Origin of the sequence: Pseudomonas sp. MIACH, assembly GCF_001269925.1 — a bacterium.
Taxonomy (GTDB): Bacteria; Pseudomonadota; Gammaproteobacteria; order Pseudomonadales; family Pseudomonadaceae; genus Aquipseudomonas.
The window spans coordinates 1-57259 of the sequence record NZ_LHVO01000061.1; the positions used below are offsets into that span (position 1 = coordinate 1).

The following is a 57259-nucleotide window of genomic DNA, read 5'->3' on the forward strand; positions in this document are numbered from 1 at the left end:
CGTTGTAATTTATAAAACTTCGCCCCCGTCTGTTCTATAGCAGCCAAAAAAACGTCGTCCATATCACCGATATGGGTTTTTTCAGGTCGTCATGTTGGGTCGAAATTTTATGATTAAGAAAGAAATGTCCCGTTGGGGTGGTGTGTCTTCGCTCACCTTGTTAAGTGTTTTGTTACTGCCCTCCCAAGCGGTTCAGGCGCACGGTTATTTGAATGACCCACCGTCACGTGCGTTCCTGTGCCAGAAAGGCCTGAACAAAGATTGTGGCGGCGCGCAATACGAGCCGCAAAGTGTCGGTGAAACCTTCAAGGGTTTCCCTGCCGGTGTGGGTGGTGCTCCGCTGCAGGGACCGGTTGACGGCAAGATTGCCAGTGGCGGCATTGGTTTGTTTTCGGCCATGGATGCCCAGTCGGCCACGCGCTGGCACAAGACCGAAATCAAAGACCGCACCGTCAAGTTCGACTGGAAGTACACGGCGCCGCACCCGGTGACCAAGCACGAGTACTTCATCACCCGCAACGGTTGGAATCCCAACGAGCCGCTCAAGCGCACCTCGTTCGAGAGCACCCCGTTCTGTACGGTGGATGGCGGCAATGTGCTGCCAGTGCCGGGCACCCAGCATGAATGCGTGATCCCACAAGACAAAAATGGGTCCCACATTCTGCTCGGCATCTGGACGGTCGGTGATACCGATGCAGCGTTCTACAACGTAGTCGATGTGAACATCATCGCCGAAGCCGAGTTGCCAGGCGGCTGGAGCAACGTTGGCAGCATCGCGCCATCCAACGTGTTGATACCGGGAGACAAGGTCAAGGCCCGTGCCTTTACCAACGCCGGCGAAAGTGCGGCGCACACGGTGGAAATCAGTATCGATAACGCCGAAGAGGGTGCACCGCAGAACTGGGCATTCAAACTCGCGGAAAAAATCAACAAGACCCAGACCCTGATCAAAGCGGGCATCCGCGATGAGCAAGGCAACATTGCGCCGGTCAAGGGCCAGAACAACCTGTTTGCCCAGAAAGACAGCGCAGTGGTCCGTTACGAGCTGGCGCTGGACATGCAGGAAGATGAGAGCGCAAGCATGGCGTTGTCGGCATTCGCCCAGGAGTACGTTCTGGACAAAGGCCGTACGAAGATGCGTTTCGCCATGATCGCCAACCGCGACATGAACGTCGAAGCCACCTTGTTCAATGCCAGCAACAAGCCGGTCGGCAGCGTAAAGACCCTGGTACAGGGTTCCAGCAACTGGCTCGAAATGGATGTACGTTCCGAGCCGGGCACTCACCACATGACCTTGGTTGGCACGACCACCGACGGTCGCACCACCCGCCAGGACACCCAGCCGGTCAACGTGACGGGTGAAGGCGGCGCGAAGGACTACCACTTCGTGTTCCCTGAAGGCCTGGCAACCTACGAGGCCGGTACCCGCGTATTGCACCCGCAAACCGGCGAAGTTTATGAGTGCAAGCCGTTCCCGGACTCGGGCTACTGCAAACAGTACCTGCCAACCGCCAATGGCTTTGAACCGGGTGTTGGTCATCACTGGCAGACTGCCTGGAATCAACTCTGATCGTTAGTTGAAAGGCGCCAGGGCAAGCTCTTTTGAACTTGCCCTGGGCTTTTTAATGCGTTGGCTTAGTTGGTTTAGGGAGTTTGCCCAATGAAACGAATGAAGGGTTCAGTACCCGCAATAATGCCGGGGGCGAACAGATGGGGTAATTGCGCTTATTTCATGGCCTGGCCATGTCCTTTTTCTATTTTTAAACAGTGCTGCACTTTTTTTCAGCGTTTTTCATCTTTGGCTAAAGTACGCCTTGTTCGCACATGCGCGGCCTGTTAGTGCGTGCGGCATTAAACCTTAACTGGCCCAAGGTGTTCATCCTGACGCTGCCTTTGGGCTACGCACTGGTGCTCGCCGCGCAGGAGAAGACATTTCGCCAAGCGTTGCAGGCGCCGCAACCGTCGCAGGTGCAAACCGTGTCAGTCGCGCCGCCCGGCCCCTTGAACACCTTGGCGGTGGCCACGGTACTGGGCCTTTCGCCACAGGACCGCGCAGTGAGCAGTGCCGAGCCCTTGACGTTGCTGGCCACGGTGGTCGGCAGCGAGTCACGAGCCTTGTTGGCCGGACCAGACGGCGAGCGTTTCTACCGAGCCGGCGAGCGGTTGTCGGGAAGCAGCGTGTTGCGGCGCATCGAACCTGCCCATGTGGTGTTGTGGCGTCAGGGGCGCGAGGAACTGCTGAGGCTACGTCCCGAAGGCGAGCGGTTTCTCCAGGCCGTCGACGCACGCCGCAACGAGGCAAGAAGCCTTCACCTGAAACCCGCCGCCGGACAATCCAGGAGTGAGTAACCCCATGCACAGCATCATCGGGCAACGTGTCCTACGCGGTGTCGTTGCCGCAATAACCCTGTTCGTGTGGCTGTTCACGACCTCGGTGTCGGCCACGGAACAACGGTGGCAGTTGAGCATGAACCAGGCCGAGCTGCGTGATGTGGTCGAGGAGATATCGAGCATCCTCGGCACTACGGTGATCCTCGATCCCAAGGTGCAGGGGCGTATCACGGTGATGTCCAGGCAGGCGCTGGACCGTGAAGGTGTACGCAGGCTGTTTTACAGCGTGCTCGATACCCACGGTTTCAGTGTGATCGACCAGGGCGACCAGATCCTTATCGTCCCCGTTGTCCAGGCCAGGTCGTTATCGGGCAACGCGGATCAGTCCACCGCTGCGCCCGAGCAGTTCGTTACCCAGGTCATTGCGTTGGGTGTCAGCAATGCTTCCGATCTGGCCGGCCTCGTAAGGCCCTTGATCTCGACCAACGGCTACGTCGGTCCTTCGGTGTCGACCAACGCGCTGGTGATTACCGATACCGCGCGCAATGTACGGCGTATCGGTGAAGTGGTGCGGCAGTTGGATTCCGGCGCCAGGAATAACCATGAACTGGTGGAGCTGCGCCACGGTGTGGCAGCGGATATCGCCGCGCTGATGGAGGCCACCCTTGGCAAACAGAATGCGGACGGTGCCATTTCGGTCATGGCCGATCCGCGTGCCAATCGCCTGGTGATCGTCGGTACGGCGGCGGTGCGCCAGCGCCTGGTGCAACTGGCTCGCAGCCTCGATACCGTTGCACCGGCACGCCTGGACAATGCGCGGGTCATCCGCCTGCGCTACAGCGACGCCAAGCAATTGGCCGAAGTGCTGGACACCATGGGGCAGGGCAGTAAATCGCCATTGACCGCCTCAGGACTGAAAGACACCACCACCACTGCGCCGTTCATGGTGCGCGCCGATGAAAGCCAGAATGCCCTGGTAGTGGTGGCCGAAGCGGCCCAACTGGCGACGCTCGAAGGCATCGTGCGCGAACTGGATCGCCCGCGCGCCCAGGTGTTGATCCATGCCGCGATTGTTGAAATCTCCGGCGACATCACCCAGGCGCTTGGCGTGCAATGGGCGCTCAACGGCGGCGATGCCTCCGGGCTTATCAATTTTCCCGGTACCGGGCTACCGATACTGGGTGGCTTGAAGTTCGATGAGAAAAGCGTGGCCCCAGAAGGCGCGGTGCTCCAGTTGGGAGGGGACCGTTTCGGTGCACTGATCTCCGCATTGGCCAGCAATAGCCGCAGCAATTTGTTGTCGACGCCGAGCCTGCTGACCCTGGACAACCAAGAGGCGGAAATCATCGTTGGCCAGAACGTGCCCTTCAAGACGGGCTCCTATGCCACCAACAGCAACGGTGCGGATAACCCCTTCACCACGGTGGAGCGCAAGGACGTCGGGATCAGCCTCAAGATCAAGCCTTACATCAATGAAGGGTCGACCCTGCGCCTGGAGGTCGAGCAGGAGGTCTCGGATATCGCACCGGCAGTCTCCGGGGTGGACTCCTCTGATTTGATTACCAACAAGCGGGCGCTGAAAAGCACGATCCTGGCGGATGATGGCGAGATCATCGTGATCGGCGGGCTGATCAAGGACAGTGTGCGCACCCAACACAGCGGGGTGCCGCTGTTGCGTGACATTCCGTATCTGGGGGCGCTGTTTCGTTGGAGCCGCGATACCCAGACCAAGAGCAACCTGATGGTGTTCCTGCGCCCGACCATCGTGCGCAGTGGCCAGGACCTGTCCGGGATCAGCCAGCAGCGTTATCAGGATCTGCACCAGCAGAGCCTGCCCACGACCGGCCAGCATCGTTCCCTGCAATTGCCTGACGACGCTGCGCGGCTCTTCGACTTGCGCCAGCCTGAGCCCGTGGCGCAATGAAGCCATTGCCCTTCGGTTTTGCCCGGCGTTTCGGCGTGCTGCTCGACGACGGCTGCCTGATCCTGCGCAGTGATACGCCGATCAGTGCCGTGGGCGAAGCCCGCCGTCTTACTGATCGCGAACTGCCGCTGCGCATTCTCGGCGCCGACGCCTTCGCCGCCCGCCTGGCCGAAACCTACCGCGAGGGGCAAAGCGCAGCCGAACAAGTCGCCCAGGGGCTTGATGATGAGTTGGACCTGCTCAGCCTTGTCGAGCAGGTGCCCCAGACCGCTGACTTGCTGGAGCAGCAAGGGGATGCACCGATCATTCGGCTGATCAATGCCTTGCTCAGCGAGGCCGTCCGGGAAAAAGCCTCCGACGTGCATCTGGAAACCTTCGAACACACGCTGTCAGTGCGCATGCGCGTCGACGGGCAGCTGCGCGAAGTCCTGCGACCCCGGCGCGAATTGGCGACCTTGCTGGTGTCTCGGATCAAGGTCATGGCACGCCTGGACATCGCCGAAAAACGCGTGCCCCAGGACGGTCGCATGGCCCTGCGCCTGGCAGGGCATGAGGTGGATGTGCGCGTCTCGACCCTACCCTCTGCCCACGGTGAGCGAGTGGTACTGCGCCTGCTCGACAAACACGCCGGGCGCCTGGAGTTGGCGCGCCTGGGCATGTCAGCGCCCACCCTGGCCGAGCTGCATGGGCTGCTGGGTAAACCTCACGGCATCTTTCTGGTGACCGGCCCCACGGGGTCGGGCAAGACCACCAGCCTCTACGCCGCGCTGACGCACCTCAATGACCAGACCCGCAACATTCTCACCGTTGAAGACCCGATCGAATATCACCTGCCGGGGATCGGCCAGACGCCGGTCAACCCCAAGGTCGAGATGACCTTTGCGCGGGGGCTGCGCGCGATCCTGCGGCAGGACCCGGATGTGGTGATGGTCGGCGAAATCCGTGACGGTGAAACGGCTGAAATTGCGGTCCAGGCGTCGCTGACCGGGCACCTGGTGTTATCGACCCTGCACACCAACAGTGCCATTGGCGCCGTCACCCGCCTGGTGGACATGGGCATTGATGCCTACCTGCTCGCGTCGTCCCTGGTCGGGGTGCTGGCCCAGCGCTTGCTGCGCACGCTGTGTCCTGCCTGCAAGGTAAGCGTTGAGGCGGACACGACCGTGTGCCGCCGCCTGGGGTTGGCTGCCGGGTCAGTCTCCGGGCTGTTCCGGGCGGTCGGCTGTGAGCACTGCCAGCAAGGTTATCGCGGGCGCGTAGGCATCTACGAATTGGTCCGCGTGACCCCGGTGCTGGCCGCAATGATTCATCAGGGGGCGGGTGAGCAGGCGTTGCTGGCCGAGGCGCGGCGTTCTTCCCCGAGCCTGTTCGAAGACGGTCGTCGCCTGGTGCTCGAAGGCATGACCAGCGTTGACGAACTGCTGCGGGTCACCCAGGAGGATTAGCGTGCCGACCTTTGACTACAAAGCCCTGGATCACCACGGCCGTTCGTGCCGGGGCCGGCAAGAAGCCGATAGCCAGCGTCACGCCCGCCAGTTGCTGCGCGAACGGGGTCTGTTGCCGAGCCAGGTGCAAGCGTCAAGTGTGCGGGGCGGCAAGGCCCGCATGCTCGGCCTGAGCGCCGCTGACTTGGCGTTGCTGACCTTGCAGCTGTCGACCCTGGTTCAAGCGGGTCTGCCGCTGGAGCAAGCCTTGGACGCGGTTGCCGAACAGAGCGAGAAACGTCGTGTCGCACGCTTGCTTGCACAAGTGCGCGGGCGTGTCATGGAAGGTCATTCATTGGCGGCGGCATTGGCGGCGTTCTCTCGGGCATTTCCAGAATTGTTTTGCGCCACCATTGCGGCCGGTGAACGTTCCGGTCATCTGGGCCACGTACTGGCGCAATTGGCGGCGTACACCGAGGCACGCCAGGCGTCGCGCCAGAAAATCCAACTGGCCCTGGTCTATCCGGCATTGCTGATGCTGGCCTGCGTGGCAATCGTCGGTTTTCTGCTCGGCTACGTGGTTCCGGATGTGGTGAAGATCTTTGTCGACAGCGGCCAGCCGCTGCCCGGATTGACTCAGGCCATGATCCTCGTGAGTCACGGCTTGCGTGCTTATGGCCTGTTGTTACTGGTGCTGTTGGCGGCCGTCGCAATGGTGCTGCGCTGGAGCCTGCAACAGCCGGGTGGACGCTGGTATTGGCATCGCCTGGCCTTGCGTATCCCGCTGGTGGGAGGGGTGTTGCGTGCGATGGAAGCCGCCCGATTCGCCAGCACCCTGGCAATTCTTGGGAAGAGTGCGGTGCCGTTGGTGGATGCCCTGGAAATCGCCGCGGCAGTGGTCGGTAACGTCACCATCCGTGCCCGCATGGGCGATGTCGCGCGCGTTGTACGTGAAGGCGGCACCCTGACCCGCGGGCTTGAAGCCAGCGGCGATATCCCACCGTTGATGCTGCACATGATCGCCAGTGGCGAACGCGCCGGTGAACTCGACGCGATGCTGGCGCGTGCCGCCGAGCAACAGGAAAAAAGCCTCGCTGCCCGCATTGCGCTGGTGGTGAGTTTGTTCGAGCCGGCAATGCTGGTGGTGATGGGTGGCGTGGTGCTGCTGATCGTCATGGCGATCCTGTTGCCGATTCTCAGCCTCAACCAACTGGTGAACTGAATGCACAAAATGCCCAAAGGCCAACGTGGCTTTACGCTGATTGAAATCATGGTCGTGGTGGTCATCATCGGTGTGCTTGGCGCCATCGTGGTGCCGCAATTCATGAGTCGACCCGATCAGGCCAAGGTCACGGCAGCCAGGACCGACATCCAGGCGATCGCCACCAGCCTGGAAATGTACCGCCTCGACAACGCTGACTACCCTTCGACCCAGCAAGGCCTGGAAGCCTTGGTCCAGCGCCCGACAGGCACACCGCCCGCCAGGAACTGGAACCCCCAGGGGTATCTCAAGGGTTTGCCGGTGGACCCTTGGGGCACGCCCTACCAATACCTCAAACCTGGCGCACGCGCCGCCAATGGCGGCTATGACCTCTACTCATTGGGTTCCGACGGTGTAGCGGGTGGCGAAGGCCACGCGGCGGATATCGGCAATTGGGGAGGTTGATCGAATGCCTAGAAAGAGCCGTGGATTTACCCTGCTGGAGTTGATGGTGGTGATCGCGTTGATCGGCGTTGTACTCGGCGTCGTCAGCCTGGCGACCGGTAACAGCCCAGGGCGCCAGGCACGTCAGGAAGCCGACCAGTTGCTGCAACTGATCCTGCAGTTGCGTGAGCAAGCCGTGCTTGAAGGACGTGAATACGGTGTGCGAATACAGCCCGGCGAGTATCGGGTGATGCGCCTTGAACACGAGGGTTGGCAGCCCTTGGGTGCCGCGCGCCGGTTGCCGCAGGGCCTGCACTTGAATCTCCAGCAGGAAGGGTTGCAGCTGAACCTGGACGGTACCGTGCCGCAGCTGCTGATGCTCAGCAACGATGAAATCAGCGCGTTTGTGTTGTCCTTCGCATCGTCGGAACAGACGTGGCTGAGCCTGGTCAGTGATGGCGCGGGGGAGCCGTGGATTGAAGGGTAAGCAACGTCGCAAGCGTATCGCGACAGCAAAAGGGTTCACCCTGCTGGAAGTCATGATTGCCCTGACGATTTTTGCCACGTTGGCGGCCGCAGTGATCTCGGCCAACCACTATGCATTGCGACAAAGCGCGCGAGTGAAGGAGCAAATGCAAGGTGCATGGCTGGCGGATAACCAACTGAGCGAGCTGCGCTTGCAGGCGGTTTCACCCGGTCGGCAACAAGTGCTCCGGCAGTTTGGCCAGCGTGATTGGCTGGTCGAGCAGACCATTACGGCTGGCGATGATCCGCGCATGCTCAAGGTCGATATCAGCGTCAAGCGCCCCGACAGTGATCAACCGATCTACCGCACCAGCAGTTGGATGCCCGCCGCAAATGAATAAACAGCGCGGCTTTACCCTGCTGGAACTGGTTATCGCGTTGGCCATCTTTGCCCTGTTGGGGTTGGCCAGTTGGCGCATGTTCGACACCACCGTCCGCGCACAGCAGGGCTTGGCCAGCCACGAGCAAGCGCTGCGCCGTCTGCAACGGGCGCTCGGCGTAATCGAGCGGGATGCGCTGCAGGTGGCGTCATCGGTCATGGTGCTCAGTCCCGCCAGCGTGCAGTGGGTGCGCAGCAACTGGCGCAACCCTCATGACGTGCCGCGCAGTGAGCGTCAGCAAGTGCTCTATCGCCTTGACAACCGCGTGCTCTGGCGTGAAAGCCGAGGGTTGGAGTCGCACACGGTCGAGCGGCAGAAACTGCTTACGGATGTGGAGGCGTTGAGCTGGCGCCTGTTTGACCCTGAGACCGGTTGGAGTGCGCTGTGGCCGCTAGGTCGTGGCGCGGCGGCGACGCCACCACAGGCGCTGGAAATGGTACTGACTACCGGCCAATTCGAGCGGATACGGCGTGTATGGCTGTTGCCCCAGGCGCATCCATGAGGCGCCGTCAGCGCGGTGTCGCGTTGCTGAGCGTGTTGCTGGTGATGAGCCTGGCGTTGTTATTGACGGCGGGCATGCTGCGCAGCCATCACCTGATGCTGCAAAGCAGCGCGCGCCAGCTGCACCAGTTGCAGCTTCGGCAATGGGCACTGGCGGCGGAGGCCTGGGCCAAGGTGACCCTGGCGGCCAACGTCGACCTGCCGCAGAAGGTGCATCCAGGCCAGGACTGGGCCCATCTGCGTTGGCCTTTCGAGACCGACGGCGCGCAGGTCCGCGTGCATATCGAAGACCTCTGCGGCCGATTCAACATCAATGCGTTGCTGGGTGAAGGGCAAGTGGATGAGGTGGTCCGGCAGCGCTGGTCACACTTGCTCGACTCCCTGGCACTGCCCGCGTTGGAGCTGTCGGCCAACGCTACCGTGCAGGAGCTGAGCCAGTTACGTGTGTTGCCGGGCATCAGTCACGAATTCCTGCGCAGGCTGGAGCCCTGGGTGGCGGTGTTGCCCAGGGATGCCGCGTTGAATATCAACACCGCACCGGCACCGGTGCTGGCGGCGCTTGAGGGCATGTCCATGGCGACCGCCGAAGCGTTGATCAAACAACGTCCCGACGACGGTTATGCCAGCGCCCAGGCATTTACCCATGACCCGTTGGTCGCCGGCCTGGGGCTCAGCAGCCAGGGGCTCGGCATCGGCTGTCGCTGGTTTCGCGTGAGTGTCGATGTGCGCCAGGGCACCAGCCAACTGCGTATGGCCAGCGAAGTTGAACATGAGCGCAAGACCGGGCGTTGGCGTGTGGTGCAGCGACGTTTCCTACCTCCGACTTCAAGTGAGATCGCTTTATGAAAACCTGGCTTCATTTGAGCCCCGAAGGTCTCGTCGCGCCCTCTGCCCAGTGGCCCTGCTGCCTGTGGCGGGCTCCGGGTGACAATCAACGGATGGCGTTGATCGAGGCGGCGCAGAGCCTGGCAGGGCAACCAGTCCATCTGTTGCTGCCGATGGAGATGTGCAGTGCGTTGCGTACTGAACCCTGGCCGTCAAAACGACGACCGAGTGCCCAGGCGATTGCCTTCGCGATTGAGGCGCAACTGGGTGAAGACCTGGATGGGGTGCATGTGTGTGTCGGCAGTCGTGACCGCAAGGGGGGGTATCCGGCGCTCGTCACCGATAAAGCGCGTTTCACCGCACTGCTGCAGTTAATGGTGGCGTTGGGTATTCAAGTGGTCAGCGTGCAGGTGGATGCCGATCTATTGCCCGACGACAGCGCGGCCGCCATCCGCTGGTACGACCGCCGCGTGGTGGGCGGCAATGTGCGCCTGGCACTTGGCGAGCAGGCGCTCAAGGCGCTTGAACCCTTGCTCGCCGAGCCGGTGGACTGGCTGGATGAGCCCGCCAGCCTGCTACTGATCGAAGCGGCATTGTGGGGCGGGCGCGGCGACTCCATCGACATGTTGCAAGGTGAGTTCGGGCGAGCCCGGCGAGCCTGGCCGTGGTCAACCGTTATCCTCGCGGCGAGCCTGATTTTTATCCTGGATGTGAGCTTCAAGCAGGCGCGTATCCATACACTCAACGAGCAGGCGCGACAGCTGCATGAGCAAAGTCTGCAGCGTTTTCAAGCGCTGTACCCACAGCAGACCCGTATCGTCGACCTCCGGGCCCAGCTCGATGCCATGCAGGCGCAAGGGGCGAATGCGCCAACCACAGCGCTTGCACGTTTGGTCCGCCTGACCGAGCAGGTGATCGGCGGTGGGGATATCGATGTACAACGCATTGATTTTCGTGCCGGCGATGGCTGGAAGGTGCAATTGACGGCGGCCAGCTTCAACGCCTTGGAACAACTGCGTGAGCGTGGGCAGCAGAGCGGCATGCCAGTGCGCATCGGCAGTGCCAGCAAGGACGGGAACCGGGTTCAGGCGGTGTTGATGCTGGAGGAGTCATGATGAACGCGCGGGTTAAGTCAGTGCTCCAGGCCTGGAAAGGCCTCAGCGCGCGGGAACGTTACCTGCTCACTGGCATGGCGTTGCTGGTGCTTGGCGGACTGTCCTATGCATGGCTGTGGCAGCCCACCCAACAACGCTTGGTCGTTGCCGAGCGCCATTATCAGCAGCAACTGGCCCTCGCACGGCGCGTGCAGAGCGCCCAACCGCAACCCTCGGCGACGGTTTCTACCCAGCCATTGGCTGCACGTATCAGCGCGCGAGCGGCGGCGGCAGGCCTGGACATTCAACAAATGGACGTCGACAGCGACCAGGTGCGCATTACCCTCCTCGCCGACGCGCACAGACTGCTGGACTGGCTCGCCGACCTGGAGCGTGAAGGTATTGCCCTGCACGTGTTGAGTCTGGAAAAGCGCGACCAGCAGCTCGAAGCACGCGTATTGCTCTAGGGCTCGCGTGCCGACGCACGGTCTATCGATGAGATGGCTTTACGCGCTTACGTCGCCATCTCGGTAGTTTTTGGGATTTTTCCTACGGTGTTAGGGAGGCGTTTCGTCAAGAATCCGCCGCGAATTTACTCGCCGGATAAGTGTTAATTGACAGGTGTTAGCGAAATGAAAACTTCTGATTATTCGATCAGCCAGAAACTCCTGCATTGGGTCTCGGCTGTGATCATCCTTTGGTCACTGTTGTCTGGTTTTTATGTGGCCGTATTTACCGTCCCCGCTTCGGTCAAGGCGTGGGTGGGGTTCTTTAATGTGTCGTTGACCACGTTGTACATCCCGGTATTTGTCCTACGGGTGTATTGCTCCTTCTCTCACGGCCTGGATTTTTCCATCCGGCGCTCGCTGCAGGAGTACATGGCGCTATTGGTTCACAAGGCCATGTATCTGGTGTTGGCAGTGGTATTGGTGACCGGTGTGCTGATGATGGATCGGCCGATCAATGTCTTTAACCTGTTCTCCATTGCGTCGTTCGAAAGCGATCCGGCGGCCATCGCCTGGTACACCCAGGTGCACGTAGGGTCGTGCGCGCTGTTGTTGCTGATGCTGGTCTTGCATATCGGCGCGGTGGTATTGCATGAACGGCGTGGCAAGCGGGTGATGGCGCGGATGTCGTTCAAGGTACAGAGCCTTGAGACGACGCGTCCTCAGGTGCGCGCGAGGGGCGGCAACTTGGCCAGCTTCAACGCCACCAGCAACGCGCCCAGCAACAACGCCACGATAAAGGCGCCAATTCCGTTCCACCCGGCAAAGTGCCAGAAGAACCCGCCCGCCGTGCCGGCAATACTCGACCCGGCGTAGTAGCAGAACAGATAGAGCGATGACGCCTGCCCCTTGGCCTTGACCGCGCGGCGACCGATCCAGCTGCTGGCCACCGAGTGGGCGCCGAAGAAGCCGAAGGTGAAGATCAACATGCCCGGCACCACCAGCCACAGTGGGGTAAGCAGGGTCAGGGCCATGCCGGCGAGCATCAGCACGATGGTGGCCCACAGTACGCGGCGGCGGCCGAGGCGGTCAGCGAGGGAGCCGATTTTCGCCGAGCTGTAGATGCCCGAGAGGTACACCAGCGACAGCAGGCCGACCACGGCCTGGCTCAGGTCATACGGATCGGCCAGCAAGCGATAGCCGATGTAGTTGAACAGCGTCACAAACGCGCCCATCAGCAGGAAGGCTTCAAGGAACAGCCACGGCAGGCCCGCGTCCTTGAAATGCATGACGAAGCCATCCACCAGGCTGCGGGGCTTTAGGCTGCTGGCGCGGAAGTTGCGCGATTCGGGGAGGATCTTCCAGAACACCGTGGCGGCGATCAGCGCCAGGGCGCCGATGATCAGCATTGCGGTGTGCCAACTGACGAAGTCGATCAGTACGCCAATGATCAGGCGCCCGCTCATGCCACCGATGGCGTTGCCGCCGATGTACAGGCCCATCGCCAGGCCGATGTGCTGGGGGTGGATCTCTTCGCTCAGGTACGTCATCGCCACGGCAGCCAGGCCGCTCAGGGACAGGCCCACCAGCGCACGCATCAGCAGGATCCCTTCCCAGGACGGCATCAAGCCGCTGGCGATGGTCGCCAGCGCGGCGCAGAACAACGCGGCGACCATCACCGGCTTGCGCCCCAGGGTGTCGGAAATCGGCCCGGTAATCAGTAAACCCAGTGCCAGCATCGCCGTGGACACGGACAGGATCAGACTGCTCTGCGCCGCATTGATCGAAAACTCGTGGGACAGCGCCGGCATCATCGGCTGCACGCAATACAGCAGGGCAAACGTGGCAAAGCCGCCGGAGAACAGCGCCAGCACCGTGCGCATGAACATCGGTGTGCCTTTTTCGATGTACGCGTCATTGAGCTGCGCTACCACCTCATCCAGGGCGGTAGGTGGGACTTCTTGGGCGAGTGGAGCGACAGCAGATTTCACGGGGACCTCGGGGAGGGAAAGCCTGCCAGGACCGGCAATGGAAAAAGAATATAGCTGCCTAATGATTCTTTCCAATATATTGTTCGACCCGTTTGATAGCTTTTACGACCTAATGAGGCTGGCATGGAACTACGTCACCTGCGGTACTTCATTGCCGTTGCCGAAGAACTGCACTTTGGCCGCGCCGCGCAGGTGCTGGGCATCTCGCAACCGCCGTTGAGCCAGCAGATCCAGGCGCTGGAGCAGGAGGTGGGCGCGCGCTTGTTTGAGCGTACCAATCGTCGGGTCGAGCTGAGCGAGGCCGGGCGCCTGTTCCTGCACGAGGCGCGGCTGGTGCTGGCCCAGGTCGACAAGGCGGCAGACGTGGCGCGTCGTGCGCAGTTGGGGGAACTGGGCGAATTGAAGATTGGCTTCACCTCGTCGGCGCCGTTCAACTCCACGATTCCGCAGGCGATCTTCGCGTTTCGCCAAGCCTTCCCGGCGGTGCACCTGAACCTGCAGGAAATGAGCAGCACCGAAGTGGCCGAATCGCTGGTGGATGAGTCGATCCAGGTTGGGCTGATGCGTCCGCTGCCGCTGCCGGACTCATTGAATGTGATTGAGCTGATGCGTGAACCGCTGGTTGCCGTATTAAACGCTGACCACCCCTTAGTGGAGGGCAGTGAACGTGGCCTGCACCTGGCGCAACTGGCGCAGGAACCGTTTGTATTTTTCCCTCGCACCTACGGCAGTGGCCTGTACGCCCAACTGCTCAATCTGGCCCGTGATGCCGGCTTCAGCCCGCACTTCGCCCAGGAAGCGGGGGAGGCGATGACGATTATCGGGTTGGTGGCGGCGGGCTTGGGCGTGTCGGTGCTGCCGGCGTCGTACCAACGGATACGAATCGATGGCGTGGTCTATCGCACCTTGTTGGATCAGGAGGCAGTGACGGCGGTATGGCTGGTGCAGCGCAAAGGCGCACAAACGCCGATGGCGCAGGCGTTTGTGGAGTTGTTGACGCGCAAGGCGGTGCAATAACTCACCGCCAACGGGCTCTCTGTGGCAAGCCCGCTCGCCACAGAGGATGTGCCCGGCCTTGGTTTTACTTCGACGTTCCCGTCTGCTCAAACAACTGCGCTGCTGACCCTGCCTCACCACTCACGCCATTGCTGCGCAATCCCGCCATGATGTCGCTGTCCAGATTGTTCACCCAGCGGTTGTAGTTGCGATGGATCTTGCCGTCCTTGTAGCCCAACTCGCGGCTGTCGCGGTAGGTGATGGCGTAGCTGTTGCGGGTGTAGCGGATGTCGATGGCCGCGTAGTACTGGTTGCGCACGGTGATTTCGGCCTGTACCAGTTGCGGGCTCAGGCGTTGCACGGTCCAATCGCGTTTTTGCAGGGCGTTGACGATCACCTTTTTCATTTTTTCTTCGCTGACCTGAGCGTCGGCCGGCAGGTCGTGCTGGGTGTTGAGGACCGGCTTGCTGGTGCAGCCGGCGGTGACCAGTAGGGCCAGGGTGATCAGGGTGACGCGTAGCAAGGAAGACATTCCGTATTCTCCAATCGATTAAAAAGTCAGGACCAGCGGCGGAAGATCAACGAAGTGTTGACGCCGCCAAAGGCAAAGTTGTTGTTCATCACGTAGTCGTGGTGCATCTCGCGAAATTCACCCTGCAGGTAATCCAGCTCGCCGCATTGCGGGTCGACTGAGTCCAGGTTGAAGGTGTGTACGTACTGGTCGCGGTTCATCATCTCGATGCTGAACCACGACTCCAGCGCCCCGCACGCACCCAAGGTATGGCCGAGGAAGCTTTTCTGCGAGCTGATGGGCATGCGGCTGCCGAACAGGCTGCTGGTGGCCTGGGTTTCGGCGATGTCGCCCTGGTCGGTGGCGGTGCCGTGACCGTTTACGTAGCCAATGGCGGCAGGCTCCAGGCCCGCATCTTCCAGGGCCAGTTCCATGGCGCGGCGCATGGTTTTCTGTTCCGGACGGGTGGTGTGCTGGCCGTCGGCATTGCTGCCGAAACCGACGATCTCGGCATGGATATGCGCACCCCGCGCCAGTGCGTGCTCCAGCTCTTCGAGCACCAGCATGCCGCCGCCTTCGCCGATCACCAGGCCATCGCGGCCGCTGTCGTAGGGGCGTGGGCTGGTTTGCGGTGCATCGTTCTTCAGGCTGGTGGCGTAGAGCGCGTCAAACACCATGGCTTCGGTGGGGCACAGTTCTTCGGCGCCGCCGGCAAGCATCAACGGCAGGCGGCCGAACTTGATCGCCTCGTAGGCATAGCCGATGCCTTGGCTGCCGCTGGTGCACGCACTGGACGTGGGGATCAGCCGCCCGGTCAGGCCAAAGAAGATGCTGATATTCGCCGCCGTGGTGTGGGGCATCATGCGCACGTAGGAGTTGGCATTGAGCCCCTCGGCCACCGAGTTCAGCAGCATATTGCCGAAGGCCTTGATCTCGTCGGTGCTGCCGGTGGATGAGCCGCAAGCGACGCCCATGCGCCCGTCCTTGATCGACTCGTCACCGAGTAAACCCGCGTCCTGCAACGCCTGCTCCGCCGCCCACACCGCCAGGCGCGAGACGCGGCCCATGCTGCGCAGCTGCTTGCGGGTCCAGTGGGCGGGCACGACGAAGTCGTCGATCGGCCCGGCCAGGCGCGTGTTCAGTTCGGTAAAACGCTCCCACTCGTCCATGCGCCGGATGCCGCTGCGGTTGGCGCGAAAGTTGGCCGAGATCGTCTCCCAGTCACTGCCCAGGGAGGTCATGCCGGCCATGCCGGTAACGACGACGCGCTTCATCAGCACAGGCCTCCGTTCACGGCCAAAACCTGGCGCGTGATATAGCCGGCTTCGGCCGACATCAGGAAATTCACCGCGCCGGCAACTTCCTCCGGGGTGCCCATGCGTTGCGCCGGGATCATCTTCATCAGTTCTTCCACCGGTACGTTTTCATCCAGCATGGCGGTGTCGATCAAACCGGGGGCGACGCAGTTGACGGTGATCTTGCGCTTGCCCAACTCGATAGCCAGGGCCTTGGCCGCGCCGATCAGGCCGGCCTTGGAGGCGCTGTAATTGACCTGGCCACGGTTGCCGATCAACCCCGACACCGAGGTGATGCAGACGATACGCCCGGCCGCGCGACGACGAATCATCGGCATCATCACCGGGTGCAGCACGTTGTAGAAACCATCGAGGTTGGTGCGCATCACCACGTCCCAATCGTCCTCCGACAAGGCCGGGAAGGCGCCGTCGCGGGTCAGGCCGGCGTTGAGTACCACGCCGTAATAAGCCCCGTGTTGCTCCACGTCGGCTTCAAGGATTTGCTTGCACGCGGCGCGGTCCGCCACGTCGAATTGCAGCACCCGCGCCTGGCGGCCCAAGGCCTCGATCTCGACCTGTACCGCGCAGGCTTCGGCGTGACCGCTGCGGCAATGCAGCACGATGTCATGCCCGGCCTGGGCCAGGCGCAGGGCAATGGCGCGGCCGATGCCACGGCTGGAGCCGGTGACCAGTACGGATTCAGTCATGGCGTTTCGTCCTTCGATTCATCTAAATAGTTGGCCGCCTGGGGCGGTCGAAATACATTCAGTCGTGCGCTGGCCTGGATACCGTCACCGGTCAGGTGGCATTCGAACACACCCATGCCGTTGTCGTCTTCCAGGGAGCGCAGGCCGTGGATGCGCAGCTCGGCGCCCGCCGGGAAGTGCTCCACATTGCACTCGAACTTACGTGTGCCGAGCAGGAAGCCCAGTTCCACCGCTTCACCCTTTTGACGCGCGCGGCAGCCGGCATAGGCAGCGACGCTCTGCGCCATCAGCTCGATCCCGACCCACGCCGGCAGGCTGCCGTCAGGGCGGTTGAACAGGCCGCCAGGCTTGACGGTGATAAGGGTGTGGATCTGCTCTTCATCGAACGACAGTACCTGGTCGATCAGGATCATGTCGCCCGCATGGGGCAGCAGTTCGGCGAGTGGCCAATCGGTCATGGGGCCTCTCCGATAATCAGGCTGACGTTGTTGCCGCCGAAGGCAAACGAGTTGCTCATCAGGCAGGGTTTTTCCAGGGTTTCGCCGCTGTGTGCCCATCGCAAGGCGGGCAGCGTGGGGTCGGCCTGGCCGTCCCACACATGGGGCGGCACCCGGCCGTGGGCCAGGCTCAGCCAGCAGAACGCGGCTTCCAGCGCGCCGGCCGCGCCCAGGGTGTGGCCGCTCATGGGTTTGGTCGACGAGCAGGCCACGCCTTCGGGGAACAGGCTGGCGACGGCCAGGCTTTCCATGGCGTCATTGTGTTGGGTGGCGGTGCCGTGCAGGTTCAGGTAGCCGATCTGCTCGGGCGCAAGCTTCGCGCTGGCCAAGGCCTTGCGCATCGCCTGCAAGGCGCCTTTGCCGGTGGGTTCCGGCGCGGAGATATGGTGTGCGTCGCAACTCGCACCGCTGCCCAACAGGGCGATCGCTGCAGGCGTTTTAGTCATCAGGAACAGCACCGCCGCTTCACCGATATTGATGCCGTTGCGGTTCACCGAAAACGGATTGCAGCGCTCGTTGGACACCGCTTCCAGCGCGCTGAACCCATTGAGGGTCAGCTTGCACAGGCTGTCCACGCCACCGCAGATCACCGCATCGCAGACGCCCAGGTCGAGCAGGCGCTGGGCGCTCATCAGCGCACGGGCGCTGGACGTACAGGCGGTGGAGATCACATAGGCCGGGCCGCTCAGTTGCAGCCAGTCGGCGAGGAAATTTGCCGGTGCGCTGAGTTCCTGTTGCTGGTAGTCGTAGTCGCCGGGGAAGTGCTTGTCGCGCAGGTACTGGGCGATGCCGCGGCTGGCTTCGTCGATGCCCGAGGTGCTGGTGCCCAGCACAATGCCGACCCGCGCCGCGCCGTAGTGTTGGATCGCCAGGCGAATCTCGCCCTCGATCTGCAACGCCGCTTCCAGCAGCAACTGATTATTGCGGCTGCTTTGCTGGCCCAGTTCGGGCGGGATCGTCGCCAATTCGCCGTGCACACCGGCCACTGGCAACACACGTTCCGGCACCCAGCCGCTTTCGGCGCGCATGCCGGAACAGTCACCGGCAAACAGGTTGCGGCTGACGTGTGCCTGGCCACGGCCGAGGGCGCAGATCACCCCGAGGGCATTGAGATAGGCGGTCATGGCGCAGCCCCGAGCGGCGTGATGCGGTAGCTCAACGGCTGCCCGCTGATGTTCACGCTGAACACCTGCGAAGACTGATAGACGACCTGCCAACGCCCCGGCAACGTGCGGGTGAGGTCCATCGCCTGGGCACTGGGGTACAGCGCGCGCAGGTCATCCGCCGAGGCCAGGGCAAACAGCAAGGCCGCGAACAGTTCACGCGCCTGAGGGTTGGGCGGCAGCAAGCCATCGGCCTGCCACTGGCCATTGATCAGCTTTTGCCGGGCCAGGGGAATGCCCAGCGGGTCCATCATCGACCAGCGAATGCCCGCGCCTTCGCGCTGGATCACCAGCAGCCAGTCCTGGCTCTGGGCACCTTCCTGGCGCTGCACATGCAATTGCATGGGCAGCGCCAGGGCCGGGGTTTTTTCCGGCAGCGGTGGCTGGCTGGCGCAGGCACTGAGCAGCAGCAGGCAACCCATCAACAGCAGGCGCATCATGCTGCGGTACTCGCCAAGGGTTTGCGCGCCACGCAATTGACCAGGGTTTCTTCGCGTTGGCCCACCGGCGGCGCCTTGCGCAAACCCCAGCGCTCCAGCAGGCCGAAGTCGCTGGAGCGGCTCCACCACAGGTACGGATACGAAACGTTTTGCGGGCCGAACTCAAAGCCCTGTTCGCGGAGCATCTGCAGGTACGCTTCGGCGCTTTTCTGCACATGCATGGGGTGGCGGAACAGCCAGCGAATGACCCAGGTGTCGATATAGGCTTCAGTGGATTCGGCAAACAGCAAGTAACCACCCGGCTTGAGCACCCGGTAGAACTCGGTCAGCGCGCGTTGCTGTTCAACCAGGTGATGGAAGGTCTGGTGGCAGAAGAGGATATCGACACTGGCATCCGGCACGTCGAGGGTGGCGCAGTCACTGCCGATCAGCTCCACATCCAGGCCTTGGCGAGCGGCTTCCTGGCGGCTCAGTTCCAGGCTGTGCGGGTCGGCATCCAGGCCGATCAGGCGGGAAGGCGCAAACACCTGTTGCAGCAACTTGAAGGATTTGCCCTGGCCGCACCCCGCGTCCAGCAGCACCGGGGCGACGGGCAGCGGCTCGCTGAAGCGGCTGCGCAAGTCATTGATCGCCACGCGCAACACGTGGTGCTGCCAGGTGTGGCTGCGTAGGAACCAGAAGCCGAACTTGGTTTCTTCAACGTAGTTCTTGCTTAAGTAGCGACTGCTCACGCGGCATCCCCTGCACAAATTTCTGACAACATCCGCAACCGCCGCTTGGGCTCGCTGACGAACGGGTTGCGCTCGTCCCACGCATAGCCGGCGAGGATCGAACTGATCATCCGGCGGATCTCCGGCGCGCTGCCGGGGTGGAAAATCACATCCTGGAATGTACCGGCGTACCAGCCTTCGACGTAGCAACGGAAGGTGTCGACACCGCGCTTGAGCGGCTCGGCAAACTCGGTTTGCCAGTCTACGGTCTCGCCTTTGAGCTGACGATGCAGCACGCCGGCGGCCATGCTCGCCGAACGCATGGCGATGGTCACGCCGGACGAGAACACCGGGTCGAGGAATTCCGCCGCATTGCCCAGCAGCGCAAAGCCGGGGCCGTGCAGGGTTTTGACGTTGGCCGAGTAGCCGCCGATGGTGCGCGCGGGGGTATCCCACACAGCGTGGCGCAGCACACCGGACAGGCTTGGGGTCTCATCGATAAAACCCCGCAGGCAAGCGTCGAGGTCGCTGTCGCGGCCGTCGAAATGCTCCTTGGCCGCAACCACACCCACCGAGCAGCGACCGTTGCTGAACGGGATGGTCCAGAACCAGATGTCGCGCTTCGTAGGGTGCGTGGTCACCAGGATCTTGGTGCGGTCGAAGCCTGGGTGCTCGATGCGGTCTTCAACGTGGGTGAACACCGCCTGGCGCACCGGGAAGTTCGACGGTGCCTCCAGGTCGAGCAGGCGCGGCAGCACGCGGCCGTAGCCACTGGCATCGAGCACGAACTTGGCCTTGATGTGGTACTCGCTGCCGTTCTCGCGGCGCACATGCAGGTAGCGGCACTCACCGGAGAAATCCACGCCGACGATGGTTTCGCCGTAGCGGATGTCGACGCCTTGCTGGGCTGCCTGATCGGCCAGCAACTTGTCGAACTCGCCGCGCTGCACCTGGAAGGTGGTCGGCTTGCCGTTGCTGAAGGTGTCACCGAAATCAAACGCGCTATACCGATCGCCCCAGGCGAACGCGGCACCGGTTTTTACCTGGAAACCCGCCGCGTTCACGGCATCGAGCATGCCGGCTTCCTCGATGAAATCGATGCAGTGCGACAGCAGGCTTTCGCCGATCGAGAAGCGCGGGAAATGCTGGCGCTCGATGATCAATACATCATGCCCTTTGCGTTTGAGCAGTGCGGCGGCAATCGCGCCGGATGGCCCGGCACCAATTACCACGACCTGGCGACGTTCCATTTCAACTATGGGCACGAGGGCTCCTTGCCGCTTTGGCGATAATTACATTCATGAGGCGTGTTTACGTTGGCCGGCCCAAGGCGCCAGCATAAAGCTGAATGCCAGGCCCAGGCTGACCGACAGGCCGAAATTACTCACTGCCGGGGTGCTGGACACCGCCAGCAGGCCGAACGACAACCAGGTCGTCAACGCTGCCAGCAATGTCCCTAAAAGGCTGACAGCAGGGCCGCCGATCTGTTCGCGCATCAAAATCGCATAGTCGACACTGATGGCCGTGACCAGCAGCAACCCGAACAGGCTGAACAGGGTCAACGGCTGGCCCAGCCAACCCAGGCTGGCCAGGCTGCACAGCGCCGCCAGCAGTGGCAGGGCGACGATGCGCAAGGCCCCGCCAAAGCCGAACGGCAGGATCAGCAACAGCACGATCAGTACGCACGACATCAACTTCAATTCGGCGGCGCTGATCTGCGTGTCGGCGAATACACGGTTCAAATCACCGAGGCGATCGACCAACTGCACGCCGGGTAGGTCCACGGCTTGCACCCGCAGCAGCGCCGGGTTGTTCAAGCCTTGCAGGCTGACCATTGCGGCCACACCGCCGTCCACCGGGCCGAGCCACAGCGTGCGCCAGGGTTCGGCCAAGGGGCCTATCAGCGCAGCGTCGATGTCTTCGGTGGGCAGCGCTTGCAGTTGCGCGACTTCGGCTTGCAGGGCGCTGGCGGGCACGCCAAGGTCCAACAGCGGCTGCCAATGCTGTGGGAGTGTGCTCAGGGCATCGCGCAGTTGCTGCTGTTCGGCGGGCAGGCTGACCAGTTGGTTGAGCGCCAGGTAACCCTGGAGCTTGTCCATATTCACCAGCTGATCCAGGCGCTGACCGAGGGCGGCCTGACGCTCCAGCAACTGCTGTTGATTGTCGGCGCGCACCAGGAAGAACTGGCTGGTGGGCTGGAAGCCGGTGATGCGCGCTACGGACTGTGCCTCTTGCAGCAGTTGCGGCGGCGCACCGATCCACTGGCGGATATCGTTTTTGCTGTTCAGTTGCCACAGGCCGCCTGCGCAAAACAGCAGCACCCAGACCAGCAGCACCGAACTCGGCACACGCTTGAGCAAAGAGGCACGCACCAGCCACAGGCATTCGGCAATGCGCAGCGGCCACTGCGCCGGGCGCAGCTCGACGCCCTTGAGCAGCGCCGGCAGCAGGCACACCGCTGACAGGTAGGCGCCGACCAGGCCCGCAGCGGAGAACACCGCGATCTGCGTCAAGGCCGGAAACGGCGTCCAGGCCAGCGCCAGGTAGCCGATGCAACTGGTGGCCAGGCTCAGGCTCAGCCCTGGCAGCGTCAGGCGCAATGCCGGCCAACTGCGCCAGGGGTTCATGCTCCAGCTTTTCGACAGGTAGTGCAGCGGGTAATCCACCGCGACGCCGATCAGGCTGGAGCCGAGCACCAGGGTCATCACATGCATATGGCCGAACAGCGCCACGCACGCGACGGCACCAAACAGCATGCCCACCAGCACCGGCACAAACGCCAGCAGCACTCGCCAGCGGCGGAACGCCAGCAACAGCAACAGCAGGATACCGACGGTGGCGCCACCGCCGACCCAGGTAATTTCCCGCGTGGCCTGCTGCTGGCCGTTCGCGGCGTAAAGCAAACCGCTGGCGGCGAGCAATTGCGCGCCGTGTTCGCTGGCCAGCGCGCGGCTGGCCTGGAGCAAATCCGCCACTTGCAGCGGCAGTTTCATGTCGAAGGCGTTGCCGGTGGTGCGCGCGCGCAGCAGCACCCAGCTCTTGCCGTCGGCATCGGCGATCAAGGCGCCGCTGCCGATGTCCAGTTGCACCGAACCGTGTTGCGGCTGGCTGTTCTGGATGCGCCCGGTCAGGCCCAGCCAGTCGTCCTGGCTCGGCACCAGGCTGAAGCCGGTGAAGGGGTCGAACAGCGACTGCACCCGTTGCTGGATGAACGCGTCGGGGTGGTCGATCAGTTGTTCGCGGTCCTTGGCCGAGAGCATCGCCAGGCGTCCGCGCAGCAACTGCTCACGCAGCGCCGGCAGGTCGGCTTGCAGGTTCCATTGGACCTTCTCGAACAAGCCGCTGGCCTGCCAGCGTTCGCCCAATTGCTGCGCCACGGCCACCGCTTGCTGGCGATCGGCGTGCCCCACCAACACCAGCATCTCGCGGTTGAGCGGCTCCTGCATGCGCTGTTCGGCTTGCAACTCCAGGGCGTCCGGCGTGCTGCCCGGCACCAGCTCCATCAGGTTGGCCGACAGCGGTGCGCCGTGGCGCCACTGCCAGCCGGCCAGGGCCAGCACGGCCACCAGCAGGATCAGGAACAGGCGCGGTAACAGGCGCTCACTGGGCAAAATCGTGTTGCTCCGCGTCGCTCAACGGCTGGCTGGCGCTGCTGTCCTGCATGCGCAGTACGGTGCTGTCGCCCTGGGTTTCCAGCAGTTCGATGGTGTGTACCAGCTCACCGCCGTCGATATTGATCTGGGTGAATACCTGCTTGAGCAGCAGTGAACGCGGGATCAGCGTGAGTTTCCATTGCTGGGCTTCGCCTTGCAGTTGCAGCTCGAAGTCACGCTGCAAGCCGCTGCTGTCGCCCTGGAGCACGGCGAGGAACAGACGGTTCTGTTCGGCACCGGCACTCTTGTTCGGCAGCAGCTGCCAGCCGTTGGCGTCACGGCGGGCGATGCCTTGGGCGCTGATGCGGTAGTCCTGTTGCAGCGGGGTTTTCAGCAGCCACAGCAGGCCGTGGTCCTTGGCCAGGACGAAGGTGCCCTTGCTGACCAACGGTTGCGGTAGGGCGCGCAGGTGTTTTTCCTGGATGAAGCTGCCGTGAATGACCGTTGGCTTTGCCAGTTGGTCGCTGAGTTGTTGCAGGTCGAAGGCGTGTGCCGTCCCCGAAAAACCAAACAACACCAACACTGTAGGAGCGAGCTTGCTCGCGAAAAACCTGAGAGCGCCGCGGGGGATCAGGAAACCCGCGTTATCGTTGACGATCTTCGCGAGCAAGCTCGCTCCTACAGAGAACGGGGTCAGCATTTCAGGGCCCTTTCGACGGCATCGGTGAATATTTTGGGCGAGGCCAATTGCATCTCGCGGCTGGCCATCTCTACCGCCACTTGCACGGTGCTGGCACGGGTCAAGCGCTCGCCGCTGGCCAGGTCGGTGATCAGGTAATTGACCTTCAAGCGGTTCTCCCATTCCACCAGGCTGGCGCGCACGTTGATCGTCTGGCCGAACACCGCACCGCGCACATAGCGCAGTTGCATGTCGATCACCGGCCAGGCGTAGCCGGCTTCGAGCATCGCCGTGTAGTTGTGGCCGATCTTGTCCAGCAGCGCGCAGCGTGCGATTTCCAGGTACTTCACGTAATGCCCGTGCCAGACGACGTTCATGGTGTCGACGTCAAAAAACGGCACTAGGATTTCGGTATCGCTGTGCAGTACGCCAGGGCTACGCATGCAGCCTCCAGTGTTGCTCGGCGATGCGTTGCAGGCACAGGCGCAATTCGCCTTCGAGGGCACGGTCTTCGATGACCGGCGGGAAGTCCTGGGCCAGTTCCGCATGCATGGCCGCCAGAGCCGGCGGCAACGGGCGGGCGTCGTCGGCCTGGGCGCGCAGCCACACGCCCTGGTTGGCGGCGAGCAGGGTCGCGGCGGCGACCTGTTCGGTCAGCTCCAGCACGCGGATCGCATCGCGGGCGGCGATGGTGCCCATGCTCACCTTGTCCTGGTTGTGGCACTCGGTGGAGCGCGAGAACACGCTGGCCGGCATGGTGTTTTTCAGCGCTTCGGCGGTCCAGGCGCTGGTGCCGATCTGCACGGCCTTGAAGCCATGATTGATCATCGCGCGGTCAGCCGGTGCGCCGGACAGGTTGCTCGGCAGGCCGTGGTTGTAGCGCACGTCCACCAGCAGGGCGAGCTGGCGGTCGAGCAGGTCGGCGACGTTGGCCACCAGGGTCTTGAGGCTGTCCATGGCAAAGGCGATATGCCCACCGTAGAAATGCCCGCCATGCAGCACGCGCTCTTCTTCGGCGTCGATGATCGGGTTGTCGTTGGCGCTGTTCAGTTCGATCTCGATAAACGAGCGCAGCCAGTTCAGGCTGTCGGCCAGCACGCCGAGGACGTGGGGCGCGCAGCGCAGCGAATAGCGGTCCTGCAGGCGATGCAGCGGCGCGGTCGGCGCGTCGATCGCCAGGTCCTTGCGCAGCCAGGCGGCGACTTGCATCTGCCCTGGATGTGGCTTGGCGGCGAACAGGCGCTCATCGAAGTGTTCCGGGTTGCCTTGCAGCGCCACCACGTTCAGCGCGGTGATGCGTGTGGCCAGTTGCAGCAGGTAATCGGCACGGGCAAAGGCCAGGCAAGCGATGCCGGTCATCACCGCGGTGCCGTTCATCAGTGCCAGGGCTTCCTTGGGCCGCAGTACCAGCGGCTCCCAACCGAGTTCGCGGTGCACGTCGGCCGCCTGGCGACGCTCGCCACGGAACAGCACTTCGCGCTCGCCGGACAGGGTCGCGGCCACGTAGGACAGCGGCGTCAGGTCACCACTGGCGCCCACCGAGCCCTCTTCCGGGATCAGCGGCAGCACGTCGTGTTCGAGGAACCCATGCAGGCGCTCCAGCAGTTCCACGCGCACCCCGGAGACACCGTGGCACAGCGACTGCAAGCGTGCCGCCAGCACCGCACGGGTGGCTTGGGCGTCGAGCAGCTTGCCCAGGCCGCAACCATGGAAGGTGTACAGGTGACGGGGCAGGGCCTCGACATGTTGCAACGGTACCGCGACCACGCAGGAGTCACCGTAGCCGGTGGTCACGCCGTAGATCACGCCTTCCTTGTCCAGCAGCGAGTCGAGGAACTGCGCGCCCTTGGCAATGCGCTGGCGATACGCGGCATCGCTTTGCAGCTGGGTAGGCACCTGACGGTTGGCCAGGGCCAGCACGTCTTCGATGCGCAGGGGGCGTTCGCCAAAGGTTACCGGCTCAAGATGCGTCGTCATCGGTCTTCCAGAAAGGGTAAAAGTTGAACCATTGTTGGGGCGCTTCCAGGCAGAACTGGCCCAGACGTGCGGCGTAGCGCGCGGTCCACAGGGCGATGACCTGCTCGCGGGTGCTGCGTTTCCATTCGATCAATTGCGCAAAGGGCTCGATGGTCAGGCGATAGCGGCCCTGGTGTTTCAGGCACATCAGCAGGTTGACCGGGCACTTCAGCAGGCCCGCCAGCAGCCACGGGCCTTGGGGGAAGGCGGCGTCATGGCCGAGGAAATCCACGCGCACCGTGCGCCCGCCATGCAAGGGCACACGGTCGCCGGCAATCGCCAGCCACTCGCCGTCGTCCAGGCGCTGGCTGAGCAGCAGCATGGTGGCCGGGTCCAGCTCGCTGACCTGGATCAGGCGCAAGTGGGTGGCCCCGGCTTCGCCCAGCAGGCGGTTGAAGCGTTCGGCGTGTTTGGTGTGCACCAGCACGTTCATGGTGACCTTTTCGCCGATTTCCGCCAGCGCGCGGCACACTTCAAGGTTGCCCAAATGTGCGCCGACCAGCATCTGGCCGCGCTCGCCGCGCAGTTGTCCGCGCAGTTTCGCCGGGTCGTTGATCTCGATCTGTTCCAGGCGCAGCTTGCCGTTCCACACGTCGAGTTTGTCGAGCAGGGCGTCGGCGAAGGCCATGAACTGGGCGAAGACTCTGCGGTGGCTGGGGCGCAGTTCATCGCGCCCGCTCCAGTCGGCCAGGCGCTGCTGGTATTGCCAGGCGCTCTGGCGCGCGGTGCGGCCGAACAGGAAGAAGTACAACACAATGCCATACAGCACCGGGCTCAGCAGGCGGCGGCCGAGGACCTTGGCGGCGAGGGCGGTGAATTTCATCAGCCAGTAGCTGCCGCGCTCTTCGCGGTCGGCCCAATGCTTGGTGCTGTCGCTCATGCCTGCCACCGCCGCCACAGGATCAGCGGTGCACGCACCAACATGCCGAAGAACAGTCGGGTGTGCATGGCACTGATGCGTACGTTGTCGCGGAACAGGCGGAAGTGCGACAGGCCGTCGGCCGGGTAATGCACCCGGGTCGGCAGCCAGCGCATCGGCTGGTTACGCCAGGCCAGGCGCACCAGGATGTCGGAGTCGAAGTCCATGTGCGTGCCGATGTAGGCCGAGTCCATCAGGGCCAGCACCGGTGCCAGTGGGTACACGCGAAAGCCGCACATCGAGTCGCGGATCTGCAGCGACAGAGTGTTGATCCACACCCATACGTGGGTCAGGTAACGCGCGTACAAGCGGCCCTTGGGCACGCTTTCGTCGTATTCGGGGTAGCCGCAGATGATTGCGTTGGGCTGCCTGCGGGACGCGTCGATAAAGGTCTCGACTTCGCGCAGGTCGTGCTGGCCGTCGGCGTCGACCTGCAAGGCGTGGCTGAAGCCCAGGCGCGCCGCTTCACGAAAGCCTGCCATCACCGCGCCGCCCTTGCCTTGATTGTTCGGCAGGGTCAGCAGGGTGACGTGATCCAGGTCCGCCAATTGCGCCAGTACCGCTGCGCAGGCCGGGCTGCTGCCGTCGTCGACCAACAGGCACGGCAGGCCGCTGTTCAACAGGCTGTGGACCACGGCGGGCACGGCGGCTTCGTGGTTGTAGACCGGGATCAGGGCGCAGGGGTTATGCATGGTGTCCCTCACCGTCTGGTAAATAACCTGTGGCGAGCGGGCTTGTTGTGGCGAGCCGGCTTGTTGTGGCGAGCGGGCTTGCCCCGCGTTGGGCTGCGGAGCAGCCCCAAAACCTGAGCGAGAGGTCTGTCTGACACACCTCGGGTATCTTACTGGGGCTGCTCCGCAGCCCAACGCGGGGCAAGCCCGCTCGCCACAGGATGCCCGCTAGGCATACCAAGCCCGCTCCCCACAGATGGTTATGCATGGGCGGCTTCCAATTGGATCCGGCCGCTGGAGCAGGCGGCGACGCCGTTGCGGTAGGCGAAATACAACTTGCCGCGTTCCTGGTCGAAGCGCAGGTGCAGTTCGATACGGTCGCCAGGGCGTACCAGTTGCTGGAACTTGAGCACTTCCATGCCGGCAAAGGTCGCGGGCAGGTCGAGCAGTTGTTGGCCGAGGTTGAACGCCCATTCCACTTGGACCACGCCGGGCAGTACAGGCGTGACCGGGAAGTGGCCGCTGAAGTAGGCCAGGTCCGGCGGGACGCTCAGTTGCAAGGTCCATTCGCCATCGACTTCGACTTGCTCCAGCACGTGCGGCGCCTTGGGCCGGGGCGCCAGCAGCAACGCGGCCACATCGGCCTGGGGCAGTTTGCCTTGGGCATTCAGCGGCAGTTGGTGCAGTAGACGCCAGCGGCGCGGCAGCGCCAGGGCTTCGCAATGCTGGCTCAAATGGTGGCGCAAGGTCTGGGTGACGGTACGTCGGCCTTGGTTGCGCAGGGCGTGCAGGCCGTCGGCACTGAGGACCACCAGCGCGCCGAGTGAGGCGCGGTTTTCCTGCACCACGCCCAGGCGCGTTTCGGCGACCCATGGGTGGGTCATCAGCGCTTGCTCCAACATGGGCAGAGAGATGCGTTTTTCTTCCAGCTTGACGATACGGTCCAGGCGCCCGAGCAGCTCGAAGCGACCATCGGCATGGATGCGCGCCGCGTCAGCGGTTTGTTCTATATGCCCGACGGGCAAGTAAGGCGAGGCGATGCGCAATGCACCGTCGGCGTCCTGGCTCAGGTGTATATCGGCGAACGGCTGCCAGGGTTGCGCGCCCTGGCGCCAGGCGATACCGCCGGTTTCCGAGCTGCCGAGAATCTCTGTCGGCCATTGCTGCAAGCGCTCGTAAAGACTGCTGGCCGCCTCGATGGGCAAGGCACCACCTGACGAAAACACCCGCGATACCTGGCTCAGCGCCGGCCAATCGAGGTTGTCGCCCATGCGCTTGAGCAGTGCCGGGCTGGCGACCCAGGCGAATTGCGGGTGTTCGCGGCTGGCGCGTTGCATGTCTTCTGGAAACGCCAGCTGGCGGCGCACAAAGGTGCGACCGGCGCACAGCGGCCACAGCACGCGGAACAGCAAACCGTAGATGTGCTGGGTGGCGACGCTGCCGATGATGCAGGCGTCTTTAAGGTCTGCCCCCCATAGGGCTTCCAGGGCCTGGACCTCATTGGCCAGTTGGCGCAGGGTCTTGTCGATGCGCTTGGGTTCGCCGCTGGAGCCGGAGGTGCACAGGCTCAGTTGACAGGTGTCCAGGTCGAGGGCAGCAGGGCTCAAGGGCGCTTGATACAACGCGTCCAGGTCTGCCGCTTCAGTCAGCCAGGCGTCGACAACCTCGTCCCAGCGCTGGCGGGTCTGGGGTTGCAGGTCGGCGGGCAGCAGTACGCTGACCCCCGCGCGCCAGGCGCCCAGCAGGGCAATCGCCAACACCCCGGCATCTTCAAGGTGCACGGCCAGGCGTTGAATACCTCGGGCTTGCAGCCCGGCCGCAAGGCGCAGGGACTGCTCCCACAGCTGGGCATGATTCATCGCAGGTTCGGTGGTCACCAAACGCTGTTCCAGCGGCTCGAGCAACAGGTGCTCAAGATTCAACCCATTCATACGCGGCCTCGAACCCTTTGTCGTACCAGCCATTCCACGGCAAACAACAGCCCCATCAGCCCGTAGGCGATCAAGCCGTTGTACAACGTCCACCAGCTCAGCGGCGCCCATAGGGTGAGGGCGGCGGCGAGCAGGCCATTACACAGAAAAAACACGCACCACACCACGGTAACCTGGCGCGTATACACAATCGCGTTTGGCGGCAGTACCGGGTCGGTCATGCGTGCAAGGCGCTCGACCATCGGCGGGCCGTATTTCAGGCTCAGGCCGAACAGCGCCAACATGAACGCACTGACCAGGCTCGGGTACCAGCGCAACAGGTGCGGGTTATCGAACCAGGCCAGGGCCAGGCAAAACACGATCACCGCCAACGCCATCCAGCGGCTGCCGGGGCGGCGGGCGCCGGTAAACGCGCGCAGCAGCCACAGGCTGCCCAGCAGCAACCCGAACTGCCACGGCGCAAAGTGCTCGGTGCCGTAATACACCGCAAAGGGGTACAGCAGCCCCGCCAACAACAGGCCAAGGCCGATCAGCCGGCTCATGCGGCCGGCTGGACCAGACGGTACACCGCCTCAACCACGTCGTTGACGGTGCGCACGGCCTTGAACTCTTCGGCGGCGATCTTCTTGCCGGTCTGGCGCTTGATATGGTCGATCAGGTCCACGGCATCGATGCTGTCGATTTCGAGGTCCTGGTACAGGTTGGCGTCGAGGGTGACGCGTTCAGGTTCCAGCTCAAACAGTTCCACCAAGGCATCGCGCAGGGTGTTGAAAATATCGTCACGAGTTTGCATGGTCCGGTCTCAAGCTGCCTGTCTGGCCGTGACGAACGCCGCAAGGCTGGCCACGTTGGTGAAGTGATTACGGGTGTCCTTGGCGTCGGCATCGATCTTGATGCCGTACGTTTTCTGGATCGCCAGGCCCAATTCCAGGGCGTCTACCGAATCCAGGCCCAGGCCTTCGCCGAACAGGGTTTGGTCGCTACCGATGTCGTCGGCGCTGATGTCTTCCAGGCCCAGGGCCTCGATGATCAGCATCTTTATGTCGTGCTCAAGGCGTTGTTGGTCGCTCATCTTCGGCGAGCTCCTTAATGAAATAGTGGTGCAGGTAATCGTTGAGCTTGCGTGAGGCCTGGGGCGCGGGCCCCAGTGTTGCGAACGCCTGTGGTTCTATATCGGCACCCACGCGCAAACTGAAGTGAAAACGGCATTTGGGGATGCGATACCAGGGTTCGGCCTTGGTCAGGGTGGTGGGGCAGACCTTGATCACCACTGGGGTGATGATTGTCGCACCGCGCAGCGCAATGGCGGCGGCCCCGCGATGAAAGGCGGGCGCCACGCCGGGGGTGGTACGGGTGCCTTCGGGAAAGATGATCAGTGTCTGGCCGTTGCGCAGGGCGTCGGCGGCGGCGTCGAGCATGTCTGCGCTGCCGTCGTTGCTTATATAGCCCGCGTCGCGCACCGGGCCACGGGTGAACGGGTTTTGAAACAGGCTCTGCTTGATCACGCAATTGGTCTGGCGCATCAGGCCGATCAGGAAGACCACGTCGATCAGCGACGGGTGGTTGGCGATGATCATCTGGCCCGGCTGGCCGAGCCTTTCGGCGCCCTCGACGCTGTAGGTCAGCACCCCGGCGCGTTGCATCAGGCGGATAAAGAACCAGAACAGCTTGCTGATGGTATGGCGGGCGCGGCGCTGGTGTTTTTCGACGTTGCCCGGCAGGCAACTGAGCAAGGGAAACACCAGCAGGCGCAGGCACAACCCGCCGACGCCAAACAGGAAAAAGCTGGCAGCTGTGGCGAACAGGCGCCAGTAGTAGGCATCCCGTGGCTTATCGTTCACGACTTGCGTTGCCAGTTCCATACACGGTTCTTCCAGGCATGTTGGCAGGCGCCCTGTTCGGTAAGCAGGGTGCGCAGCAGGTTCAGGGCGTGGGGCCACTGGGTTTGAGTGGGTTGGACAGTGCCGGCGCTGAGTTCCAGTTGCCACTCGTCGCCTGGTGTCAGCAGCAGGCCGAGGGCGTAGGGGAAGGGCACGTCAACGATCCAACTGGCGTAGGCTTCGGGCGGCTGTTCTTCGGTGATCACCAGCAATACCGCCGCAGCGCCTTCGTTGAGCAGCGCAGCGGCTTCAAGCATGCCGTGTTCCAGGCCATCGCCGACGGCGGCGAGGGCGGTCATTTCGCTGGTTTCATTGCGCAGGATCGACCACAGGCCAATCACCGCGTTATGCACCGACAGGCTGAATTGGGTCGGTGACAGCGGCTGGTCGTTGGCCAGGTCGCTGAGGATGTCCAGGGTGCGCGGGGTTTCGCCATGCCGGGAAATAAACACCAGCGGCAGGTCTTGCAGTCCTTCGGCCAACGGCCAGCCCACGCTGAATGCCATGCGTGCCAGGCGACTGAGGCGGCGGCGCTGCATGGCCGGCAGGAACGACACGTCGGGGGAAGCATCGCTGGCGGGCAGCAACACCGGGGCCTGGCACCAGGCGTGCCAGTCGTCCGTGCTTTCCAGGCCAGGAGCCCAGGCACGCCATTGGGCGATGTTGAAGTTGATCACTGAGAAGTTATCCCGCCCCTGCGGGCTTCCATGTGCGGCTTTTGGCCCCGAATACCGGGACAGGGAGCAATCGCCGAATGGCGCGCATTATCCCGGTGCCGTGGGGTTCTAGCAAACTTTGGTAAAGAATTGTGCACGGCCGATTACAAATAAGTTGGGAAGAATTACAGATTGTCCTTCATCGGGGAGTCAGTTGGATCGTCGGACACTTCCTTTTCACTTGTGAGTGACGTGTGACAGACCGGCTGTAATGCAGCAATGCATCGATGAACGAGGTAGCTAACAGGCGCTTTTGCCCTCTACACTCGGACATTCATTGATACACGGAGGTTTTTCCATGCGGCGCGTGGTGTTCAATCAAAAAGGCGGTGTTGGTAAATCCAGCATTGCCTGCAACCTGGCGGCGGTCAGCGCCAGTGAAGGCTATCGAACCCTGTTGGTGGACCTCGATGCACAGGCCAACTCAACCCAATACCTTACCGGGCTGACTGGCGACGATATCCCCATGGGGATCGCGGACTTTTTCAAGCAAACCCTGTCTTCCGGGCCGTTTTCGAAGAAAAACAAAGTCGATATCTACGAAACACCCTTCGACAACCTGCACGTCATCACCGCAACCGCCGAGTTGGCCGATCTGCAGCCCAAGCTGGAGGCCAAGCACAAGATCAATAAGCTGCGAAAGCTACTTGATGAGTTGAGCGAAGATTACGACCGGATCTACCTGGATACCCCGCCAGCCCTGAACTTTTATGCGGTTTCGGCGCTGATTGCCGCTGATCGTGTACTGATCCCCTTCGATTGCGACAGCTTCTCGCGCCAGGCTCTGTACGGGCTACTGGCTGAAATCGAAGAATTGAAGGAAGACCACAACGAAGGCCTGGAAGTGGAAGGCATCGTGGTCAACCAGTTCCAGGCGCGGGCGAGCCTGCCGCAGCAGATGCTCGATGAGTTGATTGCCGAGGGCTTACCGGTGCTGCCGGTGTACCTGGCCAGCTCGGTGCGCATGCGCGAATCGCACCAGGAGAACAAGCCGCTGATCCACTTGGACCCACGGCACAAGCTCACTCTGCAATTTGTGGAGCTGCATAACCTGCTGGAAAATGCCTGACCTGTGGGAGCGGGCTTGCCCCCTCCCACATTGTCCAGCATCGTTCTCAAGTCCGGTTACACCCCCTGGCTACGCAACCAGCTCATCAACTGCGGCAACGGAAACGCCCCACTCTGGCGCGCCACTTCGCGGCCATTTTTGAAGAGAATCAAACTGGGGATCGAACGAATCCCCAACTGCGCCGACAACTGCTGATTGGCCTCGCTGTCCAGCTTGGCCAGCCTGCACTTGCCCTCCAACTGGCCGGCCGCCTGTTCAAACACCGGCGCAAACGACTTGCACGGCCCACACCAATCGGCCCACACGTCGACCAATAACGGCAAATCGCCCTTGATCTGGCTGGCGTAGTCGCCTTGTTTCAGCTCGAAAGGCTTGCTCAGTAGAACCGGTTGTTTGCAGCGCCCGCACTTGGGCGTATCACCCACGCGTTCGCCGGGGATGCGGTTGAGGCCGTTGCAATGGGGGCAGGGGATAACGAGAGGGTCGGACATGGTGGGCTCCGTGGATGTGGCCAATGCACCCTATCTGGAGTCAGGTATCAGCTTTATCAAGCTCGGGGGCGACGACGCATGGGCTGACAGATTCGCAAATGTCGATTGGCGCATGCCTATCTAGGCTGGAAGTACTTGTTCGAAATAGCACCATCGGTCCGTTCGACGCCATAGCAAATTGCGATAGCCGGCGTTCGGGTTTAACCTTCATAGCAATATGCGATAGGGATGTTGCATGCGTGTAATCAGTGCGAAACAAATCCGAAATGCCAAGTTGAAGTGGCCTCATTCAGCCAGCGCTTTGGATGAGTGGTATCGGAAAGTCAAAGTTCTCAATCCTGAGGACTTCGCGGCGTTGAAATCGATTTTTCCTACCGTGGATAAAGTGGGGGCGTTACACGTCTTCAACATCGGTGGTAACAAGCTACGACTCATTGCGATTGTGCGCTACCGAATGCAGCGGCTCTATATTCGATATGTGCTGGACCATCGGGAATACGACAAGGGTAAATGGAAGGAGTGACTGAAAATGAGTGTGCTGATTGAGCAGGTGGCCGAGCATTGGCAATTCGTATCACCGCTGCTGCGCAAGCCCAAAACCGAGGCTGACTACGATGTGCTGGTGGAGGCGCTCGACGAATTACTGGATATCGTAGGGGACGACGAAGCCCATCCGTTGATGGGCGTGGTCGATATCATCGGTGACTGGGTCGAGGCTTATGACCTGGAGCATTGGCCAATGCCTGAAGCGAGCGGTGTCGACGTATTGCGATCAATGATGCAGGAGCATGGCCTGACTCAGAGTGATTTGCCGGGTGTTGGTGCTCAATCGGTGGTATCGGAAATCCTCAGTGGAAAACGCCAGCTGAACGTGCGACAGATTCGTTGGCTGGCGGATTTTTTCAAGGTGCCGGTCGACCTGTTCATCTAATCGCGAGCATGGCGTGTATCACGACGAACAACTGATCTCCAAATGCTTGCCCCAATCCGGCGGTCGTTGCGCGTACTGTTCCATCCCCGCCTGCTCCTCGAACGGCTTGCTCAGTACCTCATGCAACCGCCGCACTTCGCTGTAATCGCCTGATTCGGCGGCAGCGATAGCGTTCTGTGCGAGGTAGTTACGCAGGATGTACAGCGGGTTCACTGCGTGCATCCGCCCACGGCGCTGCTCTTCGGTGTCATCCCCATCCCGCGCAACACGGGCGGTGTACAGCTCGGCCCAGGCATCAAACCCGGCGAGGTCGACAAAATCATCGCGTAGCTTCGCCACCGCCAGCGCCGCCGATTCATCCCCCAGGCGCCGGAAGAACAGCGTGTAATCCACGCCGCTGTTCTGCATCAGCTTCAACAAGCGCTCCACCAGCTTCTGGTCGTCGTCTTCGGCCGTGGTCAGCCCCAAACGGCGACGCATCAAATCCAGGTAGTGCGCCTGGTAAAGCGGCAGGTACAGGCCAAGGGCTTCCTTCAAGGCATCGACGCTGATAAACGGCGTGAGCGCCTGGGCCAATGCGCTGAGGTTCCATTGCCCGATCGGCACCTGGTTGCTGAAGGAGTAACGCCCCTCATGGTCCGAGTGGTTGCAGATGAAGTGCGCATCAAAGTCGTCGAGAAACGCAAACGGTCCGAAGTCGAAGGTGATGCCGAGGATCGACATGTTGTCGGTGTTCATCACCCCGTGGCAGAAACCATAGGCCTGCCATTTGGCGATCATCTCGGCATTGCGTTCGACGATTTCGCGGAACATCGCCAGGTACGGCTCGGGCTGTTCACGGCACTCAGGGTAGTGCAGGTTCAGCACGTGTTCGGCCAACTCGGCCTGCTGTTCGGGCTTCTTGGTGTAGTAGAAATATTCGAAATGACCAAAACGGACATGGCTGGGCGCCAGGCGCAGCACCATCGCCCCACGTTCCTGCTTCTCACGCCAGACCGGGGTGCTGGAGCCGATCACGCACAGCGCACGGCTGCTGGGGATGCCCAATGCATGCAGCGCTTCGGAGGCCAGAAACTCGCGGATTGACGAGCGCAGCACCGCGCGGCCATCGCCCATGCGTGAGTAGGGCGTCATCCCCGCGCCTTTCAGGTGCAGGTCCCAATGTTCGCCGGCCGCGTTGTACACCTCGCCCAGCAGCAACCCTCGGCCATCGCCCAGTTGTGGGCTGTAGCCGCCAAACTGATGCCCGGAATAGACCATCGCTCGTGGTTCGGCCTCGGCCCACAGTTTGTGGCCGCTGAACAGCTCGGCGAATACCGGCGTGTCGGCCACTGCCGGGTCGAGGTCGAGCAGGGCCATGGCGGCATTGCTCGCCACGACAAGGCGTGGTTCGTCGAGGGGTTCAGGCAATACGTGGGTCGAGAACGCGTCGCCCAGGCGTGCGAAGCGGTTGTCGAAGGTCAGTTCGTCGAGGGCTTTCACCGGCCATCTCCAGCAGAATGTCCGAGCATTCTGCTGGGGATAGGGCGTTTAGTCGAGTTTGCTCGGCGGTGGCTCGGGTGCATCCGCCACTTTGCCGGCTGGCGGCTCCGGCACATCTTGCGCCTCGGCCGGCCCGACGATGGTGCGCTTCTCGTCTTCCACCGGTACCAGCTTGTATTCCTGGCCGTGGAGGTTTTTGAGGTACACCTCCATCTGTCGGAACGAGATGTTGATGTGGTGGTTCTTGAACTCGCGGTTGATAAAGCGGTTCACTTCGTCGATTACCGGGTTGCGGTCGCCCAGGTCACGCACATGCATGCGCAGTTCGTGGTCGAGGGTGCTTTCGCCGAAGTTGAGGAAGTACACGTGGGGTTCCGGCTCCTTCAACACCCTTGGGTTTTCGCGCGCGGCCTTGAGTAACAACTCCTTCACCAGGTCCAGGTCGGAACCGTAGTCCACGCCCAGCTTGAGGGTGACGCGGGTAATGGTGTCGGTCAGCGACCAGTTGATCAGTTGCCCGGTAATAAACGTCTTGTTCGGGACAATGATGTCCTTGCGGTCGAAGTCGGTAATGGTGGTGGCGCGGATGCGGATCTTGCTCACCGTGCCCGACAGGTTACCGATGGTGATGGTGTCGCCGATGCGCACCGGGCGCTCGAACAGGATCATGATGCCGGAGATGAAGTTCGCGAAGATCTCCTGCATGCCGAAGCCCAAGCCCACCGACAGCGCGGCGACCAGCCATTGCAACTTGTCCCAGCTCACACCGAGGGTGGACAGCGTGGACACGAAGCCCACGCCAGCGATCACGTACGACAGCAATGTGGTGGTGGCGTAGGCGCTGCCCTGGGCCAGGTCGAGCTTGGACAGTACGAGTACTTCCAGCAAACCTGGCAGGTTACGTGCCAGTGCGAAGGTGATACCGATGATGATCAGCGCGCCAAGCAAGTCGCCGATGCTGATCGGCACCATGCTGATATTGGCACCGGTGCCGCTGGTGTATTCGTACAGGGTGACGTTATCCAGGTACGAAAACACCGAGATCAGGTCCGACCACACCCAGTACAGCGCGGCGATAAAGCCGCCGAGCAGAGCCAGGCGAATCAGGCGCATGGACTGTTCGTTGACCTGTTCGATGTCCAGGGTCGGCTCTTCGATCACGACTTCGCCTTCGCCGGCTTCCTTGGCCGCCTGGCGTTTGGCCAAGGCGCGGGAATAGGCCAGGCGCCGTGCGGCAACGCCGAGGCCGCGGACGAAGGTCGCTTCGATCACCAGCCAGAACATCAGCAGGTACAGGGTGTTGATCAGCCGGTCGCTGAGCTTGAGGGCGGTGTAGTAGTAGCCAAAGCACACGGCAATGAACAGGGCGATCGGCAGCGCGGTGAACACCAGGCCCACGGCTTTGCGGAACAGCGAGGCTTTTTCGTGGGTCGGGCTGTGCAGCAGCAGGCGGCCCAGCAGCCAGGCCATCAGGGCGTAGCAGGTCAGCACGACGCCGATGCCCAGCACGTCGTCGGCCAGCGCTGCCGGTTGATGCTCGGCAATCGCCACCACGGCCACCAGGGCCAATACCACCAGCCCGAGCTTGCGTACCCAGCCCTGGAGGAATTCGACCTGGGGCTTTTCCCAGCGGAAGTGCAGCTCGGCCACGCCACCCGGCGCAAGAATTCGGTAGGCGGTGTAGAACACCAGCCAGGCCTGGGCCAGTTGCAGCAGGGCGGAACCCAGGTTGGCGTTTTGCCCGCGCGCGTCGATCTGCAGCGCGTAGCCGCACAACGCCAGTCCCAACGACACCGGCATGGCCAGCAGGATATTGATCAAGATGGCTTGCGGCGTGTGCCACTGGCTGTCGCGCTTGAAGTGGCCGATGTCCAGGTGGACCTTGTTCAGGCGTTGGTACAGGGCTTTGCGTCGCCACAGCAGCGCGCCGATCAACAGCAGCAATGGCAGAAACAGCAACGGGCGCTGGGTCAGGCCGTCGTACAACTCGCTGACGCTGGAGGCCCAGGGCAGGGTGGTGACTTGCTTGCTCAGGTGCGCCGGCACGGTTTCCAGCCACTCAGTGTCCAGCGGCTTGTTACTGGGGATCCAGAACATCTGTTCATCCAGCGTCGCGCGCAGGGTGGTAGCGGTGCTGAGCAGTTGTTTCTGGTTCAGTTGCAGGGTGATGGATTCGTTGAGCAGCGCGCTCAACTCACGGCTCAGGCGCTCCAGCAGGTCGCTGCGGGTAATCGCCAGTTCCAGCAGGGTGCGGCGCAGTTGCGGGGTGACGTCGGCTGGCGGCTGGTTGGCCAGCAGGTTGTCCACATAAGTGCTGGGAGAGCTGATCAGCTCGCGCTGTTGGTTGACCTCAAACTGGTACAGGCGAATGTTGGCGATGTCGTCCGCCAGGTCGCGGTCCACGGTCAGACGCGGCAGGGCTTGTTTCTGCTTATACAGAATCTTCGACAGCAGCAGGCTGCCCTTGAGCACGTTGATCTGCTCGTCCAGGGCCGAATCGCTCTGGGTCACGGTGTCCAGTTGCTGCTTGGTCTGCAGGTTCTTCTGGGTCAGGTCGTTGAGGCGGTCGGTGCTCTTGAGCAGGTAGTCGGAGAGCTTCAGGTTGGCCGCGCTTTCCGTGGCCAGCAGGCTGCTGCCGCCGGCCTTTTGCGCTTCGATGGACTGCTGGGTAACGGTCTGCTGGGACTGGGCCAGACGCTTCTGGTTGATCAGGGTTTGCAGGTCCTGGATCTCTTGTTCCAGGCGCGCGGTCTTTTCCACCACCAGGTCGTGTTGGCTGTTGCCCAGGTCTTGCAGTTGGCTGTTGCCAGCCAGTTCCTGGCGGCGCAGGGGGATCAGCGCATTGAGCGCCGCGAGTTCTGCATTCAGTTGGTTGCGCTGGTCGCCGCTGAGGGCCTTGCCATTGTCCTTGCCGGCCTTGAGGGTCGAATTGATCTGCTGGATGCGCGTCTGGCTGCTGCTGATTTCGGTCTGGGCGCGCTCGGGGCGAGTCTGGGCCGCGATGGTCAGGCTGTTGGCGTCGGCCAGTTCCTTTTGCAGGTCGCCTTGCTGGGTGGTGCGCTGCACCAGCAATTGTTCAAGCTGCGGTACCGGCAGCGAGGCGTAGCGTTGGGCGACCGGGACGACCTTGGTGGCCTTGAGCCGGGTCAGCTCGCGCTGATTGTCCGTGGTCTGGCGCGGGGCGTCTTCGAGCTGGCGCTTGAGATCGACCAGGCGCTGCTCGTAATCCTGCTTGTTGCCCAGGTAGGTCAGGGTCTGCTGCAGGACCGACTGCAGCGCCTTCATGTCGGCGTCGGGCAGTTTGCGATCCGGCAGCTTGTCCAGGGTTTGCTGGATGGCGTCGGCGCTGGGCGGTTCGGCAGCATGTACGCTGCCGACACAAAGGGTCAGGCCCAGCAGGGCAGTGGCGAGAAAAGTGCGCAGGGTAGGCATAGAGACCGATCGAGCAAGGTGAAGAATCGGGAGCGTGTTATCGCTCCGCAGTTTAGAGGAAGAGTCCGGGGCCCGGGCGACTTCCTTCGGGGAATCTGACGCCCACTTTGCCGATCTTGTTCCCGTCCATGACCGCGACGGTCCAGATGGTGTTGTTCCACTCCACCTGGTCGCCTACGACCGGCGCGCCGCCGACTTTCTGGGTGATGAAACGGCTCAGCGGCATGTCCGGGTCGATCCCTTCGAGCTTGAGGCCATACAGCGCCGAAACCGCGCCCAGTTGGGCGTCGCCTTCGAGTACGAAGTCGCCGAAGAAGCGCAAATCCAGGCCGCGTTGCGGGGCCTGGCTGAACAGTTTGCCCAGGGCCGGCAGATTGTGTTCGTGGCCGATCACGCAGAGCAGATCGCCGACTTCCAGCACCGTACTACCCGACGGATGGAGCAGTTGCTGGCCACGGAACAGGGCGGCGATGCGCGTGCCTTCGGGCATTTTCAGCTCGCGCAGGGCCGCGCCGATGCACCATTTTTCCGCGCCGAGGCGATAGACGAACAGCTCCCACTCGCTGGTGACGTGCACTTCCAGGGCTGCGCGGGAGATCGGCGCCGGGTCTGGCGGGACGGTCACTTTCAGCAGCTTGGCCACCCACGGCAGGCTTGTGCCCTGTACCAGCAGCGACACCAGCACGATAAAGAACGCCAGGTTGAAGTACAGCTGCGCATGGGGCAGGCCGGCCATCAGCGGGAACACCGCCAGGATGATCGGTACCGCGCCGCGCAGGCCGACCCAGGCGATAAAGGCCTTTTCGCGACCGTGGAACGCTTTGAACGGCAGCAAGCCGACTATCACCGACAGCGGCCGCGCGAACAGGATCATCCACAGCGCCAGGCCCAGGGCCGGCAGGGCAATCGGCAGCAAGTCATGGGGCGTGACCAGCAGGCCCAGTACCAAAAACATGCCGATCTGTGCCAGCCAGGCCATGCCGTCGAGCATATGCAAAATGCCATGACGGCTACGCACCGGGCGGTTGCCGATCACCAGGCCGCACAGGTACACGGCGAGGAAGCCGCTGCCGTGCAGGGCGTTGGTCACGGCGAACACGAACAGGCCGCCGGCGATCACCAGGATCGGGTACAGGCCGGTGGCCAGATTGATGCGGTTGACCATTTGCAGCATCAGCCAGCCGCCGCCAAGGCCGACGAGGCCACCGATGCCGAACTCGCGCACCAGATGGGTCAGCAGGCTCCAGTGCAGGCCGGTCTGGCCGCTGGCGAGCATGTCGATCAGGGTGACGGTGAGGAACACCGCCATCGGGTCGTTGCTGCCGGATTCGATCTCAAGGCTGGCGGTAACCCGTTCGTTCAGGCCCTTGCCGCCCAGCAGCGAGAACACCGCTGCGGCGTCGGTGGAGCCGACAATCGCGCCGATCAGCAAGCCTTGAATAATATTCAGGTTGAACAGCCAGGCCGCCGCCATGCCCGTGAGGCCGGTGGTAATCAACACCCCCACCGTGGCCAGCGACAACGCCGGCCAGAGTGCCACGCGGAAACTCGCCACCCGTGTGCGCAAACCGCCGTCGAGCAGGATCACCGCCAGCGCGAGGTTGCCCACCAGGTAGGCGGTCGGGTAGTTATCGAAGATGATGCCGCCGCCGTCGACGCCGGCGATCATGCCCACGGCGAGGATGATCACCAGGATTGGGATGCCCAGGCGCGAGGACAGAGAACTCACCAGAATGCTCGCACTCACCAGCAACGCGCCGATCAAGAACAGGCTGTTGATGGTCGTCGCATTCAAAGGCAGTACTCCATGAGCAAAATAAGGCGAGGCGCAAACTGACCATGCAGTCTGCGTGCCAGGGATTCTAACCTGTTGAATTGCTGTGCTGTCAAAAAGCTTTTTCTGATTCACGCATAACTAAATGTGGGAGGGGCAAGCCCTAATGCCGTTCAGTTAAGCGAAAGTGATTCACTGTAGGAGCGAGCTTGCTCGCGAAGAACTCAGGGCCACCGCGCTTATCGAGAATGAATGCGTTGCCTGGGCGTTTTTCGCGAGCAAGCTCGCTCCTACAAAAAGTGTTAACTGACCGGCATTAGGGCTAGAGGCGGAAGCGGCCAACCATCCCATTCAAATCCACCGCCAGGCGCGACAGCTCATTGCTCGCCGCACTGGTCTGGCTGGCGCCGGTGGCCGACTGCACCGACAGGTCACGGATATTCACCAGGTTACGGTCCACTTCCCGTGCCACCTGCGCCTGTTCTTCCGCCGCGCTGGCGATCACCAGGTTGCGCTCGTTGATCTCCACAATCGCCGTGTTGATGGTGTCCAGCGACATCCCTGCGCCTTTGGCGATATTCAACGTCGACTCCGCGCGTTCGGTGCTGTTGCGCATCGAGTCCACCGCGTGTTCGGTGCCGGCCTGGATACTGCCGATCATCCGCTCGATCTCGCTGGTGGACTGCTGGGTACGATGGGCCAGTGCCCGCACTTCATCGGCCACCACTGCAAATCCACGCCCGGCTTCACCGGCGCGCGCGGCTTCAATCGCCGCGTTCAGGGCCAGCAGGTTGGTCTGGTCGGCCAGGCCGCGAATCACGTCGAGTACTTTGCCGATATCGCGCGACTCATTGGCCAGTTCGCCAATCAGCGTGGCAGTGGCCTGCACGTCGCCACTCATGCGTTCGATGGCGCTGACAGTCTCTTGCACCAGGTCGCGGCCGTCGCCAGCAGAAGTGGTGGCATTGCGCGAAGCTTCGGAGGTGCTCACTGCATTGCGTGCGACTTCTTCGACGGCGCTGGTCATCTCGTTAACGGCGGTGGCCGCTTGTTCGATTTCGTTGTTTTGCCGGGTCAGGCCGCGGGCGCTTTCGTCGGTGACGGCGTTCAGCTCTTCAGCCGCGGAGGCCAGTTGAGTGGCGGAGCCGGCGATGCGTTGCAGGGTGTCGCGCAGCTTGTCCTGCATCTTGGCCATGGCCGCCAGCAGGCGCCCGGCTTCGTCGTTGCCGTCGACCTTGATCGGCCGCGTGAGGTTGCCTTCGGCGACTTCTTCCGCCGCTTCGAGCGCTTGGGAAATCGGCAGGGTGATGCTGCGGGTCAGCAGCCAGGCGAACAGCAGGGTCAGCAGTGTAGCGATCACCAACAGGCCTACGACCAGGTTGAACGCCGAGTTGTATTGGTCTTCGGCCTCCTGGTTAGTGGCCAGGGCCATCTTGTTATTGAGGTCCAGCAGGCGCGTCAGCACAGCGTTGACCTGCTCGGAGTTGCTCAGCAACTCGCTGTTGAGCAGGCTGCGCAGCTGGTCCACCTGATTGGCGCGTGACAGGCTCTTCATGCGCTCTTCGATCTGGTGGTACTGGTCGAGCAAGCGTACGTATTCGTTATAGGTGCTGCGTTCTTCGCTGCTTTCAATCAGTTTTTCGTAGACACCCTGGGCGGTACGGATTTGCTGGTTACGCAGTTCGAACGCTTCCAGGGTCTTTTGCTGCACGTCCGGCTCGCGGTTGGTCAGCAAGCGGTACGACAGCACCCGCAGGCGCAGGGTCAGTTGGGTGAAATCATCCAGGGCGCGAATGCTCGGCACGCTGGACAGGGTGATGTCTTGGGTAGCGCCACGGATCTTGCTCATCTGGTTCAGGGCGAATACGCCGAGAAACAACATCAACGCGCCAATAAACGCGAAGCCGAGGAAGGCCCTCGGAGCAATATTCATATTACGAAGTGACATGCGGGAATCCTGGGGGAAGCGCGATCCTTGCGGCCATGAGACGGGGTGTCCCTCTCTATCGGGCGCACGGTTAAAGTCTGAAGGGCCTGTGCGTTTTTGCCGCATCTGACGAGGGGTTGCGCCGATTCAGGAACCAGATGGGGGAAATGCAGTCACTAAGGCTCGAAAGTGTGGCCCGGCCCTTAAAAAACGGGCTGCGCGCCGGGGATAACCCTGGCATCCGAGGTGAATTTTCTTTATCGTCACCGCCCTTTGAAAAAGCCCGAGAAATCAAAATGTTAGAAGCATCCCTCAGTCAGTTGGAACAACTGGTCAGTGACCTCGTACAGCAGAATCAAGACCTGCTGGGCGCCAATGCATCCCTCAAGGCCGAACTGGCCACCGCCAAGGATGAGAACGACAGCCTGCAACTGAGCCTGATGGAACAGGAAGAAAAGCACGGTGCCACGGCGGCACGTATCCAGGCGTTGGTTGAGCGTGTGAGCGTAGGGCCCGTCAGCGCATGAATGAAGGGATAAAGGTCGTTTCGATTCTCGGAGAGGATTACTCGATCAAGGCGCCGGCCGGGGAAGATAAAACCTTGATGCACGCCGTGACGATGCTCAAGGCCTCCCTGGCCACTACCAAGAAAAAGTACCCGACCCTGATCGGTGACAAATTACTGGTACTGGCGGCGCTGAACCTGTGCGCCGAGCACATCGAAATGCAGCAGGCCCACCAGCAGGAACTCGACCGTTACCAAGAGCAAGTCAGCGCCACGGTCGAGGTGATTTCCAAGGCGATCCAGTCTTAGAACCACTCATCCTGCATCCCCAGGCACGTATCATCCCGTGCCTCCAGAATCGCCAGTTCATGATGGCAGCCCGGCACTTCCCAGGTCAGGAAATACCGGGCGGCCTGGAGCTTGCCTTTATAGAAGGCGACATCCGCCGCATTCCCCTTGGCCAAGCCTTCTTCGGCGCGAATCGCCTGTTCCAGCCAGCGCCAGCCAATCACCGTATGCCCAAATACCTTCAGGTACAGCGCCGAGTTCGCCAGGCTGCTGTTGACCTTGCCCTGGGCGAGATCTGTCAGCAGGCCGAGGGTCACGCTTTGCAGGCGGGTGACCAGGTGTTCCAGCGGCTCTCTTAGCGCCGTCAGGCCTGGATATGCCTGCGCCCGCGAGCCCGTATCGGCGATCAGTCGGATCAGTTGCTTCAGCCCCGCGCCGCCGTTCTGCGCCAATTTGCGCCCCAGCAAGTCCAGGGACTGGATGCCATGGGTGCCTTCGTGGATCGGGTTCAGGCGGTTGTCGCGGTAGTACTGCTCCACCGGATATTCGCGGGTATAGCCATGGCCGCCGAGGATCTGGATCGCCAGTTCATTGGCCTTGAGGCAGAACTCCGACGGCCAGGATTTGACGATGGGCGTGAGCAGGTCCAGCAGTTCGTGGGCCTGTTTACGCTCGGTCTCGGTTTCCAGTGTCGTGGTGTCATCGAACAGGCGCGCGGCGTACAGACCCAGGTCGAAGGCGCCTTCCACATAGGCCTTCTGGGTCAGCAGCATGCGCTTGATATCGGCGTGCTGAATGATCGAAACGGGTGCGGTGCTTGGGTCTTTGCTGTCGGGCAGGCGGCCTTGCGGGCGTTCGCGGGCGTACTCCAGGGAATACAGATAGCCGGCGTAGCCGAGCATCACCGCGCCCATGCCGACCCCGATGCGCGCCTCGTTCATCATCTGGAACATGCAGCTCAGGCCCTGGTGCGGCTTGCCCACCAGATAGCCGACGCAGTTGCCGTTATCGCCGAAATTCAGTGCTGTGGATGTGGTGCCACGCCAGCCCATCTTGTGAAACAGCCCGGCCAGCAGGACATCGTTACGTTCGCCCAGGCTGCCATCTTCGTTGACCAGGAATTTTGGCACGATAAACAGCGAAATGCCCTTCACCCCGGCCGGCGCGTCCGGCAGTTTGGCCAGCACCATGTGCACGATGTTTTCCGACAGCGGGTGGTCGCCGCCGGAGATGAAGATCTTGTTGCCCTTGAGTCGATAACTGCCGTCAGTCGCTGGCTCCGCGCGCGTACGAATATCCGACAGCGATGAGCCGGCATGGGGCTCGGTCAGGGCCATGGTGCCGAAGAAGCGGCCCTCGATCATGGGCTGCAGGAAGCGTTGTTTTTGCTCCTCTGTGCCGAAGCTTTCGATCAGGTTGGCGGCGCCCATGGTCAGGAACGGGTAGGACGTCGAGGCCGCGTTGGCGGATTGGAAGTGTGCGAAGCAGGCTTGGGACAGCAGGGTCGGCAACTGCATGCCGCCGGCTTCGAAGCTGCGGGCCGCATTGAGGAAGCCGGCTTCAAGGAACGCATCCACCGCCGGTTTGACTTCCGGAATCAGGATGGCTGCGCCGTTTTCGTAGCGCGGTTCGTTTTCGTCGTTCTTACGGTTGTGGGGGGCGAAGTGCTTTTCGGCGATGCTGCGCGCCGTGCTGATCGCGGCATCGAACGTTTCGCGATTGTGCTCGGCAAACCGCTCGCGCTGGGTCAGGCCCTCGGCATCGAGGACTTCGTACAGCTCGAAAGCCAGATTGCGGGAACTGAGCAGCGTCTCGGACATGGCGGCTTACCTTTTGTGAAGTGAGCCGAGTCTAGTGAGAGGAGGAAGGGGTGAACAGGATGATTGATATGAGTGATGGGCAAGTAGAAAAAGGAGCCGAGGGTGCGGCTCCTTTAAGCGTTTTAGTATTTATCCTCGGTCGCCTCCATTTGGAGTTCGACTTTCCATTTGCCTTGCGAGTCTGCGGTCCAGACTTTTCTAATGAGTTTCCTTCCCGAGATGATGTCTCCAGGGTTTGAGTAAAGGTAAAGCTCGCGGCGAGTCGCGTCCTCGATAACTTGAATATGTGCGTCGTCATGGCTTTTCGAGGCGGTCATGTGGATATCTCCTGATTAGTGGGTTCTCCGATAAAACGGCAAACATCTCAACCGGGGGATTTAAGAAGTACTTGAATGGGCGGTGATGGGATAGCTGTTAGAAATACCAGGGCCGATGAACGGTAACGATGCCGGCGAAAGCGGGTGCCCATTGCGGGCACCAGGTTTTGAGATCATTCCCACGCGGCGTGGGAATGATCGGTGACGACTAGCCGATAGTCATCAAGCTGGCGTTACCGCCGGCAGCAGCGGTGTTAACGCTCAACGCACGCTCAATCACCAGGCGCTCCAAGGCAATTGTGGTCTCGCCTTGCGACAAGCCATGCACCCCGACAATCGCCCCACCACGTTGCGCCACTTGCTGGCACACCGCACGCAGTTGGTCGGAATCGCCGTGGTGCAGGACGGCGTCAAACACCACCTCGTCCTTGGTCCAGTCGGCCACGCGCTTGATCTTCGCCTGAATTTCCTTCGGCAGGCGTGAGAACAACGCCTTGGTCAGGTCAGTTTCCGGCCATACCGCTGAGCCACCCACCGCCAGCACTGCCGCCAGTTGCGTCAACAGATCGCCTTCCACTTCCGCCAGGCACAGCACGTGCTCGCGGGGCAGGATGGCGTAGCTGTTGCGCTCGCCGGTCGGGCCAGCCAACTGACGAGTGATACCGCTTTGGGATTGCGCGGCGAACTGGCTGCACAGCGCACTCAGCTCGCTGAACTTATTGCTGTCGGCCCAGGTTTTCAGGGCGGTCAGCGGTTGGCTCATGGCGTCGCGCAGACGTACATCCGGTGTCGCCAGCTTGTCGCCGCGTACGAAGGATTGTTCGATCGCATCGGTAGGACGGGTCGAGAGCAGGCGGTACAGGTACAACGGACCACCGGCTTTCGGGCCGGTGCCCGACAGGCCTTCGCCGCCGAAAGGCTGTACGCCGACCACGGCACCGACGATGTTACGGTTCACGTAGACGTTACCGGCATTGACGTTGTCGATCACCTTGGCGATGGTCTCGTCGATACGGGTGTGCACGCCCAGGGTCAGGCCATAGCCGGAGGCGTTGATCTGGCCGATGAGCTGGTCGATCTCCTTGCGCTTGTAGCGCACCACGTGCAGCACCGGCCCGAAAATCTCACGTTGCAGTTCGTCGAAGCTTTCCAGCTCGATCAAGGTTGGCATCACGAAGGTGCCGCGCTTGATTTCTTCACCGTCGGCAATCGCCACCTGATACACATTGCGGCCTTTGTCGCGCATGGCCTGGATGTGTTTCTCGATGCCGGCCTTGGCTTCGGCGTCGATCACCGGGCCGATGTCCACCGACAGGCGCTCCGGGTTGCCCAGGCGGCATTCAGCCATGGCGCCCTTGAGCATTTCGATCACACGGTCTGCGGAATCTTCCTGCAGGCACAACACGCGCAGGGCCGAGCAGCGTTGGCCGGCGCTGTCGAAGGCCGAGGACACCACGTCGATGACCACTTGTTCGGTGAGTGCCGAGGAGTCGACGATCATTGCGTTCTGGCCGCCGGTTTCGGCGATCAGCGGGATCGGACGGCCCTGGGCATCCAGGCGACCAGCGACATTGCGTTGCAGCAGGCGCGCGACTTCGGTGGAGCCAGTGAACATCACGCCCTTGACGCGATCATCACCCACCAGGCGGGCACCGACGCTTTCGCCCTGGCCCGGCAGCAATTGCAGCACGCCTTCCGGAATACCGGCTTCGAGCAGGATGCGCACGGCTTGTGCAGCCACCAGCGGGGTTTGTTCAGCAGGCTTGGCCAGGACCGGGTTGCCGGCGGCCAGTGCGGCAGCCACTTGCCCACTGAAAATCGCCAGCGGGAAGTTCCACGGACTGATGCACACCACTGGGCCCAATGGGCGGTGGGCGTCATTGGTGAAGTCGTTGCGGGCCTGCACCGCGTAGTAGCGCAGGAAGTCCACGGCCTCACGCACTTCGGCGATGGCGTTGGCGAAGGTCTTGCCGGCTTCACGAGCCAGCAGGCCCATCAGCGGCTGGATCTCGCCTTCCATCAGGTCGGCGGCACGTTCCAGGATCGCGGCCCGCTCGGCGGGCGGGGTGGCCTGCCAGATCGGACCGGCGCTGATGGCGCACTGGATCGCGTTGTCGACGTCTTCGACGGTGGCTTCTTGCACGTGACCGACCACGTCACGCAGGTCGGACGGGTTCAATACCGGTGCCGCCGCTTGATCGCTGGCGGCGCAACCGAGCATCGGCGCGGCCTTCCAGTTGTTGTGCGCGGTGGCCAGCAGGGCGCAGGACAGCGACGCCAGGCGGTGTTCGTTGGCCAGGTCGATACCCGCCGAGTTGGCGCGGTCGCTGCCGTACAGGTCACGCGGCAGTGGGATACGCGGGTGCGGCAGGCCGAAGCCGCCTTCCAGCGTCGCCATCTGCTCGATGCTGGCCACTGGGTCGGCCACCAGCTCCTGGATCGAGATGGACTGGTCGGCGATGCGGTTGACGAACGAAGTGTTGGCGCCGTTTTCCAGCAGGCGACGCACCAGGTACGCCAGCAGTGTTTCGTGAGTGCCGACCGGTGCGTACACGCGGCATGGACGGTTGAGCTTGCCTTCGGAAACCTTGCCTACTACCTGCTCGTACAGCGGTTCACCCATGCCGTGCAGGCATTGGAACTCGTACTGGCCGGGGTAATAGTTCTGACCGGCGATATGGTAAATCGCCGACAGGGTATGGGCGTTGTGCGTAGCGAACTGCGGGTAGATGACTTCCGGTACCGACAGCAGCTTGCGTGCACAGGCAATGTAGGAAACGTCGGTGTACACCTTGCGGGTGTACACCGGGTAGCCTTCCAGGCCTTCGACCTGGGCGCGCTTGATCTCGCTGTCCCAGTACGCGCCTTTTACCAGGCGGATCATCAGGCGATGACGGCTGCGGCGTGCCAGGTCGATGACGTAGTCGATCACATACGGGCAACGCTTCTGGTAAGCCTGGATCACGAAGCCAATGCCGTTCCAGCCGGTCAGTTGCGGTTCGAAGCACAGGCGTTCGAGCAGGTCCAGCGACAGCTCCAGGCGGTCGGCTTCCTCGGCGTCGATGTTCAGGCCGATGTCGTATTGCTTGGCCAGCAGGGTCAGGGACAGCAGGCGTGGGTACAGCTCATCCATCACGCGCTCGTACTGCGCACGGCTGTAACGCGGGTGCAGGGCCGAGAGCTTGATGGAAATGCCCGGGCCTTCATAAATCCCACGGCCGTGGGAGGCTTTGCCGATGGAGTGAATGGCTTGTTCGTACGAGGCCAGGTACTTCTGCGCGTCGTGTTCGGTGAGTGCGGCTTCACCGAGCATGTCGTAGGAATAGCGGAAACCCTTGGCTTCGAATTTGCTCGCGTTGGCCAGGGCTTCAGCGATGGTTTCGCCGGTCACGAACTGCTCGCCCATCAGGCGCATGGCCATGTCGACGCCCTTGCGGATCATCGGCTCGCCGCTTTTGCCGATGATGCGGCTCAGGGACGAGGTGAGGCCGGCTTCGTTATGGGTGGCGACCAGTTTGCCGGTCAGCAGCAGGCCCCAGGTGGCGGCGTTGACGAACAGCGACGGGCTGTTGCCCAGGTGCGGATGCCAGTTGCCGGTGCTGATCTTGTCGCGGATCAGTGCGTCGCGGGTGCCTTTGTCCGGGATCCGCAGCAGCGCTTCGGCCAGGCACATCAGGGCCACGCCTTCCTGGGACGACAGCGAGAATTCCTGCAGCAGGCCCTGAACAATGCCCGCACGGCCGCCAGCACTCTTCTGATTGCGCAGTTTTTCGGCAATCGAAGCGGCGAGCTTGTTGGTGGCTTCGGCCATTTGTACCGGCAGGCGGGCCTGCTCGATCAGCATCGGCACCACTTCCGGCTCAGGGCGACGGTAAGCGGCGGTGATCGACGCGCGCAGTACGGATTGCGGCAGGATGCTCTCGGCGAACTCCAGGAAGCACTGGTGGGCGTGGTCGGTGTGGACTTCGCCGGCGTCTTCAGCGTCCTTGTTGCTCAAGCCATTGAGCTCGGTCAGGGTTGCACCACCCTCCAGTTTCTCCAGGTAATTGAAAATCGCCTGCTTGATCAGCCAGTGTGGCGTGCGATCAATGGAGGTCGCGGCCGCCTTCAGGCGTTCGCGGGTCGGGTCGTCGAGTTTGACCCCAAGGGTGGTCGTAGCCATTTTCTTATCCTCATGGGTGCCACTACCGAGTGGCATCAGCTGGCGGCAAGATTAGCTTTGCTCAGGGAGAGGTGCAACCGGGTGCAACCCATTTTATGCATGAATTTTTCGACGCTTGATCGGAAAAAAATCGGCCTTCGACAGAATCCGCTTCGGCCTGGTGCATTTGCTTCTGAGATCGGCTGTTCTTGCTCCGAAAAGGAGCAAAAAACCGGTGTTTTCTGTGTTTTACACCTAGGTGCAACTTATTCCCAAGAAACTGGTTGCACCTTATTTGCTTTGTTGAATAGCATTCGCGCCCAAGGTGCAACCGACTGAATGGTTTGGTTCATCGGCTGGCGGCTTTCCTGGGGAAACGTCAGTCATAAATGCGCGGCACGCAGTTACGTTTACCTACTTCCAGTGGGTGGCCGTCTGACAGACCGCTGCTACATAAAAACAAAGCCAGGGCGTCACTCATATGAGCGTTAGTAATCCAACCCTGATCACGTTCGTGATCTACATCGCAGCAATGGTGCTGATCGGCTTCATGGCCTATCGCTCCACCAACAACCTTTCCGATTACATCCTGGGCGGTCGCAGCCTCGGTAGCGTGGTGACTGCCTTGTCAGCCGGTGCTTCCGACATGAGCGGCTGGTTGTTGATGGGCCTGCCGGGCGCGATCTACATGTCCGGCCTGTCGGAAAGCTGGATCGCCATCGGCCTGATCGTCGGTGCCTACCTCAACTGGCTGTTCGTGGCCGGTCGCCTGCGGGTACAGACCGAGCACAACGGCGACGCCCTGACCCTGCCGGACTACTTCTCCAGCCGTTTCGAAGATAAAAGCGGCCTGCTGCGGATCATCTCTGCGGTCGTGATCCTGGTGTTCTTCACCATCTACTGCGCGTCCGGCATCGTGGCCGGTGCCCGTCTGTTTGAAAGCACCTTCGGTATGTCCTACGAGACCGCGCTGTGGGCCGGCGCTGCGGCGACGATTGCCTACACCTTTGTGGGTGGTTTCCTGGCAGTCAGCTGGACCGACACCGTACAAGCCACGCTGATGATTTTCGCGCTGATCCTTACGCCGATCATCGTGCTGCTGGCCACCGGTGGCGTCGACACCACCTTCCTGGCCATCGAAGCCAAGAACCCCGACAACTTCAACATGCTGAAAAACACCACCTTCATCGGCATCATCTCGCTGATGGGCTGGGGCCTGGGTTACTTCGGCCAACCACACATCCTCGCGCGCTTCATGGCAGCGGATTCGGTGAAATCGATCGCCAATGCCCGTCGCATCTCCATGACCTGGATGATCCTGTGCCTGGGCGGCACCGTGGCGGTGGGCTTCTTCGGTATCGCCTACTTCTCGGCGCACCCGGAAGTGGCGGGCCCGGTCAACGAGAACCACGAACGTGTGTTCATCGAGCTGGCCAAGTTGCTGTTCAACCCATGGATCGCGGGCGTACTGCTGTCGGCCATCCTGGCTGCGGTCATGAGCACCCTGAGCTGCCAGTTGCTGGTGTGTTCCAGCGCCCTGACCGAAGACTTCTACAAGACCTTCCTGCGCAAAAGCGCCTCCCAGCTTGAACTGGTATGGGTCGGCCGCTTGATGGTACTGCTGGTGGCCTTGATCGCCATCGCCATGGCTGCCAACCCGAACAACCGCGTCCTGGGCCTGGTGAGCTACGCCTGGGCCGGTTTCGGCGCAGCGTTCGGTCCTGTGGTGCTGATCTCGGTGATCTGGAAAAACATGACCCGCAACGGCGCACTGGCCGGCATCCTGGTCGGCGCGATCACCGTGATCGTGTGGAAACACTTCGAACTGCTGGGCCTATACGAAATCATCCCAGGCTTCATCTTTGCCAGCCTGGCGATCTACTTCGTGAGCAAGCTGGGGGCACCGACAGCCGGTATGGTCGAGCGCTTTGATGCGGCGGAAAAAGACTACAACCTCAATAAGTGATTCGTCGGGTGCCTAGCGCCTGTCGAGATAAAAAAAACGGCCCGCGTCCCTTGGACGGGGCCGTTTTTTTAAGGTTTTGAGGTCAAACAACGCGGATCACAGGCTCAGCTGATTGCCGAAATGAAAGATCATCGCACCGACAGCTCCGACTAGACCTGTGAGGGCCGTTCCGTGAAGCGCGAGTTTCAGATTGCGCGGAAACTCCTTGACCTGTTTTGCGTTAATAACGCCACGTTTTGCGTTCCACTTCGGCAGCGCGATTGCTATATAAACGGCACATAGCCTGCCTAATCTTCCTGGTAGGTTGTCACCAAAAATACGCCTGTAGTTGTTTATCAGGCTGCATTGGTCCAACAAATCCTCCATCCTTTCCAATTTTCGATAGGCCAGGAAAATATCGAGAATGACCGCTGTGAGCATTGAGCCCGCCGAGACCAGCGCTACTTGATCTTTTGCGGGGAGGCTGAGGACGTACTCAATACTCATACAGGACTTCTCCGGCGGCTGCGCCCACCTCGCTTCCCAAGTTACCTAGAGCAAAGCCCATTGCTCCCCCAGCTATCAGAAGGCAGCCCAAGGCAAACGGCCCGGTTGTCGGGGCCATTACGGCTATACACAAACCCATTCCCATCTGTCCTCCGATGATTCCCCCTGCTACCCCGAACGTTAGTTTACCGGCCTCCACATACTTCGCTTTTCTGCATTGCTGATCTCTCCCAGTAGAGCACGCCTCCTTGATCTCCAGCGCCGTCGCTGTCGCGCTCAGTGCTATTCCCAATGGTGTACCGTTTTTAAGCAATTTTGCTGTCTTGGAGACCCGCGCAATAGTTTTGCTGTACTGATTTATCTCCCCACTATGCAAGTAGCTCTTGGTCGAAATTCCCAGCATTTTCTTGATCGAGCCTTCATTCCTCAGGCCTGTTCCATAACGCGCAAAGCTGCGCATCTGTGCTTCCAGCTTGGCAAATAGAACTTGGCGTCGAGCCAGAAAATCATCTCTTGCAGCACCTCCTCCACGACGCAATGATTGTTTGTGCAGTGCGTCAATTTCATCGAGCGTGTTCACTATTTCCTGTAAGTGTCGGCTCCAAGCGTCGCCTGCAGTACCTATCCCTAGTGATGCGTAACCCAGCAGTTTTTGTAGCAGGTCGTAGTTGTGCAGGGCGAAGGTATCTGCGCCTTCGGCCATTACGCTATGACGAATGTCCCACGCGGCGCACATCAAGCGTGACTCCTCCAAGGTACAGCTCGCAGTGGTTTCGTCCCCGATGATGACTAACTGCCCTGGCAGTACAACAACATTGCGAATATGAGTATTGAGGGCATCAAACTTCGCTTCGGCGTGTTTGCTCAATCGTAGTTTTGCCTTGAGCTCCACTGAGGTTTGTCGATGGTCATTGATGAATGCATAGGGGTGAGGCATTACACACTCCCCCGCGATGCAGATTGGCTCGAAGCGAGGTGATTGCTTGCCATGAAAGCATTCCTTTTTGAATGAACATGGCTGCGCAATTTAAATAGCCACCTGGAGGGTGTCTTGGTTATGGCGGATGAATTTCGGGTGGTTTTTTGTCTTTGGGAAATGGGCTACTGAGCTGCGTCTGAGTTCTGTCAGACGCGTGTGTTTTTACTGAGGCTGGGTGTGCAATTACCTGCCGAAAAGCCATGAAAGAGTGAAGCTAGGAATTGGAAACCCGACGCGTAAGGATTTACTGATTTGTTCGCACTGCGGTCGGTTCGATAAGTGACTGGTGCAGAATCTCCCGCCCACCCCTCGCAGAGAAACACCGGATGTTCGCTCTTGCCAATCAAAGTGCGTTTACCCTGACCCTTGACGGTGAGCCGAGTGAGCTCAAGGTGTTTGAGTTCCAGGGCAGCGAAGCCATCAGCCAGCCGTATCGATTTGATCTTGAACTGGTCTGCGAACAGCCCGACCTGGACTTGAAAAGCCTGCTGCATCGCACGGCGTATCTGGGTTTCGACGATCAAGGTCATGGTATCCACGGTCTGGTTTATCGGGTGGCCCAGGGCGACTCCGGGCGGCGCCTGACGCGTTACCAGATCAGCCTTGTGCCTCAGCTTGCGTATTTGCAGCACAGCAGTCGGCAGCGGATTTTCCAGCACAAGACGGTGCCGCAGATTATTGCGCAGGTGCTGGAGGACCAGCGGGTCCATGCTGACCAATTCGAATTTCACCTCAGCGGCACTTATCCTGAGCGCGAGTATTGTGTGCAGTTTGGTGAGAGCGACCTGGCCTTTATTCAGCGGCTGTGTGCCGAGCAGGGGATTCACTATCACTTCCAGCATTCGCCCGAACACCACCTGCTGGTGTTTGGCGACGACCAGACCGTTTTCGCCCAGCCCGACCAGTCGACGCCCTACATGCCGGGCTCCGGGATGGTGGCGCAAACGCCAGCGATCAAGCGGTTTTCAGTGCAGTTGCAAACCCGCACCACCGCGCTCACCCTGCGCGACTATGACTTTCTCAAGCCGAGCCTGGCGCTGGAGAGTGGGGTTGTCGGTGAACAGCTTCCACGGCTCGAAGCGCAAGGGTATCCCGGTCATTTTTCTGATCGCGGCCACGGCAAATACCTTGCGCAACGTGGTTTGGAGCGACACCGCAGTGACGCTCGAATAGCCCGGGGTAACGGCGATGAGCCTGCATTGATCAGTGGTCGGTTCCTCAAGTTGGCCGGGCACCCGCGGGACGAGTGGAATGACTTGTGGCTGGTGACGCAAGTGACCCACGAAGGCAGGCAACCTCAGGTTTTGGAGGAGGCCGTCACCGAGGTGGTCGGTGGGGAGTTTCGCCAGGGCTATCGCAACGAATTTGTCGCGACGCCGTGGGACGTGATCTTTCGCCCGCCCTTGCCTGAGCCGTCGCGGCCGACCTTGTCGGGTTATCAAAACGCTGTGGTCACCGGCCCCGTCGACAGTGAAATCCATTGCGACGAATACGGCCGGGTCAAGGTGCAGTTGGCCTGGGACCGCGACGGGGAACATAACGATCACTCCAGTTGCTGGTTGCGGGTGGCCAGCGGTTGGGCCCATGAGCGCTATGGTTCGGTGCTGATCCCGCGAGTGGGCATGGAAGTGCTGGTAGGGTTCGTCAACGGTGATATGGACATGCCGCTGGTGATGGGCTGCCTGCCCAACGCCGCGAAGCCGGCCCCCCTCGACCTGCCAGCGGCCAAGACCCGTAGCGTCTTTCGTAGCCAGAGCAGCCCCGGTGGTGGTGGCTACAACGAACTGCGCATCGAAGACCGTAAGGGCGCCGAGCAGATCTACCTGCGCGCCCAGCGCGATTGGACCCAGGATGTGCTGCATGACTTGCAGGTGCAGGTCGACAATCAACGTCGCATCAGGGTGGGCGGTGAGTCGCACCATGAACTGCAAGGTGAAGAGCAGCGCATCACCCATGGCAACCGCCTGACGGAGCTCAAGCAGGACGATCATCTGGTGGTCGGCGGCTCGCAACAGATGCGCGCCGGGCGGACCATCCAGATTGGCGCCGGGCAGAGCGTGATCATAGACGCGGGCGCGACCGTGACAATTCAGGCCGGTGGGCAGTCGATTACGCTGTCGGCGGAGGGGATTTTCAGCAGTACGCCGATTCAACTGGGCGGGGCTGTTGTCGCGCTGGGGGCGCCGTTGATGCCGGGGTTGAAGGAGGCGTTGCTGGCGGTTGTTCCCGCACCGCTGAGCCGCGCCCAGGTGGCCAGTCTGAAACGGAGTGCACCGTTCTGCGAAGAGTGCCAACGCTGCGCAAGCGGACAGTGCGCTGTCCCCCATCCCCTTCAAGCTTAAAAGGAATTTACCCTGATGCCGCAACCCTTGACCCCCAGCGACTGGCTTGCGCAGTGCCCGCTGCTCACCCACGAGCGACTCTACGTCGTGCTGGGCACTGCCAGTGACGCGAAACCCCTGGCCGTTTGGCAGACCTCGGCAACCGGGGAGCTGCCCCAAGCGATCTGGGCCGGTACGGCCTATGCCGGGTGGGGCGAGGTGATGCCTTACGTAGGCAGTGTCGAAGCCGACAGTGCTTTCCTCGATTGGATTGCAACCACCGATGCCCCGGACTGGGGGTGGTTGGCGGTCTCGTCGAGCCCGTTGGAAGTCGTCGTTGCTCACCTGCAAAGCTTGACCCAGATACTGCTTCCCGATGCGCGGAGCGTGTTCCTGCGCTTCTGGGATGGCGCTCAGTTTCTGCCGCTGGTGCAGCACCTCGGCGATGAGATGGGCGCAGTCTTGCCGGTGTTCCAGCGGTATCTGATCAATGGTCAGTCGCTGAGCGTGGCGACGCAGTCGGTCGCGGCGGCAAAAGCCAGCCCCTGGTGGCGTGTGCCCGAGTCGCTGTTGGAGCACCTGGCCGCGCAGTCGCCGCAGCCCCTGATCGATAACCTGCTGCAGTGGCTTGAAGAGCAGCGCCCTGATCTATATGACGCCTTCACGCCGGCGACCTTGCAGCACAAGGTCGCCTACTTCGCGCGCGATACGCAGATCAGCCCTGAAGCGCTGGCGGGCTACCTGGCCTCAGAGTTGAGTTGACGCCAGCGCCTGCTGCAAATCGTCGATCAGGTCTTCAATTGCCTCGATACCCACCGACAGACGAATCATCTCCGGCTTTACACCGGCCTTGGCTTGTTCCTGCTCGTTCATCTGGCGGTGAGTGGTGGACGCTGGGTGACAGGCCAGGGACTTGGCATCGCCGATGTTCACCAGGCGCTTGAAGATTTGCAGTGCGTCGTAGAAACGTACCCCGGCATCAAAGCCGCCCTTCAAGCCAAACGACAGGATCGCCGACGGTTTGCCCTGCATGTACTTCTGCGCCAGTGCGTGGTGCGGGTGATCGGGCAGGCCGGCATAACTGACCCACTCGACCTCGGCATGGCCTTGCAGGAAGTGGGCGATTTTCAGGGCGTTCTCGGTGTGGCGCTCCATGCGCAAAGCCAGCGTCTCCAGGCCTTGCAGCAACAAGAAGGCATTCATCGGCGCTAACGCCGCGCCGGTGTTGCGCAGTGGCACGGTACGGGCGCGGGCGATAAAGGCGGCGGGGCCGAATTTTTCCGTATAGACCACGCCGTGATAGGCCGGCTCGGGCTGGTTGAGGCCGGGAAATTTATCGGCGTATTTCGTCCACGGGAATGTCCCGCTGTCGACGATCACGCCGCCCAGGGAATTGCCATGGCCGCCGACGTATTTGGTCACCGAGTGCACCACGATGTCGGCGCCGAACTGGATCGGCTTGCACAGGATCGGCGTGGCCACGGTGTTGTCCACCACCAGCGGCACACCACGGGCATGGG

General features: G+C 61.7%; 53 protein-coding genes and 2 pseudogenes (1 of these 55 cut by a window edge). 22 read left to right on the top strand and 33 right to left on the bottom strand.

What is annotated here, in order from left to right; translation table 11 throughout:
* The first annotated feature begins 124 nt into the window (after positions 1-124).
* The 13 genes and pseudogenes from gbpA to AD670_RS31250 form a co-directional block, all read left to right on the top strand.
* The gene (gene gbpA / locus AD670_RS26050) at positions 125-1570 is read left to right on the top strand and encodes an N-acetylglucosamine-binding protein GbpA (RefSeq protein WP_053139149.1); all 1446 of its coding nucleotides are present in this window, start codon (positions 125-127) and stop codon (positions 1568-1570) included.
* Positions 1571-1824: 254 nt separating this feature from the next.
* Positions 1825-2349: a type II secretion system protein N gene (locus AD670_RS26055; RefSeq protein ID WP_053139151.1), complete on the top strand. Its 525-nt coding sequence runs from the start codon at positions 1825-1827 to the stop codon at positions 2347-2349.
* Positions 2350-2353: 4 nt separating this feature from the next.
* Entirely contained in the window at positions 2354-4255 is a 1902-nt protein-coding gene (gene gspD / locus AD670_RS26060) for a type II secretion system secretin GspD (RefSeq protein WP_053139153.1), read from the top strand.
* Entirely contained in the window at positions 4252-5700 is a 1449-nt protein-coding gene (gene gspE / locus AD670_RS26065) for a type II secretion system ATPase GspE (protein WP_053139155.1), read from the top strand. Before gspD ends, gspE begins: the two co-directional genes overlap by 4 nt.
* 1 nt (position 5701) lies before the next feature.
* Positions 5702-6901, top strand: coding sequence for a type II secretion system inner membrane protein GspF (gspF, locus tag AD670_RS26070; protein ID WP_053139156.1), 1200 nt, complete (start codon positions 5702-5704; stop codon positions 6899-6901).
* Positions 6902-7345, top strand: coding sequence for a type II secretion system major pseudopilin GspG (gene gspG, locus AD670_RS26075; protein ID WP_053139158.1), 444 nt, complete (start codon positions 6902-6904; stop codon positions 7343-7345).
* Positions 7346-7349: 4 nt separating this feature from the next.
* The gene (gene gspH / locus AD670_RS26080; RefSeq protein WP_053139160.1) at positions 7350-7811 is read left to right on the top strand and encodes a type II secretion system minor pseudopilin GspH; all 462 of its coding nucleotides are present in this window, start codon (positions 7350-7352) and stop codon (positions 7809-7811) included.
* On the top strand, positions 7801-8190 hold the full coding sequence (gene gspI / locus AD670_RS26085) for a type II secretion system minor pseudopilin GspI (protein WP_256243951.1): 390 nt from the start codon (positions 7801-7803) through the stop codon (positions 8188-8190). The genes gspH and gspI overlap by 11 nt, the downstream gene beginning before the upstream one ends.
* Positions 8183-8731, top strand: a complete 549-nt coding sequence (locus AD670_RS26090) for a type II secretion system protein GspJ (RefSeq protein WP_053139162.1) — start codon at positions 8183-8185, stop codon at positions 8729-8731. The genes gspI and AD670_RS26090 overlap by 8 nt, the downstream gene beginning before the upstream one ends.
* Entirely contained in the window at positions 8728-9576 is an 849-nt protein-coding gene (locus AD670_RS26095; protein ID WP_053139164.1) for a type II secretion system protein GspK, read from the top strand. The genes AD670_RS26090 and AD670_RS26095 overlap by 4 nt, the downstream gene beginning before the upstream one ends.
* The gene (gene gspL, locus AD670_RS26100) at positions 9573-10670 is read left to right on the top strand and encodes a type II secretion system protein GspL (RefSeq protein WP_053139165.1); all 1098 of its coding nucleotides are present in this window, start codon (positions 9573-9575) and stop codon (positions 10668-10670) included. The genes AD670_RS26095 and gspL overlap by 4 nt, the downstream gene beginning before the upstream one ends.
* Positions 10670-11116, top strand: coding sequence for a type II secretion system protein GspM (gspM, locus tag AD670_RS26105; RefSeq protein ID WP_053139167.1), 447 nt, complete (start codon positions 10670-10672; stop codon positions 11114-11116). The genes gspL and gspM overlap by 1 nt, the downstream gene beginning before the upstream one ends.
* Positions 11117-11281: 165 nt before the next feature.
* A pseudogene (locus AD670_RS31250) lies at positions 11282-11770 on the top strand (cytochrome b/b6 domain-containing protein); the annotation flags it as partial.
* Positions 11771-11817: 47 nt separating this feature from the next.
* On the opposite strand, the gene AD670_RS26110 reads toward AD670_RS31250, so the two are convergent.
* Positions 11818-13038 carry an MFS transporter gene (locus AD670_RS26110; RefSeq protein ID WP_262417311.1) on the bottom strand — a complete coding sequence of 407 codons (1221 nt, stop codon included), beginning with the start codon at positions 13036-13038 and terminating at the stop codon, positions 11818-11820.
* A 171-nt stretch (positions 13039-13209) separates the two neighbouring features.
* Here AD670_RS26110 and AD670_RS26115 point away from each other — a divergent pair, with 171 nt between their 5' ends.
* Positions 13210-14103 (top strand): LysR family transcriptional regulator, encoded by an 894-nt coding sequence (locus AD670_RS26115; RefSeq protein WP_053139171.1) that lies wholly within the window; start codon positions 13210-13212, stop codon positions 14101-14103.
* 64 nt (positions 14104-14167) lie between these two features.
* Here AD670_RS26115 and AD670_RS26120 read toward each other — a convergent pair whose 3' ends face one another.
* The 20 genes from AD670_RS26120 to AD670_RS26215 form a co-directional block, all read right to left on the bottom strand.
* Positions 14168-14614 (bottom strand): hypothetical protein, encoded by a 447-nt coding sequence (locus AD670_RS26120; RefSeq protein WP_053139173.1) that lies wholly within the window; start codon positions 14612-14614, stop codon positions 14168-14170.
* 26 nt (positions 14615-14640) lie between these two features.
* On the bottom strand, positions 14641-15867 hold the full coding sequence (locus AD670_RS26125) for a beta-ketoacyl-ACP synthase (protein WP_053139175.1): 1227 nt from the start codon (positions 15865-15867) through the stop codon (positions 14641-14643).
* Positions 15867-16595, bottom strand: a complete 729-nt coding sequence (fabG, locus tag AD670_RS26130; RefSeq protein ID WP_053139177.1) for a 3-oxoacyl-ACP reductase FabG — start codon at positions 16593-16595, stop codon at positions 15867-15869. The genes AD670_RS26125 and fabG overlap by 1 nt, the downstream gene beginning before the upstream one ends.
* On the bottom strand, positions 16592-17053 hold the full coding sequence (locus tag AD670_RS26135; RefSeq protein ID WP_053139178.1) for a hotdog family protein: 462 nt from the start codon (positions 17051-17053) through the stop codon (positions 16592-16594). Before AD670_RS26135 ends, fabG begins: the two co-directional genes overlap by 4 nt.
* Positions 17050-18216: a beta-ketoacyl-[acyl-carrier-protein] synthase family protein gene (locus tag AD670_RS26140; protein WP_053139180.1), complete on the bottom strand. Its 1167-nt coding sequence runs from the start codon at positions 18214-18216 to the stop codon at positions 17050-17052. The genes AD670_RS26135 and AD670_RS26140 overlap by 4 nt, the downstream gene beginning before the upstream one ends.
* Entirely contained in the window at positions 18213-18695 is a 483-nt protein-coding gene (locus AD670_RS26145) for a DUF3261 domain-containing protein (RefSeq protein ID WP_053139183.1), read from the bottom strand. Before AD670_RS26145 ends, AD670_RS26140 begins: the two co-directional genes overlap by 4 nt.
* Complete coding sequence (locus AD670_RS26150; RefSeq protein WP_053139185.1) at positions 18692-19426, bottom strand: class I SAM-dependent methyltransferase; 735 nt, start codon at positions 19424-19426, stop codon at positions 18692-18694. The genes AD670_RS26145 and AD670_RS26150 overlap by 4 nt, the downstream gene beginning before the upstream one ends.
* Positions 19423-20670 (bottom strand): NAD(P)/FAD-dependent oxidoreductase, encoded by a 1248-nt coding sequence (locus tag AD670_RS26155; protein WP_082341053.1) that lies wholly within the window; start codon positions 20668-20670, stop codon positions 19423-19425. The genes AD670_RS26150 and AD670_RS26155 overlap by 4 nt, the downstream gene beginning before the upstream one ends.
* A gap of 33 nt (positions 20671-20703) precedes the next feature.
* On the bottom strand, positions 20704-23016 hold the full coding sequence (locus AD670_RS26160; RefSeq protein WP_053139189.1) for an MMPL family transporter: 2313 nt from the start codon (positions 23014-23016) through the stop codon (positions 20704-20706).
* Positions 23006-23698: an outer membrane lipoprotein carrier protein LolA gene (locus AD670_RS26165; RefSeq protein ID WP_053139192.1), complete on the bottom strand. Its 693-nt coding sequence runs from the start codon at positions 23696-23698 to the stop codon at positions 23006-23008. Before AD670_RS26165 ends, AD670_RS26160 begins: the two co-directional genes overlap by 11 nt.
* On the bottom strand, positions 23692-24120 hold the full coding sequence (locus AD670_RS26170; protein WP_053139194.1) for a thioesterase family protein: 429 nt from the start codon (positions 24118-24120) through the stop codon (positions 23692-23694). Before AD670_RS26170 ends, AD670_RS26165 begins: the two co-directional genes overlap by 7 nt.
* Positions 24113-25654: a histidine ammonia-lyase gene (hutH, locus tag AD670_RS26175; RefSeq protein ID WP_053139196.1), complete on the bottom strand. Its 1542-nt coding sequence runs from the start codon at positions 25652-25654 to the stop codon at positions 24113-24115. Before hutH ends, AD670_RS26170 begins: the two co-directional genes overlap by 8 nt.
* Positions 25638-26573, bottom strand: a complete 936-nt coding sequence (locus AD670_RS26180; RefSeq protein ID WP_053139198.1) for a glycosyl transferase — start codon at positions 26571-26573, stop codon at positions 25638-25640. The genes hutH and AD670_RS26180 overlap by 17 nt, the downstream gene beginning before the upstream one ends.
* Entirely contained in the window at positions 26570-27304 is a 735-nt protein-coding gene (locus AD670_RS26185) for a glycosyltransferase family 2 protein (protein WP_053139200.1), read from the bottom strand. Before AD670_RS26185 ends, AD670_RS26180 begins: the two co-directional genes overlap by 4 nt.
* Before the next feature lie 239 nt (positions 27305-27543).
* Positions 27544-29214 carry an acyl-CoA synthetase family protein gene (locus tag AD670_RS26190; protein ID WP_053139201.1) on the bottom strand — a complete coding sequence of 557 codons (1671 nt, stop codon included), beginning with the start codon at positions 29212-29214 and terminating at the stop codon, positions 27544-27546.
* Complete coding sequence (locus AD670_RS26195) at positions 29211-29756, bottom strand: hypothetical protein (RefSeq protein WP_053139203.1); 546 nt, start codon at positions 29754-29756, stop codon at positions 29211-29213. Before AD670_RS26195 ends, AD670_RS26190 begins: the two co-directional genes overlap by 4 nt.
* A complete protein-coding gene (locus AD670_RS26200; RefSeq protein WP_003209389.1) occupies positions 29753-30007 on the bottom strand; it encodes an acyl carrier protein in 255 nt (84 codons plus the stop codon). The genes AD670_RS26195 and AD670_RS26200 overlap by 4 nt, the downstream gene beginning before the upstream one ends.
* A gap of 9 nt (positions 30008-30016) precedes the next feature.
* On the bottom strand, positions 30017-30286 hold the full coding sequence (locus AD670_RS26205) for a phosphopantetheine-binding protein (RefSeq protein WP_053139205.1): 270 nt from the start codon (positions 30284-30286) through the stop codon (positions 30017-30019).
* Positions 30264-31076, bottom strand: a complete 813-nt coding sequence (locus tag AD670_RS26210; protein ID WP_053139207.1) for a 1-acyl-sn-glycerol-3-phosphate acyltransferase — start codon at positions 31074-31076, stop codon at positions 30264-30266. The genes AD670_RS26205 and AD670_RS26210 overlap by 23 nt, the downstream gene beginning before the upstream one ends.
* Positions 31052-31771, bottom strand: a complete 720-nt coding sequence (locus AD670_RS26215) for a beta-ketoacyl synthase chain length factor (protein WP_053139208.1) — start codon at positions 31769-31771, stop codon at positions 31052-31054. The genes AD670_RS26210 and AD670_RS26215 overlap by 25 nt, the downstream gene beginning before the upstream one ends.
* A gap of 337 nt (positions 31772-32108) precedes the next feature.
* Here AD670_RS26215 and AD670_RS26220 point away from each other — a divergent pair, with 337 nt between their 5' ends.
* The gene (locus tag AD670_RS26220) at positions 32109-32879 is read left to right on the top strand and encodes a ParA family protein (RefSeq protein WP_053139210.1); all 771 of its coding nucleotides are present in this window, start codon (positions 32109-32111) and stop codon (positions 32877-32879) included.
* A gap of 56 nt (positions 32880-32935) precedes the next feature.
* Here AD670_RS26220 and trxC read toward each other — a convergent pair whose 3' ends face one another.
* Positions 32936-33370, bottom strand: coding sequence for a thioredoxin TrxC (gene trxC, locus AD670_RS26225; RefSeq protein WP_053139213.1), 435 nt, complete (start codon positions 33368-33370; stop codon positions 32936-32938).
* Between the two features lie 235 nt (positions 33371-33605).
* Between trxC and AD670_RS26230 the strand changes: the two genes are divergently transcribed.
* Both AD670_RS26230 and AD670_RS26235 read left to right on the top strand, forming a co-directional pair.
* Positions 33606-33893: a type II toxin-antitoxin system HigB family toxin gene (locus AD670_RS26230; RefSeq protein WP_053139215.1), complete on the top strand. Its 288-nt coding sequence runs from the start codon at positions 33606-33608 to the stop codon at positions 33891-33893.
* A gap of 6 nt (positions 33894-33899) precedes the next feature.
* The gene (locus AD670_RS26235; protein ID WP_027604972.1) at positions 33900-34301 is read left to right on the top strand and encodes a type II toxin-antitoxin system HigA family antitoxin; all 402 of its coding nucleotides are present in this window, start codon (positions 33900-33902) and stop codon (positions 34299-34301) included.
* Positions 34302-34319: 18 nt separating this feature from the next.
* Here AD670_RS26235 and selO read toward each other — a convergent pair whose 3' ends face one another.
* From selO to AD670_RS32360, 5 genes and pseudogenes are all read right to left on the bottom strand, one after another.
* Positions 34320-35783 carry a protein adenylyltransferase SelO gene (gene selO / locus AD670_RS26240; protein ID WP_053139217.1) on the bottom strand — a complete coding sequence of 488 codons (1464 nt, stop codon included), beginning with the start codon at positions 35781-35783 and terminating at the stop codon, positions 34320-34322.
* A gap of 48 nt (positions 35784-35831) precedes the next feature.
* On the bottom strand, positions 35832-39215 hold the full coding sequence (mscK, locus tag AD670_RS26245) for a mechanosensitive channel MscK (protein ID WP_053139219.1): 3384 nt from the start codon (positions 39213-39215) through the stop codon (positions 35832-35834).
* 52 nt (positions 39216-39267) lie between these two features.
* Positions 39268-41010: a potassium/proton antiporter gene (locus AD670_RS26250; RefSeq protein ID WP_053139220.1), complete on the bottom strand. Its 1743-nt coding sequence runs from the start codon at positions 41008-41010 to the stop codon at positions 39268-39270.
* A gap of 301 nt (positions 41011-41311) precedes the next feature.
* Positions 41312-42184: a methyl-accepting chemotaxis protein gene (locus AD670_RS32355; RefSeq protein WP_371263200.1), complete on the bottom strand. Its 873-nt coding sequence runs from the start codon at positions 42182-42184 to the stop codon at positions 41312-41314.
* Positions 42167-43042: pseudogene (locus tag AD670_RS32360) on the bottom strand (MCP four helix bundle domain-containing protein); the annotation flags it as partial. The pseudogene AD670_RS32360 and the gene AD670_RS32355, both read right to left, overlap by 18 nt.
* A 170-nt stretch (positions 43043-43212) precedes the next feature.
* Between AD670_RS32360 and AD670_RS26260 the strand changes: the two are divergent.
* Both AD670_RS26260 and AD670_RS26265 read left to right on the top strand, forming a co-directional pair.
* The gene (locus AD670_RS26260) at positions 43213-43443 is read left to right on the top strand and encodes a hypothetical protein (RefSeq protein ID WP_053139224.1); all 231 of its coding nucleotides are present in this window, start codon (positions 43213-43215) and stop codon (positions 43441-43443) included.
* Positions 43440-43730, top strand: coding sequence for a cell division protein ZapA (locus AD670_RS26265; RefSeq protein ID WP_053139227.1), 291 nt, complete (start codon positions 43440-43442; stop codon positions 43728-43730). Before AD670_RS26260 ends, AD670_RS26265 begins: the two co-directional genes overlap by 4 nt.
* Here AD670_RS26265 and AD670_RS26270 read toward each other — a convergent pair.
* The 3 genes from AD670_RS26270 to putA form a co-directional block, all read right to left on the bottom strand.
* Positions 43727-45529, bottom strand: a complete 1803-nt coding sequence (locus AD670_RS26270; RefSeq protein ID WP_053139229.1) for an acyl-CoA dehydrogenase — start codon at positions 45527-45529, stop codon at positions 43727-43729. The genes AD670_RS26265 and AD670_RS26270 overlap by 4 nt on opposite strands.
* 122 nt (positions 45530-45651) lie before the next feature.
* Complete coding sequence (locus tag AD670_RS26275; protein ID WP_053139231.1) at positions 45652-45846, bottom strand: hypothetical protein; 195 nt, start codon at positions 45844-45846, stop codon at positions 45652-45654.
* A 208-nt stretch (positions 45847-46054) separates the two neighbouring features.
* Positions 46055-50008, bottom strand: a complete 3954-nt coding sequence (putA, locus tag AD670_RS26280; RefSeq protein WP_053139234.1) for a trifunctional transcriptional regulator/proline dehydrogenase/L-glutamate gamma-semialdehyde dehydrogenase — start codon at positions 50006-50008, stop codon at positions 46055-46057.
* A 460-nt stretch (positions 50009-50468) separates the two neighbouring features.
* Here putA and putP point away from each other — a divergent pair, with 460 nt between their 5' ends.
* A complete protein-coding gene (gene putP / locus AD670_RS26285; protein WP_053139236.1) occupies positions 50469-51953 on the top strand; it encodes a sodium/proline symporter PutP in 1485 nt (494 codons plus the stop codon).
* Positions 51954-52049: 96 nt separating this feature from the next.
* Here putP and AD670_RS26290 read toward each other — a convergent pair whose 3' ends face one another.
* Complete coding sequence (locus AD670_RS26290) at positions 52050-52439, bottom strand: hypothetical protein (RefSeq protein WP_053139238.1); 390 nt, start codon at positions 52437-52439, stop codon at positions 52050-52052.
* A complete protein-coding gene (locus AD670_RS26295) occupies positions 52429-53376 on the bottom strand; it encodes a hypothetical protein (RefSeq protein WP_053139240.1) in 948 nt (315 codons plus the stop codon). The genes AD670_RS26290 and AD670_RS26295 overlap by 11 nt, the downstream gene beginning before the upstream one ends.
* Before the next feature lie 368 nt (positions 53377-53744).
* On the opposite strand from AD670_RS26295, the gene AD670_RS26300 reads away from it, so the two are divergent.
* Both AD670_RS26300 and AD670_RS26305 read left to right on the top strand, forming a co-directional pair.
* Positions 53745-55760, top strand: a complete 2016-nt coding sequence (locus AD670_RS26300; RefSeq protein ID WP_053139242.1) for a type VI secretion system tip protein VgrG — start codon at positions 53745-53747, stop codon at positions 55758-55760.
* Positions 55761-55775: 15 nt separating this feature from the next.
* Positions 55776-56501, top strand: coding sequence for a DUF4123 domain-containing protein (locus tag AD670_RS26305; protein WP_053139244.1), 726 nt, complete (start codon positions 55776-55778; stop codon positions 56499-56501).
* On the opposite strand, the gene AD670_RS26310 is transcribed toward AD670_RS26305, so the two are convergent.
* A protein-coding gene (locus AD670_RS26310) for an O-acetylhomoserine aminocarboxypropyltransferase/cysteine synthase family protein (protein ID WP_053139245.1) crosses the window boundary here: on the bottom strand, positions 56487-57259 show its 3' portion. 505 nt of this gene lie beyond the right edge of the window; only the last 773 of its 1278 coding nucleotides appear in the window; its start codon lies beyond the right edge, outside the window; it ends in the stop codon at positions 56487-56489. The two genes, AD670_RS26305 and AD670_RS26310, sit on opposite strands and share 15 nt — an antisense overlap.

Bases quoted from the DNA above. Each gene is read 5' to 3' on its own strand.
- mscK (WP_053139219.1), bottom strand. From the start codon at position 39,215: ATGCCTACCCTGCGCACTTTTCTCGCCACTGCCCTGCTGGGCCTGACC.
- fabG (WP_053139177.1), bottom strand. From the start codon at position 16,595: ATGACTGAATCCGTACTGGTCACCGGCTCCAGCCGTGGCATCGGCCGC.
- gspE (WP_053139155.1), top strand. From the start codon at position 4,252: ATGAAGCCATTGCCCTTCGGTTTTGCCCGGCGTTTCGGCGTGCTGCTC.
- AD670_RS26205 (WP_053139205.1), bottom strand. From the start codon at position 30,286: ATGAGCGACCAACAACGCCTTGAGCACGACATAAAGATGCTGATCATC.
- AD670_RS26120 (WP_053139173.1), bottom strand. From the start codon at position 14,614: ATGTCTTCCTTGCTACGCGTCACCCTGATCACCCTGGCCCTACTGGTC.
- AD670_RS26290 (WP_053139238.1), bottom strand. From the start codon at position 52,439: ATGAGTATTGAGTACGTCCTCAGCCTCCCCGCAAAAGATCAAGTAGCG.
- AD670_RS26145 (WP_053139183.1), bottom strand. From the start codon at position 18,695: ATGATGCGCCTGCTGTTGATGGGTTGCCTGCTGCTGCTCAGTGCCTGC.
- AD670_RS26115 (WP_053139171.1), top strand. From the start codon at position 13,210: ATGGAACTACGTCACCTGCGGTACTTCATTGCCGTTGCCGAAGAACTG.
- AD670_RS26095 (WP_053139164.1), top strand. From the start codon at position 8,728: ATGAGGCGCCGTCAGCGCGGTGTCGCGTTGCTGAGCGTGTTGCTGGTG.
- hutH (WP_053139196.1), bottom strand. From the start codon at position 25,654: ATGACGACGCATCTTGAGCCGGTAACCTTTGGCGAACGCCCCCTGCGC.
- AD670_RS26230 (WP_053139215.1), top strand. From the start codon at position 33,606: ATGCGTGTAATCAGTGCGAAACAAATCCGAAATGCCAAGTTGAAGTGG.
- gspG (WP_053139158.1), top strand. From the start codon at position 6,902: ATGCACAAAATGCCCAAAGGCCAACGTGGCTTTACGCTGATTGAAATC.
- AD670_RS26190 (WP_053139201.1), bottom strand. From the start codon at position 29,214: ATGAATGGGTTGAATCTTGAGCACCTGTTGCTCGAGCCGCTGGAACAG.
- AD670_RS26185 (WP_053139200.1), bottom strand. From the start codon at position 27,304: ATGCATAACCCCTGCGCCCTGATCCCGGTCTACAACCACGAAGCCGCC.
- AD670_RS26055 (WP_053139151.1), top strand. From the start codon at position 1,825: ATGCGCGGCCTGTTAGTGCGTGCGGCATTAAACCTTAACTGGCCCAAG.
- AD670_RS26090 (WP_053139162.1), top strand. From the start codon at position 8,183: ATGAATAAACAGCGCGGCTTTACCCTGCTGGAACTGGTTATCGCGTTG.
- AD670_RS26125 (WP_053139175.1), bottom strand. From the start codon at position 15,867: ATGAAGCGCGTCGTCGTTACCGGCATGGCCGGCATGACCTCCCTGGGC.
- AD670_RS26305 (WP_053139244.1), top strand. From the start codon at position 55,776: ATGCCGCAACCCTTGACCCCCAGCGACTGGCTTGCGCAGTGCCCGCTG.
- gspH (WP_053139160.1), top strand. From the start codon at position 7,350: ATGCCTAGAAAGAGCCGTGGATTTACCCTGCTGGAGTTGATGGTGGTG.
- trxC (WP_053139213.1), bottom strand. From the start codon at position 33,370: ATGTCCGACCCTCTCGTTATCCCCTGCCCCCATTGCAACGGCCTCAAC.
- gbpA (WP_053139149.1), top strand. From the start codon at position 125: ATGTCCCGTTGGGGTGGTGTGTCTTCGCTCACCTTGTTAAGTGTTTTG.
- AD670_RS26300 (WP_053139242.1), top strand. From the start codon at position 53,745: ATGTTCGCTCTTGCCAATCAAAGTGCGTTTACCCTGACCCTTGACGGT.
- AD670_RS26195 (WP_053139203.1), bottom strand. From the start codon at position 29,756: ATGAGCCGGCTGATCGGCCTTGGCCTGTTGTTGGCGGGGCTGCTGTAC.
- AD670_RS26235 (WP_027604972.1), top strand. From the start codon at position 33,900: ATGAGTGTGCTGATTGAGCAGGTGGCCGAGCATTGGCAATTCGTATCA.
- AD670_RS26265 (WP_053139227.1), top strand. From the start codon at position 43,440: ATGAATGAAGGGATAAAGGTCGTTTCGATTCTCGGAGAGGATTACTCG.
- AD670_RS26275 (WP_053139231.1), bottom strand. From the start codon at position 45,846: ATGACCGCCTCGAAAAGCCATGACGACGCACATATTCAAGTTATCGAG.
- AD670_RS26165 (WP_053139192.1), bottom strand. From the start codon at position 23,698: ATGCTGACCCCGTTCTCTGTAGGAGCGAGCTTGCTCGCGAAGATCGTC.
- gspL (WP_053139165.1), top strand. From the start codon at position 9,573: ATGAAAACCTGGCTTCATTTGAGCCCCGAAGGTCTCGTCGCGCCCTCT.
- putA (WP_053139234.1), bottom strand. From the start codon at position 50,008: ATGGCTACGACCACCCTTGGGGTCAAACTCGACGACCCGACCCGCGAA.
- AD670_RS26270 (WP_053139229.1), bottom strand. From the start codon at position 45,529: ATGTCCGAGACGCTGCTCAGTTCCCGCAATCTGGCTTTCGAGCTGTAC.
- AD670_RS26200 (WP_003209389.1), bottom strand. From the start codon at position 30,007: ATGCAAACTCGTGACGATATTTTCAACACCCTGCGCGATGCCTTGGTG.
- AD670_RS26295 (WP_053139240.1), bottom strand. From the start codon at position 53,376: ATGCCTCACCCCTATGCATTCATCAATGACCATCGACAAACCTCAGTG.
- putP (WP_053139236.1), top strand. From the start codon at position 50,469: ATGAGCGTTAGTAATCCAACCCTGATCACGTTCGTGATCTACATCGCA.
- AD670_RS26135 (WP_053139178.1), bottom strand. From the start codon at position 17,053: ATGACCGATTGGCCACTCGCCGAACTGCTGCCCCATGCGGGCGACATG.
- AD670_RS26140 (WP_053139180.1), bottom strand. From the start codon at position 18,216: ATGACCGCCTATCTCAATGCCCTCGGGGTGATCTGCGCCCTCGGCCGT.
- AD670_RS26170 (WP_053139194.1), bottom strand. From the start codon at position 24,120: ATGCGTAGCCCTGGCGTACTGCACAGCGATACCGAAATCCTAGTGCCG.
- AD670_RS32355 (WP_371263200.1), bottom strand. From the start codon at position 42,184: ATGGCCAAGATGCAGGACAAGCTGCGCGACACCCTGCAACGCATCGCC.
- gspM (WP_053139167.1), top strand. From the start codon at position 10,670: ATGAACGCGCGGGTTAAGTCAGTGCTCCAGGCCTGGAAAGGCCTCAGC.
- gspD (WP_053139153.1), top strand. From the start codon at position 2,354: ATGCACAGCATCATCGGGCAACGTGTCCTACGCGGTGTCGTTGCCGCA.
- AD670_RS26220 (WP_053139210.1), top strand. From the start codon at position 32,109: ATGCGGCGCGTGGTGTTCAATCAAAAAGGCGGTGTTGGTAAATCCAGC.
- AD670_RS26180 (WP_053139198.1), bottom strand. From the start codon at position 26,573: ATGAGCGACAGCACCAAGCATTGGGCCGACCGCGAAGAGCGCGGCAGC.
- AD670_RS26260 (WP_053139224.1), top strand. From the start codon at position 43,213: ATGTTAGAAGCATCCCTCAGTCAGTTGGAACAACTGGTCAGTGACCTC.
- AD670_RS26210 (WP_053139207.1), bottom strand. From the start codon at position 31,076: ATGGAACTGGCAACGCAAGTCGTGAACGATAAGCCACGGGATGCCTAC.